The organism is Mycobacterium sp. 141, assembly GCF_000382405.1.
Taxonomy (GTDB): domain Bacteria; phylum Actinomycetota; class Actinomycetes; order Mycobacteriales; family Mycobacteriaceae; genus Mycobacterium.
In genome coordinates, this window is sequence record NZ_KB908257.1 from 57,672 (window position 1) to 115,342 (window position 57,671).

Consider the following 57,671-nt stretch of genomic DNA (forward strand, 5'->3'; position numbering starts at 1 on the left):
CCAGGATGACCACGTCCACGGACTCGGTGAAGGACTCGAGCTCCGACGGGTCGACGTAGTGGTTGCGCTTGAGTTCGACGCCGAGCCGCTTGCACTCGTCGTACCGCCAATCGACGATGCCGATCAGATCGCGCCGGCGCTCGGAGACCGCGGCCAGCGCCACCTGCCCGCCGAAGCGGTCGCCCGCCTCGTACACGGTCACGGAATGGCCGCGCTCGGCGAGCACGCGCGCCGCCTCCAGCCCGGCGGGACCGCCGCCGATCACCACGCACCGCTTGTGCTGGCTGGCCGGGGCCGGGGTGACACGCTGCGGCAGTTGGGTCTCCCGTCCGGTGGCCGGGTTGTGAATGCACATCGCGGAGCCGTGGGTGTAGATGCCGTCGATGCACACGCTCGCCCCGACGCAGGGCCGGATCCGATCGGCGTGGCCCGCCTGTGTCTTGTTGGGCAGGTCCGGGTCGGCTATCAGCGCGCGGACCATGCCGACCATGTCGAGCAGTCCCTCGCTGATCGCGTAGCGAGCCGTGGCGACGTCCGCGATCCGGGCGGAGTGCATGACCGGGACCGCCAGCTGCTTCTTGACCCAGCCGACGAATTCCAGGTGCGGGTTGGCCGGGGTGAACATCGGTGGAATCACCTTGGCCAGTTCCCAGTCAGTGTCGGCGTTGCCGCGGTTGACGCTGAAGAAGTCGACTCCGGCGTCCTGCATCGCGATCGCGATCCGCACGGCGTCCTCTGGGACCATGCCGGAGTTGTCGGGGAGCAATTCGTCGAATGACATGCGCACGCCGACGATGTAGTCGTCGCCGACCGCTTCGCGCACCGCGTTGATGACCTGCAGCGGGAACCGCATCCGGTTTTCCAGTGAGCCGCCGTACTCGTCGGTGCGGTGGTTGTGTCGGGGCGAGAGGAAGCTGTCGAGCAGGTGACCTGAGTATGCGGAAATCTCCACGCCATCCATGCCACCCGCCTTGCACCGGGCCGCGGTGTCGGCGAAATCACGGGCGATGCGCTCCAGGTCGCGGATGTCGGCGATGCGGGAGAACGCCCGGTGTGCCGGCTCCCGGGTGCCTGACGCCGACAGCGCCGGAATCCAGTCGTGCGTGTAGTTGTCGGTGCGGTGGCCCATGTGGGTGAGCTGGGTCATCACCGCGGCGCCCTGCTCGTGCACGTCGTCGGCGAGCGCCCGCAGCAGGGGTACGGCCTCGTCGCGCCACAGCTGCAGGTTGCCGAACGGCGGCATCGAGTCGGGACTGACCAGTGCGCTGCCGCCGATCATGGTCAGCGCCACGCCGCCGCGGGCCTTCTCCCGGTGGTAGACCCGGTAGCGGTCTTTCGGAAGGCCGTCCTCGCTGTAGGCCGGTTCGTGCGACGTGCTCACGATCCGGTTGCGGAGCACCAGATTCTTCAGCGTGAACGGAGTGAACAGCGGGTCACTCATATATTTCGGACTCCCTTCGCCGCGGTACTCGCGGAACCACTTGGAAGTACGATGCGTGATACAAATCACCTCGGACTAGTCTGTGTGAGGGATCCAATCCAGATTGATTCACCGGAAAGTTGCGGTTCCAACATGGCGGACGACGCGAATCGCCTTCCCGTAGAAGACCGGGCGGAATTGCTGCGAATCACCCGATCACGCCAGGTTTCCCATGGTCAGGGGGTGCGGGCCAGGGTGGTGCTCGACTGCGCTGAGATGGGCGTCGCCGAGGCCGCGCGGCGCGCATCGGTCAGCACCACTTCGGTGAGTCGGTGGTGGCGCACCTACCGGCACGGCGGGGTGGAGGCGCTGCTGGCCGTAACCTCGCCGCAGGGTCGTCCGACGGTGACCGAGGAGATGGTGCGCGCGGTGCTCGGTTGTTCGCTCACCGCGCCGCCGGACGGTCGTGACCGGTGGACCACCCGCTCCGTGGCCGAGGCGACCGGGGTCAGTCAGGCGACGGTGAGCCGGATCCGCCGCCAGCACTTCCCTCCCGCAACTGACCTCGATGTGGGCGAGAAGACGCTGATCCTGAGCTATGTCGACGTCGGCGCCGCAGGTTGCGCACTCGGCTTCGAACGCGAGGCGGGCGAGTCGACGGGCGCGGCACCGCTGGCGACCCTGACCGAGGCCGTCGAGACAGTGCTGTGCGCCGCGTTGCTGCGTCGTCCGCCTACCGCGAGTTCACCCGACGGCGACACACTGGCCCTGCTCCGGCGCGCCGAACGCGAATGGCTCCCCGAGGCGCCGGTGACGCTCGTGGTGGATGTGCCATTGGATTCACCTGCCCGGCGCTGGCTCACCCGGCATCCGACGGTGACGGCGCTCGCCCGCCCCGGGCCCGAATGGCCGGCACAGCTGCACCGGCTCGCCGCGCGCATCGCACCCACCCAGCTGCGGGAGCTACGGGCGCTGCAGGACCGGATCCGCGACGCGGCCGCCATGACGGGCGCCGACCGCCCATGGACGTTCACCTGGAGCCGGAGCCTGCCCCGCACCGCACCGCCGCCCGAGCCGGTGCCGGCCGCACAGGCCTCGGTCCAGGACATCTCGGATACCGTGGCCGCGCTGTGCTCGGCGATCGCCGACTGCGGGCTGAGCACCGGCGAGGCGATCTCGGTGCGTCTGATCTCTGGACTCTCGGGACTGTCCCGCCCGCGCACCACCGAGGTGCTGAACTACCTGGCCGAACAGGCGATCCTCGACCGCCGGGCGGGTCACCTGCGGCTACCCACCCCCACTCCGCGCGACGTGATCGAGACGTACACGGCGCGCGGAGTGCTGGGCACGGTGCTGGTGCGGACCATGGCCGCGCAGCGGATCTCGCCGCCGGCCTATGTGGACACCACGCTGGCCCGGATCTCGGTATGCGCCAAGCACCATCTCGACGCCGAGACATACGCCCTGGACATGGATCTGCAGGACCAGCTGGCACTGGCCGCCGGAATGCCGCGGATCAGCTGGATGTTCGTGCAGCTCACCGCGCAGGTCCGGCTGTTCATCGCGATCCTGGGGCTGGACTACCGGTATCCGACCGCGGAGATCATCGCCGACGATCAGCGGATCATCGACGAGATCCGGAGCCAGGACCCGGCGCGGGCCGTGGAGGCCTGGCGGACCAAGGTGGACAACTGCGTGCGGTACATGCTCGGCCAGCTCAACGTCGAGCACCCGCAGATGTAAGCGGCTCCCGTCGTGCTCATGGCCGAATGCTGCCACAGCGCGGCAGCCAGGCACGGCGACAGTGAAGTAGCGGGTTCCTCTCCACGCAATTCTGACTCAAGAAACCAGCCTCGAAGAACAAAACCGAAAACTCTTGTGACAGTGCAATGGCACTGATACCGTCCTCTGTGTTGATCGATAAAAGCCAGTTCAAGTCATGTGAAATGTCACATAGTGATCAACGCAGAGCCGCTAGATACCCGAGGAGACCAGCTCGATGACCGACAAGCCCTGGCGCGGAATTCACGTCGCAACCGCCCTTCCCCTCAACGACGACCTCTCCATCGACTGGGACGCCTGGGCCGATGAGGTGACCTGGCTCGCCGCGAACGGCATGGACGGCGTCACCCCGAACGGCTCGCTGGGCGAGTACCAGACGCTGACCCCGGAGGAGCGCTACAAGGTCGTCTCCGTCGCCACCGAGGTCGCCCCCGCGGGCTTCCGCGTGATGGCCGGCTGCGGCGCCTACGGCGCGCTCGAGTCCGTCCGCGCTGCCGAGCAGGCCGCCGAGGCGGGCGCGCAGTCCATCATGCTGCTGCCGCCGAACACCTACCGCGCTGAGCGCGAGGCCGTCATCGACCACTACCGCCGCGTCGCCGCCGTCGGGCTGCCGATCGTCGCCTACAACAACCCGCTGGACACCAAGATCGACATGAAGCCCGATCTGCTCGCCGAACTGCACGGCCTGGGCTACATCAAGGGCGTCAAGGAGTTCACCGGTGACGTCCGCCGAATCTACGAGATCAAGGAGCTCGCGCCCGACCTCGACGTGCTGGTCGGCACCGACGATGTCTTGCTCGAGGTCGGCCTGGCCGGTGCGGTCGGTTGGGTCTCCGGCTACACCAACGCCTTCCCGAACGCCTGCAGGAAGCTCTACGACCTCGCCACCTCCGGCAATGTCGCCGACCTGGCAGAGGGCCTGAAGCTCTACCGCGATCTGCACCCGCTGCTGCGCTGGGACTCCAAGACCGAGTTCGTCCAGGCCATCAAGCTGTCGATGGACATGGTCGGACGCAAGGGTGGAATCTGCCGTCCGCCGCGCACCCCGCTCTCGCCCGAGATGGCAGCGCGGGTGACCAAGGCGACCGAGTACGCAGTCTCCTGCGGCTACAACTGAGTCATGGCCACGCCGGACTTTCTCCCTGCGGACGAGTTGAAAGCTCTCGCAAGCGAGGCGGAAGCGGTCGATTTTCTTTACGACGCTTTGAAGTCCGGCGTCGTCGACCCTGAATCCGACGCCCCACGACTGTTTTCTCCCGCGCCCGGCGGTGAGTTCCTACTCATGCCGGGCTGCGGGACCGAATACTGCGGCGTCAAAGTGATCACCGTGGCGCCGGAGAACCCGCGCCGCGGCAAGCCCAAGATCCAGGGTGTGTACGTCTTGGTGGGGAGCGACGACCTCACTCCCCGCGTACTGATGGACGGTCCGGAGCTCACCCTGCTCCGGACCCCCGCGGTGAGCATTCTCGCGATCCGTGAGTTGCTCCGGCTGGGGTCACGACGCCCGGAAGGACCACTGAAAGTCGTCGTCTACGGCACCGGCCCGCAGGCCTTGCGGCACATGGAAGTGCTCGACAACGTCGTCGGTCCGATCGACGCCGCCGTGATCGGACGGCGGCAGGAAGCGGTGGCACGCCTGGTCGAGCAAGGCAGCGCGGCCGGGCTGCGGGTGCGGTCGGGTACCGCCGACGACGTGCCCTCCGCGGCGGTGGTGCTGACCGCCACCAGCTCCTCGACCCCGGTGTTGGACGACGCTCTCATCGCGCCCGACACGGTGGTCGCCGCGATGGGCGCACACGGTCCGCAGAACGCCGAGCTTCCCCCCGAACTCATCCGTCGCGCCGATGTCGTGGTGGAGGGCCGGGCTTCGGCAATGCGCGAAGCCGGAAACCTGCTTGCAGCCCGCACCGCGGCGGAGTGGGCCGACCATCCGATTGCCAACCTGGCCGACCTCGTGACCGGACGGCTGCGCCGCCGCGCCGGCGTTCCTGCCGTCTTTTCCGGGGTGGGGATGGCATGGGAAGACCTCGTGGTCGCCGCCGCCATCTACGAGAAGTACCGCAAGTCGCACACCCGAACCTGATAGACCAACGCCAAGCCCACGCCAAGGAGCCGGACATGACTGAAACTTCCCCACACGTCGACGAACTGGTGGCCGCGGCCGTCGCGGCCGGTGACACCTGGGCCGCGACGGATGCGGCGGAGCGCGCCAAGATCTTGTACGCCGTGGCCGATGCGCTGGACGCCGACGCCGACCACCTGGTCCCGATCGCGCAGGCCGAGACCAACCTGGCCGAGGCGCGGCTGCGCGGCGAGCTCAAGCGCACCACCTTTCAGCTGCGCATCCTGGCCGACGTCGCCGCCGCGGGAGAGCACCTCGATGTCCGCGTCGACCACGCCGATGCCGACTGGCCGATGGGCGCTGCCCGCCCGGATCTTCGTCGTACCTCGGTGCCGCTCGGCCCGGTCGTCGTGTGGGGCGCCTCGAACTTCCCGTTCGCGTTCAGCGTCGCGGGCGGCGACACCGCCGCAGCTCTGGCGGCCGGTTGCCCGGTGATCTACAAGGCGCACCGCGGCCACCCGAGACTTTCCGACGCGACCGCCGCAATCGTCATCAGCGCGCTCAGGGAAGCGGGTGCACCGGATGGCCTGTTCAGCGTCATCCACACCCAGGACGAGGGCCGCGCCGCGCTGAGCCACCCGGACGTCAAGGCGGGCGCCTTCACCGGTGGCATCCCCGGCGGTCGTGCCCTGTTCGACCTGGCCCAGTCGCGCCCCGAGCCGATCCCGTTCTACGGCGAACTCGGCAGCGTCAACCCGGTCTTCGTCACCGCGGCCGCTGCCGCCAAGCGCGGCCAGCAGATCGTCGACGGCTTCGTCGGCTCGTTCACGATGGGCCAGGGCCAGTTCTGCACCAAGCCTGGCCTGCTGATGGTCCCGGCCGACTCGGGGCTGACCGAACTGCTCGGCGCGGCCCCGCTGCCCGACGGCCACAAGCTGCTCAACACCGGCATCGCGGCCGGGCACCACGAAACCCGCGAGGGTCTGCAAGCCCGCGACGACGTGGAGTTGCTCGCCGGCGGCGGGGGAGAGGTCGACCCGCCCGCGGCCACCCTGCTGGCCACTGACGCGGCCACCCTGCTGGAGAAGTTCGACGAGATCTTCGTCGAGTGCTTCGGACCTACTGCCATGGTGGTGACCTACACCAGCGACGACGACCTGCTCAACGTTGCGCGGGCGCTGGACGGTCAACTGACCGCCACGCTGGCCGCCGAGGAGGACGACGCGATCGTCGGCCCGCTCGCGAACATCCTGACCCGTAAGGCCGGACGCATCCTGTGGAACCAGTGGCCGACCGGCGTCTCGGTGACCTACGCGCAGCAGCACGGCGGCCCCTACCCGGCGAGCACCGCCTCCGGCACCACCTCGGTGGGCACCGCGGCGCTGAACCGTTTCGTCCGGCCGGTCGCGTGGCAGGGTTTCCCGCAGGGGTTGCTGCCCGGTGAACTCCGCGACGACCAAACCGTGCCCGCGCCCCGCCGCGTCGACGGCGTTCTGGAGATCGGAGACAACCGGTGAGGACCACCCACGTCTATCACGCGGTCGACTCACACACCGAAGGCATGCCCACCCGCGTGATCGTCGGCGGAGTGCCCGTCTTCCCGGGCGACACCATGGCGGAGCGGCGTCGATGGTTCATGGAGAACAACGACGATCTGCGCAAGCTGCTCATGCGTGAGCCGCGCGGGCACGCGTCGATGAGCGGCTCGATTCTGCAGCCGCCGACGCGCCCGGACGCCGACTTCGGCGTCCTCTTCATCGAGGTCTCGGGGCTGCTACCGATGTGCGGTCACGGCACCATCGGCACCGCCACGGTGCTGGTGGAAACCGGCATGGTCGCGGTCACCGAGCCGATCACCACCCTGCGGCTGGACACCCCGGCGGGCTTGGTCATCGCCGAGGTCGCCGTCTCCGGCGGGCAGGCCAAGTCCGTCACCATTCGTAATGTGCCGTCGTTCAGCTTTCGCCTGGATCAAACCGTGCAGGTGCCCGGATTCGGCCAGGTGCGCTACGACATCGCCTTCGGCGGCAATTTCTACGCCATAGTCGAACTCGAGGACCTGGGGTTGCCCTTTGACCGCAAGGCCAAGCAGCAGCTGCTGGACGCCGGCCTGGCGATCATGGACGCCATCAATGAGCAGAACCGCCCGGTGCACCCGGAGCGCCCGGACATCACCGGCTGCCACCACGTGTACCTCAAGGCGCCCGGCTCGACCGCGCAGCATTCGCGGCACGCGATGGCGATCCACCCGGGCTGGTTCGACCGTTCGCCGTGCGGCACCGGGACCAGTGCGCGGATGGCGCAACTGCACGCCCGCGGTGAGTTGCCGCTGCACACCGACTTCCTCAACGAATCGTTCATCGGCAGCCAGTTCACCGGGCGCCTGGTGGACACCACCACCGTCGGCGGCATCGAGGCGGTGATTCCCACCATCACCGGACGCGCCTGGATCACCGGCACAGCGCAGTACATGATCGACCCCGACGATCCGTTCCCCATCGGATTCGAACTGTGATCTCCTCCTGTGACGTCGTCGTCATCGGCGCCGGGGCTGTCGGCTCGGCGACGGCCTGGTATGCCACGCGTGCCGGCCTGACGGTCGCCGTGGTCGAGCGGGGGAGCATCGTCTCCGGCAGCAGCAGCGCGTGTGAAGGCAACCTGCTGGTCTCGGACAAGGAAGCCGGGCCCGAACTCGACCTCGCGCTCTACTCGCACGATGTGTGGGCAGGAGAACTCGCCGAATACGCCGACCTCTGGGAGTTCGACTTCAAGGGCGGGTTGGTGGTGGCCTCCACCGCCGCCGGATACGACGGCCTGGTGGAACTGATGGAACGCCAGCGTGCGGCCGGAGTTCACGTCGATGACGTGCCACCCGACGAGGTGCCCGCGCTGGAACCGCACCTCACGCGAGACATCGCCGGGGCCGCGTACTACCCGCAGGACTGCCAAGTGCAGCCGGTGCTGCTCGCGGCGCATCTGCTGCGGATGGCGCGTGCGGGCGGCGCGGTGGTGTACACCGACACCACCGTCACCGGATTTGTCACCGACGCGGGACGGGTCACCGGAGTGCGCACCAGCGCCGGGAACATTTCCGCTGGGATGGTTGTCAATGCCGCGGGTGCCTGGTCGGGTGACGTGGCGGCGCTGCTGGGCATCTCCATGCCGGTGCTTCCGCGCCGCGGTTTCGTGCTGGTCACCGAGCCGCTACCGCCGACGGTCTTCCACAAGGTGTACGCCGGGGAATACGTTGCGAGCACGCAGAGCTCGGACAGCGGCCTGCAGACCTCGACGGTGATCGAGGGAACGCGCGGCGGCACCGTGCTGATCGGCTCCTCGCGTGAGCGGGTCGGCTTTGACTCGGCGCCCTCGCTTGCTGCCATCCGCGAGATCGCGGCCAAGGCGCTGCGGCTCTATCCCAGTTTGCGCGACGTTTCGGTCATGCGCTCCTACCTCGGCTTCCGCCCGTACTGCCTGGATCACCTGCCGGTGATCGGTGCCGATCCGCGCGCGCCCGGCTTGTGGCATGCGGCCGGGCATGAGGGCGCCGGCATCGGCCTGTCGGTGGGAACCGCAAAACTTCTGGTGCAGGCAATGACCGGGCAGGTGACGGATATGGCCCTGACGCCGTTCGCGGTAGATCGACCCAGCTTGCAGGAGGTGTCGGTTGCCTGAGAACCAGCCCGAGAGCACCGAGGTGCTTTTCACCTTCGACGGCGAGGCGATTCCCGCGCGCGCCGGACAAACGGTCGGCGGGGCGCTCACCGATGCCGGTATCAAGAGCTGGCGCGCCACACGTTTCGACCATCGCCCCCGCGGGCTGTTCTGCGGGATCGGGGTGTGCTTCGACTGCCTGTTGACCATTGACGGACGCCCGAATCAACGCGCCTGCCTGGTCACGGTGCGTGACGGACTGGCGTGCGGGAGCGGCGGAGTCACGGGGGTGGACGCACGTGGCTGATTCAGCGGGCCAGGGGCGGCCGGCACCGTACGACGTCGCAATTGTCGGAGCCGGGCCGGCGGGGCTGGCGGCCGCGGTGGCCGCGGCCGAGTCGGGCTTGTCGGTGGCGCTGGTGGATGCGGCTGCGCAACCCGGTGGGCAGTTCTGGCGCCACCCCGACGAACGATTCGACGCTCCGGACGAAAGCCGCGGGCAGCACCTGTGGCGGCGTTTCACCGATCTGCGCGCGCGGCTGCACGAGCACACCTCGGTGGCCGCAGCGCCCGGCCGGATCGTGCTCCACTTCTCGCGTCAGGTGTGGTTCCTCGAACCCATCGAGGACGCCGGAGGCGAACCGCGCTACACGCTGCACCTCACCGCGCCCACCGGCCCGCCGCCGGAAACCAAACGGATCGACGCACGCACACTCATCCTGTGCCCCGGCGGCTACGACCGTCAGCTACCGGTGCCCGGCTGGGAACTCCCCGGAGTCATGGCGGCCGGTGGTGTGCAGGCGCTTCTGAAGGCCAACCGCAGCGTGGCCGGGAAGAAGGCGGTGGTTGCGGGCACCGGCCCGTTCCTGCTTCCGGTCGCCACCGGTCTCGCGGAGGCGGGGGCACAGGTGGTGGCGGTGTGCGAGGCAAGCCGACTCGTCCGCGGCTGGGGGCGACAGCCGATCGCCGCCGCATCGGTCCCGAGCAAGGCGATCGAGGGCGTCGAATACGCGTATGCGATGGCGCGACACCGGATTCGCTACCGCACCGGCACCGTCGTCACCGCGATCGAGGGCACCGATTGCGTCACCGGCGTCACCACCGCGCGCCTCGATCGTGACGGACGCATTCGACCCGAGACCCAGCAGCACCACGAGGCGGATCTGGTCGCCTTCGGCTGGGGTTTCACCCCGTCGCTCGAGCTGGTCACCGCGACCGGCGCACAGACCCGGATCGACGTCGACGGCTCCTTGGTTGCCGTGGTCGACGACGCGCAGCGCTCCACCACGCCCGGCATCTACATCGCGGGCGAAGCGACCGGCGTCGGTGGTGCGGTTCTCGCGCTGGCCGAAGGTGAACTGGCCGGGTTGACGGCAGCCCAGGACCTGGGAGCGATGGCGTCACCGACGCGGCGGCGCACCAAGCTCGCGGGAGTGATCAGCCGGGGGCGTCGTTTTGCGAGCGCGATGCATCAGGCGCATCCGGTGCCGGCGCGCTGGGCGGACTGGCTGCAGCCCGACACCACCGTTTGCCGCTGCGAAGAAGTCAGCTATCAAGAGCTGTCCCGCGCGCGCGACGAACTGGGTGCCGACGACGCGCGCACCGCAAAGCTGGTCGCCCGACCGGGAATGGGCTGGTGCCAGGGCAGGGTGTGCGGTTTCGCCACCGCCTGCCTGACCGCCCCCTCCGGGGTGCCCGACGTCGCCGACCTTGCCCCGACCGCCAAGCGCACCATCGCCGCGCCGATCACGCTGGGCGAGCTGGCCGACGAATACGATCGGGCACAGTCGTGAATCGGGCACAGTCGTGACGAGCATGCGGGAGGAGGTCCGGGTGAACATCACCAACCTGCGGCAGTTCGACAAGATGAGCTTGCGCGAGCAGGTGACCCGGGCGCTGCGCGCAGCGATCATCTCCGGCGAACTCGTGGCGGACGAGGTGTATTCGGCCCCCGCGCTCGGCGAGCGCTTCGGCGTCTCGGCCACCCCGGTCCGGGAGGCCATGCTCGACTTGGTTCGGGAGAACCTGGTCGAGACGGTGCCGAACAAGGGCTACCGCGTCACCGTGCTCGACGACGCCGACCTTGATGACATCACCGAGCTGCGCATGCTGATCGAGCCGGCGCTCACCGCCCAGGCCGCCGAGCTGATCCCGACGGAGGACTTCGCCGAACTGCGGGCACTGGCCGATGACATCGTGTCCTGCGCCGCCGCGGGCGATCTGGTCTCGTACACCGAGGCCGACCGCGCCTTCCATCTGAAGATTCTCAGCTACAGCGGCAACAGCCGCGCGACGACGATCATCTCCGACCTGCGCGCAAATACTCGCCTCTACGGCCTGGCCACCCTCGTGGAACTCGGTTTGCTGGCCGACTCGGCGCGCGAACACCACGCGATCGTCGACGCTCTGGAAGCCCGCGACCCCGCTCTCGTCGACCGTTTGATGCGGGAGCACATCAGCCAGACGCGCGGCCGCTGGGCGACCCGCTGACCCGAAAGCGAGGTGCCATGCAGGACCTCAGCCTGCTGAACTCCGTGATCGGTCCCGTCATGCGCGGGCCGTCCAGTTCGCACTCGGCCGCGCCCTACTTCATTGCCACGACGATCCGGCAGTTGGCGGCCGGGCCGGGCGAGCGACTCGAACGCGCCCGCGTCGTCTTCGATCCGTCGGGATCGTTCGCCGCGGTCTACGCGCAGCAAGGCAGTGATGAGGGCTTTGCGGCGGGGTTCCTCGGAGTGGGACTCCACGATCCGGATTATCGTGCGGCACTGGGCAATTGCGGACCAGGTTCGACGATCGAGGTTGTCTTCGACATCGAACCGCTGGAGGACAACGATCACCCGAACCGGACGGTGATCGAAACGCGGGTGCGTCAGACGGACGGTGCGGTACGTACCGATCGCTTCCGGGCGGTGTCTACCGGTGGTGGCATGTTCGTCGTCGACTGCGTGAACAGAGCCCCGATCAACATCACCGGCGCCGACCGCGTCGTGATCGACGACGGGGGCCGAGTCCGCATCGCCGAGCCCGTCCAGTTGCCGGTGGTGTCGACGGAAACGCTGATCACCTCGGCTGCAACGCTGATCTCACCGGGCACCGATCTCGCCGAACTGGCCCTGGAACTGGAGGGCCGGCGCCTCGGACTGCCTGCTGCACAGGTGCGGCAGTACTTTGCTGACCGGCTCGCGGTGATGCTGGCCAGCGTTCACGCGGGGCTGCTGGCCGACCCGGACGACGACGGCATGGCATTCCTCGGTCCCTCCGCGGGCCGGGTCAGCGGTGCCTCGTTGCCCGCGAATCTGAGCCCGTCGTTCCTGCACAACGCCATGTCCGCGGCGCTGGCGGTCATGGAGCAGAACTCGAACCGCGGGATCGTCGTCGCCGCGCCCACGGCCGGCAGCGCCGGCGTGGTGCCGGGCACGCTGTACGCCCTGGCCCGGGCCGGCGTCGGCCGCTCGGTTCTCGTCGACAGCCTGCAGGTGATGGCTCTGGTCGGCGGGGTGTTCGCGGCCCAGGGGACGTTCGCGGCGGAGATGGGCGGCTGCTCGGTCGAGACGGGTGCGTCGGCGGCGATGGCCGCGGGCGGGATTTGCCGGGCAATGGGCGGCGACGCCGATCAGAGCTTCCAAGCCGCCGCGATGTGTCTCATGAACACCCTCGGCCTGGTCTGCGATCCAGTGGGCGGGGCGGTGGAGATTCCGTGTCATGCCCGCAACATTGCCGGTGTCTCGCATGCGTATTCGGCAGCGATGGCGATCCTGGCCGGGTTCGACGCCGTCCTCCCTTTCGATGGTCTCGTGCAGGCGACGGTCGATGTCGGGAGGCGAATGCACCCCGACCTCCGATGCACCGGGCGAGCGGGCTGCGCGACGGCGTACCCCGTGGGGGCGTCCAAGTCCGTGCCGCTCCCATCGCCGTCCGTGCGGGCACTGCTCGGCTGAAACTGATCGCGGATTCGCCTCAGCTCGACTTCTGCCAGCCGAATCGCCAGGAGATCTCGGCGGCCGTCTTCGCAACCTCGCGACTTATCGCCGGCAACCGATCGGTGACGCGGAACGCCGGTCCGGCGAGGGTCACCGAAGCAAAGGCCTGACCGTCGAAGTCTCGGATCGGCGCGCCGACTGCGACTTCGCCGATCTCGTTCTCTTCGTAGGTGTATGCGACGCCGGTGGCTGTGGCCTCATCGAGTTCGTGGTCGAGGCGAGCGCGTTCGGTGATGGTGTGCTCAGTGAAGCGAGGCAGGGGATCTGGCACCAAGTTGGCGCGTTGCTCTGCAGGCAGGCAGGCGAGGAGGATCTTGCCCGCGGCGGTGGCGTGGATCGGCGTGCGGCGGCCGACCCAGTCGATGCTGCCGATGGCCGAGTCGCCGGCGATCTGGTCGACGGTCATCACCTCGCCGTTGTCCAGCACGGCGATATTGACGGTCTCGCCGATTCGGCGAGCGAGGTCGACAGCGAACGGGCGGCACGTCGCGACGAGGTCAGGCCTGCGTTTGGGGCTGCTCGAGAGCATCCAGGCGGTGTAGCCGAGCGTGTACTCGCCGCGTGTTTCGTTCTGTTCGACAAGGCCGCGGCCTTCGAGAGTCGCGAGGAGTCGGGACACGGTGGTCTTGCTCAGTCCGAGTTCGGTCGCGATTGCCGTCACGCCGATCGATCGCGTGCGGGCAATGACCTCGAGGATCGAGATTGCGCGATCAACCGACTGCACGACGCCGCTGCGGCCGCCATCGGGGCTAGTCATGGATCGCATCCTACGAAGTGGGGAGGGGCGGTCGATCGTTGTGTGGCGTGACGCGCCATCACAAATTTCCGAAATGTGCTTGACGCCACACCTTTGACGGGACCATGATTATGGTCCGCATTGCGGTTATGTACCACGATGCGGAACTCTTGGGCAAGGTTCAGCCAGCCTCGCCCGAGACAACTCAGCCACTTGCGGACGACCGCTCGGGCAGATCCATGCACCCCATCACCGGGACCTAGGAGACGACAATGAGTGCTCCCGCGCAGACCCCCCCGTTCAATCCTGACGCCGCTCGCGCCTCAGCCTCGGTAGACCCGCGAGTCCTTGCTGCCCGACGCGAGCCGGGGATGAGCTTGGAGGCGCCGTTCTATATCTCGCAGGAATGGTTCGACCTTGACATCGATGCGATTTTCGCGAAGTCCTGGATATTCGTGGCGAACGAAGCCGAGATTCCAGAGGCGGGCGATTACGTGGTCATCGACATGGGTCGATACTCCATCATCGTTGCGCGCGATGACGATGAGAACGTGGTGGCCTACCACAATGTCTGTCGCCACCGAGGCGCCCCGCATCCTCAACGACGCGTGCGGCTCGGTCGGCCGGATCGTTTGCGGCTACCACCAATGGACGTACGGCATGGACGGCTCGCTCGTGTTCGCGGACTCCCAGGCAGAGGCCTTCGATCCGAGTTGCTTCGGGCTGCGGGCGGTCAACGTTCGCTCTGTCGCCGGGTTGATCTTCATCTGTGTCAGCGACGAGACGCCCGCTGATTTCGACGAGGTCGTCGGGATCGTCGAGCCGTATCTCGCGCCTCATCGGCTCGGTGAGGCCAAGGTCGCCAAGCAGATGGACCTGATCGAGCACGGCAACTGGAAGCTCACCATGGAGAACAACCGGGAGTGCTACCACTGCGCCGGCGGCCACCCGGAACTGTTGGAGTCGTACTTCCCCGTCTACGGATTCGACCTCGATGACATTCCCGCTCGCCTCATCCCGGCGCGCGACCGGTATCTCGCCGCGATCAAGGATCTGGAGGACACCTGTAACGAGTTGGCGCTGCCCTATGCGGAGATCGAGGAACTCGACACCCGGCCCACCGGATTCCGCATCATGCGTGAGCCGCTGGAGAAGGCCGGCGAGTCCTTCACCCCGGACGGTACTGCGGCAGTCAGGAAGCTGATGGCAGATTTCCCGGTCGCGCGGCTGGGGCGGAATTCGATGCACGTGCAGCCGAATTTTTGGTGCCACTTCATGGCCGACCATGCGATCACCTTCTCGGTGGTCCCGATAGCGCCGGACCAGACCCTCCTGCGCACCACCTGGCTTGTCCATCCGGATGCCGTCGAGGGTGTCGATTACCACCTCGATGAACTGACCTGGGCGTGGAGCGCCACCAACCAGCAGGACGGCACCTTCGTCGCGCGCGCACACCAGGGAATCCTGAGCCCCGCCTACGTGCCCGGGCCTTACGCGCCGTCTGAGTATCAGGTCGACGCGTTCGTCAACTGGTACATCCAGCGCATCCGGGAGCACCTCGGAGAATGACAGCGCTGAGCACGCCGGGCGTAGCCGAAGCGATCACCGGCTGGGACATGCGGCCGGTCTGGGACGACGAGGTCGACGCCGCGCTCGTCTGCCGGCGGCGAAGCGCGATCACGCACGATGTGACGAGCTTCGTGTTCGAGGCGGTCGAGCCGCGCAGATTCGAGTACCTGCCGGGGCAGTTCATGACGATCGGTTTGGAGATCGACGGCCAGGAGATCGACCGCTGCTACACCATCTCGTCGTCACCCACCCGGCCGTACACGATCTCGATCACCGTCAAGCGGGTGCCGGGTGGTCCCGTCTCGAACTGGCTGCACGACAACCTGCAGCCTGGCGATATCGTCAAGGCGCGGGGGCCGCTCGGGCAGTTCACCTACGCCTATCACCCGGCCAAGAAGTTCCTTTTTCTGTCCGGTGGCAGTGGAATCACCCCGGTGATGTCCATGCTGCGGACGCTGCACGACCTCTCGGCCGACGTCGACGCAGTGTTCGTACACAGCGCACGCACCCCGGCTGACATCGTCTTTCGGCGCGAGCTCGACGATATCGCCGCCCAATCGGAAAACGTTCGCGTTGCGCATATCTGCGAGGCGGACTCCCCGACCGAAAGTTGGCATGGGCTGCGGGGGCGAATCACTGCCGAGGCACTGTCCCAGATCTGCCGGGACTTCCGCGAGCGGGAGATTTTCGTGTGCGGACCGGGCCCGTACATGGCGGCCGTCGCGCAGATCCTCGACGACGCTGGTTTCGACATGGGGCGGCACCACCAGGAGAGCTTTGTCATCGAAGAGCTGGTCGCCGCCACTGCGGAACCGGCCGTCGGAGATCCGGGCGCGGCGGCGACCGGATTCTCGGTGGAGTTCGCCAAGAGCGGCCGGCGAATCGAGGTTCCCTCCGGTGGATTCGTTCTCGAGGCGGCCACCGCGGCGGGAATGAACCTCGCCTCCTCGTGCGGGCAGGGCCTGTGCGGCACCTGCAAGGTCCAGCTCGTATCCGGTGACGTCGATATGCAGCACAACGGTGGTGTCCGGCCCAAGGAGATCGCGCAGGGAAAAATCCTGCTCTGCTGCTCCGTCCCCAAGACAGATCTGATCGTCGACGCCTGAGTCGTCGATTATCCCCAACCATCACGAAAAAAAGAGGAACCAATGACTGCAAATCGTGCAGTAACCTACGTCGGACCTGGCGAAGTCCGCGTCTCGGAGATCCCGTTCCCGAAGCTGGAACTGGCGGACGGACCGGGTGTTCACCCGGCGAACGTCGGTCGCAAGTGTGAGCACGGCGTCATCTTGAAGGTGGTCACCACCAACATCTGCGGTAGCGACCAGCACATGGTTCGCGGCCGTACGACTGCTCCCGAAGGCCTGGTCCTCGGGCACGAGATCACCGGTGAGATCGTCGAGGTCGGTCGTGACGTCGAGTTCCTCAAGGTCGGCGACCTCTGCTCGGTCCCCTTCAACATCGCCTGCGGGCGCTGCCAGAACTGCAAGATCGGGCAGACCGGAATCTGTCTCAATGTGAACCCCGACCGCCCCGGCTCCGCCTACGGCTACGTCGACATGGGTGGCTGGGTCGGCGGGCAGGCCGAATACGTCATGGCTCCGTACGCGGATTTCAACCTGCTCAGATTCCCCGATCGCGACCGGGCGATGGAGAAAATTCTCGATCTGACGATGCTCTCGGACATCTTCCCGACCGGCTTCCACGGAGCGGTCACCGCCGGGGTGGGACCAGGCTCCGCGGCGTACATCGCGGGTGCCGGTCCGGTTGGGTTGGCCGCCGCAGTCAGTGCTCAACTGCTGGGGGCATCTGCCGTGATCGTCGCGGACATGAACGAGGATCGTCTCGCGCAGGCGCGCTCGTTCGGCTGCGAGACCGTCGACGTCTCAAAGGGCGACCCCGCCGACCAGATCGAGGAGATCCTCGGTGTGCCCGAGGTGGACTGCGGCGTGGACGCGGTCGGATTCGAAGCCCGCGGTCACGGGCACGACGCCGGTCACGAGGCGCCGGCGACAGTGCTCAATTCGCTGATGGACATCACCACGGCCGGCGGCGGCATCGGCATCCCTGGGCTGTACGTGACGGCAGACCCCGGTGGCGTCGACGCGGCGGCACAGCAGGGCGCGCTCTCGCTGAGCCTGGGAACGGGCTGGGCGAAGTCGCTGTCCTTCGCCACTGGCCAGTGCCCCGTCATGCGGTACCACCGGAAGTTGATGAATGCCGTTCTGCGCGAAAAGGTTTCGATCGCCAAGGCGGTCAACGCGACGGTGATCTCGCTGGATGACGCGCCTGCCGGATACGCCGAGTTCGACAGTGGTGTCGCCAAGAAGTTCGTCATCGACCCGCACGGCGCCGTCGCCTGACCGCTCCGATTCGAAAAGGAATAGGAATACCGCCCATGGCACAGAATTACGACGCCCTCGTTATCGGCGCCGGCGTGATCGGCAGCTCAATCGCCCTGGAATTGGCCCGCTCCGGCCGTTCCGTCCGGGTCCTGGACAAGGGGCCCGGCGCGGGTCACGGGTCGACCAGCGCGTCCAGTGCCATCGTCCGCTTCAACTACTCGACGATGGACGGCGTCGCCACCGCATGGGAGGCCGCGCACTGCTGGCGCGAATGGTCCGAACACCTTGGCGGAAAGGTGGCGGAGCCCCTTGCGCGCTTCTACCAGTGCGGGTGGACCTTCCTGGACACCGAGCTCGCCCCGGCAGAGCGGGCGATGAAACTCTTCGACCTGTGTGGGGTGCCCTACGAGCATCTCGACGCGGAAGCTCTGGCCGCCCGAATCCCCACGATGGACGTCGGCCAGTACTTTCCGCCGAAGGCAATCGAAGACGAACACTTCTTCGATGACGCCCAGGGCTCGATCGGCGCGCTGTTCACCCCGGATGGCGGCTTCGTGGACGACCCGCGTCTCGCCGCGGCGAACATGGCGGATGCCGCCGTCGCCTTCGGAGCGCAGTTCTCGTACCGGACCAAGGTCGTCGCGGCCACCCGAGACGATGACCTCTGGAAGATCGAGACCGATCGTGGCGAGACCATCGAGGCGCCGGTTGTGGTGAACGCCGCCGGGCCATGGTCCGGCGCGCTGAATGAGCTCGCGGGTGTCGGCGGCGACTTCACCGTTACGGTGCGAGCGCTGCGCCAGGAGGTCGCGCACGTCAGCGCACCTCCCGGATACAACCCCGAAGGCGGACTCGGATCGGCGATCGGCGACCTCGATCTCGGGATATACATGCGACCCGAGCCGGGAGGAGGCTTCCTGGTGGGCGGAACCGAACCGGAGTGCGACCCCCTCGAGTGGATCGGAGATCCTGATTCGGCCAACCTCAACCGGACGGCGGCGCAGTTCGAACGCCAGGTCATGCGTGCCGCCCGTCGCCTGCCCGAAATCACCGTTCCGAGCCAGGCCCGCGGGATCGCCGGTGTCTACGACGTCTCGTCTGACTGGGCGCCGATCTACGACAAGACCGATCAGCCCGGTTTCTATGTCGCGATAGGCACCAGCGGCAACCAGTTCAAAACCGCTCCGCTGGTCGGACGATTGATGAACACGCTCATCACAGCGGTCGAGAACGGCGCCGACCACGACAACGATCCAGTGCATCACATCGGCGAGCACACCGGTCTGGATATGAATATCGGCGCGTTTTCCAGGAAGCGGCCGTTCAACCCGGATTCGACCGGCACGGTGATGGGCTAGCCCGCTGGTCTGGCGATCCAGGAGGGATCCTCGCGTGGCAATCTCCGTATTCGACCTCTTCAAGGTCGGCATCGGGCCGTCGAGTTCGCACACGGTCGGTCCGATGCGGGCGGCGCATCTCTTCGTGGCGCTGCTTGCCGACACGGGCCTGCTGGCTCGCGTCGCACGAGTGCGGTGCGAGCTCTTCGGGTCTCTCGGCGCCACCGGTCACGGACACGGCAGCGTCAAAGCGGTGATTCTCGGGCTGATGGGCGAAGAGCCACACCTGGTCGACCCGGTCGACGCTGGACCGAAGGCCGAGGCGGTGCGCGCAGAGCACGCAATCCATCTGGGAGGCACACACCGGGTCACATTTTCTCCTGATGACGATGTCGTCCTCTACCGGAATCGAAACCTCGACTTCCACAGCAACGGGATGGTGTTCACCGCCTACGGCGCCGACGGTGCGGAGCTGCTCCAGCGGGATTACTACTCCGTTGGTGGAGGTTTCGTCGTAGACCGCGATGAGACCGGTGAGGCAGTCCTGGTTCCCGATTCGACTCCGGTGAAGTATCCATTCCGCACGGGTGACGAACTTGTGCGCATCGCGCGTGACGAGCGCCTCTCAATCAGCGGCATCGTCCTAGCTAATGAGCTGGCCTGGCGGTCGGAGGCCGAGGTCCGCGCGGGACTGCTGGAAATCTGGGCGGTGATGCGCGAATGCGTCGAACGGGGGTCCAGGACTGCCGGTGTGCTCCCGGGTGGTCTGAAAGTGCGACGCCGGGCGGCTGAGCTGCGGGCTAGGCTCGAACACGCGTCGTCGGACAGTGATCCATTGCACGCAATGGAATGGGTCACCCTGTACGCGCTGGCGGTCAATGAGGAGAACGCCGCTGGGGGCCGTGTCGTCACGGCCCCCACCAACGGTGCGGCCGGCATCGTTCCCGCGGTCCTGCACTTCTGCGAACGGTTCGTCGTCCCATTCGGTGACGACGAAGTGGTGAGGTTTCTCCTTGCCGCCGGGGCGGTCGGATGGCTGTTCAAGGCGAACGCGTCGATATCAGGCGCTGAGGTCGGGTGCCAGGGCGAGGTCGGCGCGGCGTGCTCGATGGCCGCCGCCGGCCTCGCGGAGGTCCTCGGCGGCACGCCTGAGCAGGTGGAAAATGCCGCAGAGATAGGCATTGAGCACAACCTCGGGCTTACCTGCGATCCGGTAGGCGGGTTAGTTCAGATTCCGTGCATCGAGCGTAACGCGATTGCGTCGGTGAAGGCGATTGCGGCTGCGCAACTTGCGGTGCGCGGCGACGGAATGCACCACGTCTCGCTCGACAAGGCGATCAAGACGATGCGTGAGACAGGCGCTGACATGCAAGACAAGTACAAGGAGACCGCCCGCGGCGGACTGGCTCTGAACATCGTGGAGTGCTGATGGAGCAAAAGGCGGCGTGCGCAATCGATTCGGTGATGCTGGGGGAGAAGCTCCGCCCTCTAACCCCCTACGAACAGAAGACGCTGGCCCGGACAGCGCGGTCGCGGACCGAACCGCATGGGGTAGCGATCCGGGCGCAGATTGTATTGGACTGTGCCGCAGAAGGATTCGCAGCGGCCGCCCGGCGATCTGGCGTTAGCGCACAGACCGCTGCGAAGTGGTGGCGGCGTTTCAGTGAGGGTGGTGTCGACGGGCTCCGGGACAGTGCGAGAAACGGGCGTCCACCGGCCGCAGAGGACGACGTCGCGGCGGTGCTCGACTGCGCGCTTCGGGAGCCGCCTAGCCCAGCGCAAAGGTGGTCGACGCGAATGGTTGCCACCGAAGTGGGTATGAGCCAGGCCACCGTCAGTCGTATCCGGCGTCGATTCTTTCCTCGGCCGAATCGCCGCCTCATCCCGGATGCATCGACCGCGGTCCTTGTCTATGTTGATGTGCATTCGTACGGATGTGCTCTCGGCTTCGCACGCGTTCCCGGCACTCTCGATAGCACGAGCCATCCGGAAGTCCTGGCAGAAGTGATAGAGACCATCTCGTGTGCTGCACTGCTTCAGCGGCCGCACACCGGATATGTTGCGGGAGAAGGGGCGTGGCGGGCGAATGGTCTTCTGCGTCGCGCCGCCGACAAGATCCGGCCCGGGACGAGCGTCACGCTCATCATCGATCAGCCTCTTGATGAGAGCAGCCGTGCGTGGTTGACACAGCACCCAGATTTCACGGTCCAGTCCGTGAGTCCGGCACTGTGGCATGAGGCGGTGTGCGGAACTGCTGACACTCTGGACCCCCGTCAGGTGTCCGAACTGCAGATGGTGCAGCGGAATGTGTGGGCGGCTCGGCGGGATGGTCGACGTGAGTTCACCTGGATCCGATCGGAGCCCGGAACAGCCGACGCACGCTCAGTGACGGGACGGATGGGAGGTGGCCAAGTCAGCGGAGCGCGCTATCGGCCACGTAACGATCGAGTCGTCGTCGTCGAAGGCATCTGTTCCCTGCTGAGAACTGGAGAACTGCGTCCGAACGATCTGATTTCTGATCGGATGCTTGCCCGTCGGACCGGTATGAACCGAAGCCGGGTGATCGAGGCCCTTACGCAGCTTGCGGAAGACCTCGTAATCGATCGCCGTGAGTGGCAGTACGTGATTCCTTCACCGAGCGTCGAGGACATCACCGAGACGTACACGGCGCGCGTGCTGCTCGGGACCGGAATGGTGCGGCGAATAGCATTGGGCCGTCTGCCGCTGCCGCAATCGACCCGCAGTCTTCTGACGAGGTTGACGCGGTGTTGCGAAGCTGGGCTTGCGCATGAGGCATACGTCATCGACCTGGCATTTCAAGACAGCCTGGCCGGCGCGTCCAACTTGTCGCGGATGGTGGGGATATTCGAACGGCTGTCCCTGCAGATACATATGTTCATCCACACGATTGGGCTTGATTACAGCTATCCAATCGATGAGATCGTCAAAGACGCAGAGGCGCTGGTCGTCGCGCTCGAGGCCGGGGACGTCGACGCAGCGTTAATAGCGTGGCGGCGGAAGTTTGACTCTGCCGTCCGCCACATGACGGCGTGCTTGAACGTAGGGCATGGCCGGAGACCGGTTGGTCCCGAGCCGGTCTTCGCAGGAGTCGTTCTCAATGCCGCGCGATAATCAGCCCTGAGCCTCGGTGCGCGGCGGCTTCCGCCTGGTCATAGTCCAGACGATCGGCCGCGCCTATCCCGAACGGGCCGCCTACTTGGTCCGGCTGGCCATCGCGTCGAGGAAGCGGAGCATGTGGCGCGCGCAGTTGTCGGTCTTCTGCCGCCACGCGGCGACCGCCGCCTCGGCATCGTTTTCCTGGCATGCGAGTACCAAGCGGCGACCGTCGGTGACGATCTCGTCGGTGGGGTACTGGTAGTCCAAACCGATGACGGTGACAAACAGTCGCAGCTGAAGTGAGAGCTGGACAAACATCGAACCGATCCGGGGCATATTCGCGCAGCGTGCCAGTTCGTTCTGGAAATCCAAGTCGATCATGTAGGCGTCGTGCGTCAGGTGCATTTCGTGGCAGACCCGCAGACGATCCAGGTAAGCGTCGAGCGCTGGGGGCAAGACGGTCGCGGGATCGGCGAGACGCCGTGCGATTGCGGTGCCGAGAAGGCCGCGCGCGGTATAGGTCTCGATGATGTCGCGCGCACTCGGCATGGGAATCCAGTACCGGCCATTGCGGCGGTCGAGCAGCGCCTCGGAAGCGAACCAGCTGAGCGTCTCGCTGACCCGGGTGGGCGTAAGCCCGGTGCGACGCGAGATGGTGCGCGGAGGAATCTCGTCCCCGGGACGCAACTCGCCACCGCTGATCGCAGTGCACAGTGCGACCATGGCGAGTCCGAGGTCGCCGGATACCGGGTCCGCGGGCGCAGTCGGGATTGGTACCGCACTCGTGCTGGGTCCGTGGTCTGCGGACCGGACCCAGCTGAATCTGTCGGCGTCCTGTGCGCGTGCCGCGCGTATTCGCTCCTGGACGGTCTGCAGTTCGGCGGTTTGCCGGGGATCGAGTTCATCGGCAATCCGATGAACCGCGGCGAACCATGCCTCCCGGGTCAGGACGCGCACGGTGAACTCAGGATGGCGGCGCAGCCAGCGCCCAGCGCCCGAATCCAACTCGGTGTCAACCAACAATGTTGGCGACACCCCGGTGGACAGTGCGCCCGCGGCCCTTTCCAGCAAGGCCGAGAGGCTCATCGAAACTCCTTGCCGCGCTGGAGCTTGTGCCGCGGACGGCCGTGGCGGATGGCCGACAAACGGGTGCGTCAGTAGCGCGGCGCAGAAAATGGTCTCGACGGCATCTAACAAGGCCGCACCGGGGGCGGAGGTGGGCCGAGTTCCGGTTCCATGAGAGAAGCCGAGAACACATCCACTTGGGCCTACCTCGACATAGCTCAGGATTCCCGCCGCGTTGCTGACCACCAGCTGATGGCCGGCGTCTGGATGTTCGAATACGCGGCGCCGGATGCGGCTGACCGTCGCCTGGCTCAATCCGGCGTCCTGGGCGATGGCACGCGTGGACCACCGTTTGTTGCCTTCCGGTGGCGAAAAGAGTGCATATTCCAGCACCGTGTCGATTTCGTCGCTCGATGGGCGGCCGGTGCGCGGGGCGTCGTGCAACCCCGCGAGCCCGTGCTCGGTGAAGCGGCGCCACCATTTCGTGGCGGTCGTCGGACTGACCGAACTCCGACGAGCGGCTTCGGCGACGCCGCCCGATGCGCAGTCGAGAACGATCTGGGCGCGCGTAACCAGACCGTGCGCCTCGCTCCGCGAGGTTGCGGTGCGGGTTAGGGCGTCGCGCTCAGCGGGGGTGAGTGTTCGAAGCCCCTCAACCATTTACTTCCCGTCTGTCACTCCACACCTTCTTTTGACTCAGTGTAAGCGGCGTCCGAGAAAAGGGTGATGTGTGTCACGTAACGCGTCACCCTATCTACACCACTTCGAGGAGGAGTTAGGAGGACAGGATGGGCGACCCGCTGTTTTCGCCGTTCACGCTGAAGAATCTCACCCTGAGAAATCGAATTGTGAGCACCTCGCATGAACCGGCATATAGCGATGACGGGCTCCCCAAGGATCGCTACCGCGCGTACCACCGGGAGAAGGCCCGCGGCGGGGTCGCGCTGACCATGATCGGCGGGAGTGCGCTGGTCAGCCCGGACTGTGCGCCCCCCTTCGGGAACCTCGAGCTGTACCGCGACGAGGCGGTCCCGCTCCTGCAAGCACTTGCCGACGACGTCCACGAGCAAGGCGCCGCGGTGATGACCCAGTTGACTCACATGGGGCACCGAATTCTGGACTACACCGGGGAGTGGGTCCCGGCGGTGTCCTCCTCCGGTACCCGCGAACCCGCACACCGGGCGTTCTCCCGAGTTGCCGAGGAAGGCGACCTACGCCGAATCGCGCGCGAGTTCGCCGAGACGGCGCAGCGCTGCAAAGCGGGCGGGCTCGACGGGATCGAAATCGCCGCGTACAGCAGCCACCTGCTGGACGAGTTTCTTTCGCCATTTCACAACCACCGCACCGACCAGTACGGCGGAAGCTTGGAGAATCGCCTCCGCTTCCCGCTCGAGGTGCTCGCCGCGATTCGTGCGGCGGTGGGGGATGACTTCATCGTCGGCATCCGCATGTCGCTGGACGAACTGCGCAAGGGAGGCCAGGGCATCCTTCCCGACGAAGGTATCGCGATGTGCCGGGCCTTCGAGGCCGCCGGCATCGACTTCTTCTCGGTCTCTCGCGGCAATGTCGACACCGATGCCGCGCTGACCAAGATGATCCCCCCGATGTACACGCCGTCGGCGCCCCATCTGGAGTTCGCCGGCTGGGTGAAAAAGCAGCTGACCAAACCGGTGATGCACGCCGGCCGGATCACCGACGTGGCGACCGCACGCTTCGCCATCGCCGAGGGGCTGCTCGACATGGTCGGCATGGTTCGTCCCCTGATGGCAGACCCGGACCTTCCGATCAAGGCGCAGACCGGCCGGGTGGACGAGATCCGCCCGTGCGTCGGGGCGAGCCTGTGCATCGACTCGATCTACACCTCCGGACAGGCGAACTGCGTCCACAACCCGGCCACCGGGCGGGAAGAGCAACTGCCGCAGCGGATTTCATCGGTGCCCGAGGCGGACCGCAAGAAGTGCATCGTCGTCGGCGGTGGGCCGGCGGGGTTGGAAGCCGCTCGCGTGCTCGGCGAACGCGGGCACGACGTCACCCTCTACGAGGCGAGCGACCGGTTTGGTGGGCAGGTAGCGCTCGCCGCGATCAGCGAACGCCGCCGCGACTTGATCGGGATCATCGATTGGCGAGTAGCCGAGTGCAAACGACTCGGCGTGAAACTGGTGCGCAACCATTACATCGACGTCGACGATCTCGGTTCCACCTTTGACGGCGCCCAGGTGGTGATCCTCGCCAACGGTGGAACTCCGTCCGGACGCGTCGGGGTGCCGGGCGACGAATACGCCATCGACAGCTGGGATGTGATCGCCGGCGGCCGCAAGGTAGGCGGCGATGTGCTGGTGTACGACGACCACGGTGGGCACCAAGCGCTGGATGCCATCGACGCGCTCACCCGCACCGCGGGATCGGTGCAGTACGTGACACCGGAACGCAGCGCCTCGTCGGACGTGGGCGCGTCACCGGCGGTCGGCTACTTCGCCATGATGGCCGACCACGATGTGTCGACCACGGTGCTGCAGCGATTGGTCGAGATCGAGCGTCGGGACGGCCGCCTGGTGGTTCGGCTCGAAACCGACGAGGCCAAGACGCTGCACGAACGCATGGTGGACACGGTGATCATCGAGCACGGAACCGAGCCCGACCCCGAGTTGTACGCAGCGCTGCGAGACAACTCCGTGAATCTCGGGCTGATCTCCATCCCGGAGTTGCTCGCGCGCGGCCCGCAGCCTGCGGACGCCAATCCCAACGGCAAGTACGCGCTGTACCGGGTGGGCGACGCCGTCGCCAGCCGCAACATTCCCGCCGCGATTTTCGACTCACTGAGGCTGTGCAGCGCGATCTAGCCCAACGACTTCCCGAAGAAGAACCCTTCACCAGGCAAAAGGAGTAACGATGTCCTACACACAGATTCCCGAGGAGCACATCCCATGTCCGTGAAAGACGGCGCCCTTACCGAGTTCTCCGACAACCCGGCGATTCTGGCGCGCAAGCGACGGTTCATGCAGCGGATGGTCATCGTGCTGGTGGGCGGTATGTTCATCGACGGCTACATCCTCGGCATCATCGGCCCGGTCGCTCACACCATCGAGCAAGACGCCCGTTTCACCACCGCCTGGATTGGCCTCGAGGCGGCCTCGGCGATGATCGGCATCCTCGTCGGCTCCCCGATCGGCGGCTGGCTGGCCGACAAGGTGGGTCGCAAGCCGATTCTGTTCTGGGACCTCGCGATGTTCACCGTCTTCTCGGCACTGCAGTTCTTCGTCGACGGACCGGCGCAACTGTTTATCGTCCGTCTGTTGATGGGTCTGGCCGTCGGTATCGAATACGCGGTCGGCTGGCCAATGCTCGCGGAGTTCGTGCCGAACCGGCTGCGCGGCAAGCTGATGAGCCTGACGCTGGTCGCCTGGTACGGCGGCTTCATGATCGCGTTCATCATCGGCTACTTCATGGACCAGGCCGGCGTCGACTGGCGGATCACGCTGGGCACCAGCACGTTCATCGCCGGCGGGCTGCTCCTCGGCCGGATCGGATTGCCCGAGTCGCCCCGATGGTTGTGGTCTCAGGGCAGAACCGAGGAGGCACACGGGCTTGTTTTCGAGTACCTCGACACCGAATACCAGACGGACATGATGAAGGCCGCCAGCGGCGGTCCGAAGGGCAGCTTCAAGATGCTGTTCTCGCCGGCCGTGTGGCGGGCGACGGTCTTCATGTCGATCTTCTGGGCCTGTGCGGTCACCCCGTACTTCGCGATCGCGACCTTTGCCGACGGCCTGCTGGGCGATATCGGCATGGAGGGCTTGATGCGCGGTGTGATCCTGGCGGTCTTCGCCTGGTTGGGCGTCATCTTCACGATGTTGATGATCGACCGGTGGAAGCGTCGCACCATGACTGTTCCGACGCAATGGATTGCTGGTGCGCTGCTGGTCCTCATCGCGATCATGGGTAGTTTCGTGCTTCCCGTGGACCAGGTCGGCGTCTTGTCGATGATCATGCTGGTCCTCTTCCTGGCGTACTCGTTCGTCAACGCGATGTACAACGTGATGACGACGATCTACCCGGCGGAGATCTTCCCGACCGAGGTCCGGGCGATAGGCACCGGGTTCGCGGCGGCGGTCAGCCGCCTCGGCGCGGCTGCGGGTCTGTTCCTGATCCCGCTCTCGATGGAGCACTTTGGTTTCACGTGGACGATGGTCTTCGCGGGCGTTGTCGCCTTCGTCGGCGCGATCGTGTCGCAGATCCTGGCCCCGGAGACCAGCGGTAAGTCGCTGAGTGAATTGGCCGGTGATATCAGCCACTGAGCGCTCGTCCTAACAGCCCGGTCCGGGTCGATCCTGATCCGGATCTGGCCGGTACGACACAACGAGTGAAGCGAACGCCGTCTTCGGTTTGGGTTGGAAGACGGCAAAGGAGACACTGAAATTCATGACCATCCGGGTGGCCGTGATCGGTGACGTCGGTGGGCACGTTGAGGAGTTGCGTCGGGAGCTGCGTTCTCTGGGCACGTCGGCTACCGGCGTGCTACCCGACGACCTCGTCGTGATTCAGGTGGGCGACCTCGTCCACCGCGGTCCCGACTCCGACGGCGTCGTCCGCCTCGTCGACTATTACCTGAACACCTACCCGGACCAGTGGATCCAGCTCCTCGGTAACCACGAGGTCCACTACCTGCGGCCGAATACCTTTCTGTGGTGGGATCGGATCGGCTACCTGGAACAGCGCATCCTGAAGAAGTGGTGGCGTGAGGAGAAGCTTCATGCAGCGGTTGCCGTCGAGACCGACGACGAGGAGTTCTTGGTGACGCACGCCGGTGTCACCGAGAAGTTTTGGCGCGAGCACCTCGATGCTCCCCGTACCGCGGTGGAGGCCGCACGCCGAATCAACAGCCTTGCCCGCACCGGATGCGAGACACTCTACGGCGGCGGTGCAATGCTCGGCGTGCTGAATCCGATGGTGGGCCCGATCTGGGCCAGCCGCAATGACGAGCTGGTTCCCGGGTGGGAAGGCACGACGCTCCCGTTCAGCCAGGTGCACGGGCACAGTGGCTCGCACGGCGAGTGCGACCATCCGACGACAACCTACGATCCGGAGCTTCATCACGAGGAGACCCGCTTGGCCGGCGGTCGTCTGATCGGCATCGACCCCGGCCACCTCGCCGAAGCGACCCCGACGTGGGGCGCCTTCGTCGTCACGACCGACTCCCGACCCACGCTCGCATGAGCGACCCCCTGAGAGGACCGCGCATGCCCACTGAGAGTGCGGCCGAACTGGCCGAACTGCTGGCGCAGTGCCGGCCGTTCGATTCGCTGAGCCCAGCCGATCTCGCCGGTGTGGTGGCCGCGGCCAAGATCGAGGAGTACGAGCCGGGCGACCTGATTCTGGACGCCTTCGCGACGACGCCGACCGAAATCTGTGTGGTGATGTCGGGGGAGGTCAACCTCTGGTTCGATCCGGAACGGATCGATGAGGGTCCGGCCGACAAGTTCACCCGAGGAGCGTCGCTCGGGTTCACGGCGGTGCTGTCTGGGCGACCGGCGGGTCCGCGGATCGTTGCGAAGACGAAGGCGACCATCGCTCGCTTGCCGGCCGAGAGCGTCGTCCCGGCGTTCGCGTCACGCAGTGGTGCGCGTTTTCTGGCCGACCATATCTCGCACGTGCGCGGACTCACCGCGTCGGCGCCCCGGTACACGCTGTTGTCCGACTTGGTCTACCGAGAGCCGCTCGTCGTGCGTTCCGACGAATCGGTGACCGCGCTGGCGCAGCGCATGACCGAGCTGGGCCTCCCGTACGCCGCCGTCCACACCGGCGACGGCCAGTTCGGCCTGGTGACCGATGAAGCCTTGCGCCGGAAGGTAATCGGGGAAGGCCTGCCACGGGAATCCCCCGCGAGTGCGGTGATGGACTACCCCGCGATCACCGCTTCGGCGAGCATGTCATCGGCTGACGCCCTGATCATGCTGCTCGACTACGGCGTCTCTTTCCTACTCGTGACCGGCGATGACGGGCGTCTCAAGGGTGCGGTGGGTGAGCGTGACTTCATGCTCGCGCCAACCACTGCCGGTGTCAGCCTGAACGTACGGGTCCGGCAGGCGCGCAGTGTCGATGATCTGGCCACCTACGCGGGTCGGGTTCCGGCGATGCTGGCCGACATCCTGGCGCGCGGCCTGACGGCGGATCGGGTGATTGCGGTCTATTCGGCGCTGATCGCCTCGATCACCCGGCGTGCGATCTTCTTGGTCTTCGATCACGAGGAGTTCGACGATCTCTCGATCGATGCCTTCACCTGGCTCTCGCTCGGCAGTACCGGCCGTCGGGAAGCGGTTCCCTCGTCCGACGTCGATGCCGCGGTGACCTTCGCGGACTCGTACGAGGACCAGATCCCGCGCTACCGCGAAGCATTCAGCGTCGTGGGGGACGTGCTCCAGCTCTGCGGCATCGGGGTGGACACTCACCACGCATTCCCGTCGCACCCGGGGTTCTCTCGAACCGATTCGCAGTGGCGGGAGGCGGCACACGGCTGGCTCACCAAGCCCCAGCAGAACCAGGGCACCATCATGGCCTCGCTCCTGGTGGACGCTCGGCCGATCTTCGGCGACCCGGCGCTGCCGGAGCCCGCGCGCGTATTTCGCGACTTCAATCGGCACCCGGCGACCGTTGAACTGCTCCTGCAGGATTCGCTCTCGCGCCGCGCTCGCCTGCTCTCGGTGCGCGACCGGATCATCGGGCGCGACGAGAGATTCGACATCAAAGGCCGCGGATTACTGCCGATCGTCAATATCGCCCGGTGGGCCTCGCTCAGCGTCGGCTCGCCGGAGTTGCACACCGCTGACCGGCTTCGCGTCGCGGCGGGGTCGGACGTGCTCACCGACCGCTCCGCCAGCCGATTGATCGAAGCGTTCGACGCGCTCCAACTCCTCCGGCTGGAACACCAGTTGCGCCAGATCGAGGCGGGCCAGCACCCCGACGACATCATCAACCTCGACGAACTCTCGGGGATAGACCGCAGCACGATCGAGCAGACGATCAAAGAGGTCGCCGACGTGCAGCGTCGTATGGGACGCGTCGCGCACATGAACTCCGGTGCCGAACTGGTCAAACGCGGCCAACCGGGGTTGACGGCGAGGAAGACCAGATTGCCCGCAACCAGGCCCACAAAACAGAACCGGCAAGAGCGAGACAGGTAAATAGGCCAGGTGGTCAAGGGTTGGCCATCTGAGTCTTCCGGGTATGGGAAGTCGCGGAGGTGATCCGGCCTCGGGCTAACCTCGCTTGGTGAGCACCAACGGGGATTCGGGCGTCCGGTCGGTCCATCGGGCGTTCTCGATTCTCCAGGTGCTCGCGCGCACCGGTCCGACCGGCGTGAGCCGTATCGCCGAGGAACTGGGCATTTCCAAATCCACGGTCTTTCGGCTGCTCGCCACCCTGGAGGCGCGCGGGATGGTGGAGCAGAACGCCAGCCGCGGTGAGTATCAGCTCGGCGACGGAGTGGTGCAACTCGCCGCCGGCGTCACCCAGCGGCATGACATTTCGATCCTCAGTCGAACCGTGTGTCAACAGCTGGCAGCCGATGCCGGCGAGACCGTCAACATTTCGATTCTCGAAGGCGACGAACTGCTCACCCTCGACCAGGTGGTCGGCGCGTCGGCGATCACCACGGTCAACTGGACCGGGCAGCGTCAGCCGTTGCACGTGACCGCGGGTGGGAAGGTTTTCCTCGCCGCGATGAGCGAAGCCGAACTGGACGACTACCTCAGCCGCAAGCTGCCCGCCTTCACCGAGCACACGATCGTCGACCCGGCGCTGCTGCGCGCAGAGGTGGAGCGGGTGCGCGAGACCGGCTGGGCGTATACCGGCGACGAACTCGAGATCGGCCTCGCCGCGTTGGGTGCGCCGATCCGGTCGCTGCGCGGCGACGTCGAAGCCGTGGTGTCCATCTCCGGGCCGTCGTTCCGGGTCAATCGGAACACGGCGCCGGAACTGGCCGATCGCGTCCTCGCGGCGGCGGCAGCGATCTCTGCGCGCAACGGTTATCCGCTTCCTGGCTGATCCGCTACAAGCTACCCGTCGGTAACGATTGACACGGCCTGATCGTCGGCGGAGACTGTTTCGTACAACGGTTTAGTTCCGTAGTACGAAACAGTCTAAGAAGCGGAGCCGACGCCCATGACCGATATTCTTGATGCCCCCGTCGCACCTCGGAGTGCCCGTGAGCGCGCAGCCGAACTCGTCGCCAGGCGAGTACCGGGATACACCCTGGAAACGCCCTTCTATGCCAGCCACGAGATCTTCGATCTGGACATCGAGCTGATCTTCGGTCGGCACTGGATTTTCGTCGCCGCCGAGGCCGAGATCCCGGAGGAAGGCGACTACGTGACCGTCGAGATCGGTGACGAGTCGGTCATCATCGTGCGCGACGACGACATGAATGTGAACGCCTTCCGCAACGTCTGCCGGCACCGCGGCGCGCGTCTGCTCGACGGCCGCTGCGGCGCGGTGGGGAACATCGTCTGCCCGTACCACCAGTGGACTTACGGTACGAACGGTGCGCTGCGGTTCGCCGAGAACCAGGGCGAGTGCTTCGACAAGGTGAAGTTCGGTTTGCGCCCCGTACACGTGCGCGCGATCGCCGGCCTGGTCTTCATCTGCCTGGCTGAGGAGGCTCCCGGTGACATCGAAGACTTTGCCGCCGCGGTAGAGCCGTACCTGACGCCGTTCGACCTGCGCGGCGCGAAGGTCGCCCATCAGACCTCGATCATCGAGGACGGCAACTGGAAGCTCACGATGGAGAACAATCGCGAGTGCCACCACTGCGAAGCCAACCACCCGGAGTTGCTCGGCGCCTACTTCCCGTTCCATCGCTTCGACGAGTCGAGGATCCCCGCGCGGCAGAAGCCGGTTTTCGAGCGCTACCAGGCGGCCAACGCGGCGCTCGCCGCCGCTCGTGATGCCATCGGCTTCCCGTCCAAGCACATCCGTGAACTGGACGCCCGGGTGACCGCGTTCATGGTCGACCACATGCCGCTGCAGGGTAATGGCGCGTCGTACGGCGACGATGGTGCACCGCTCTCCACCAAGCTGATGGGCGCCATCGTCGACCCAATCTTCGGCGACTTCCACATCCACACGCAGCCCAACGGCTGGTTCCACATGCTCGGCGACTGCGCAGTCGTGTTCTCGGCGCTGCCGGTCGCCCCGGACAAGACCCTGGTGCGCACCACCTGGCTGGTTCACCCGGATGCCGTCGAGGGCACCGACTACGACGTCGACAAGCTGACCTTCGTCTGGGAACGGACCAACGCCGAGGACTGCAGCCTGGTCGAGCGCACCCAGCGCGGCGTCACCGATCCCGGCTACCTGCCCGGCCCCTACGGCGTGGTCGAGGACGATGTCGACGCGTTCGTCACCTGGTACATCAAGCGTCTCGGCGCCGAGCTGGCGAAGTGACCGCGGTGCTGGAACCCACGGTCGTCGACGAGGGCGCCGTCCTGCACGCCGGGCCGGGAGCGCCGGAGGTCTGGGAGACCACCGACCGCGCGACGCTGCGGTGCGTCGCGGCGCTCCAGGTGACGCATGACATCAGGTCGTTCGTTTTCGAGCCGGTCGTCGCCCCGGGGCAGCGGGCTGGGATCTTCCACTTCGAGCCGGGCCAGTTCATCACCCTGTTGCTCGAGATCGACGGCATGCCGATCAGTCGTTGCTACACCATTTCGTCGCCGCCCACCCGGCCGCATCGGATGTCCATCACGGTCAAGCGGGTGCCGGGGGGACCGGTGTCCAACTGGCTCCACGACAACGTGGCTCCCGGTACCGAACTGACCGTCGCCGCGCCGGGCGGGGCATTCACCCTCGCGCCCCCCGCGAAAGGGAAATACCTCTTCCTTTCCGCGGGCAGCGGGATCACACCGCTCATGTCGATGACGCGTACGCTCGCCGACCTCGCGGCCGACGCCGACGTGGCGTTCGTGCACAGTGCGCGCACTCCGGCTGACATCGTCTTCCGGCATGAGCTGGCCGCGCACGCCGCCCTGCTTCCCGGACTGACGGTCAGCCACGTCTGCGAGGACGACCACGTGTCCGAAGTGTGGACGGGCCCGCGCGGCCGCCTCACTCCGGAACTGCTCGCGGCGCTGGTTCCGGACTTCCGCGAGCGCACCGTCTTCACCTGCGGCCCGGGCCCGTACATGGCGGCGGTCCGCGAGATCTTGACTGGCCTCGGCTACGACATGGCCAACTACCACGAGGAGAGCTTCGTCTTCCCGGCCGCGCCGACCGCTTCCGAACCGGCCGACGACGGTGCTGCCGGCGGCGTGAACGGTGAGCCGGCTGTCGGGTTCACGATCGAATTCACCAAGTCCGGTCAGAGCGTGGTGTGCGCGCCGGACCAGACCATCCTGGACGCCGCGCTCAAGGCTGGTGTTCGGGTGGCCTCGGCATGCGGCGAAGGCATGTGCGGCACCTGCAAGTCGTCGCTGCTGTGTGGCGACGTGGATATGCACCACAACGGCGGAATCCGCCCGCGCGAGATCCGTGAGGGCAAGATCCTGATCTGCTGCTCGACGCCGAAGTCGGACTTGCAGATTGAGCAGTGAGCGACAATCTTCCGCAGTCGGACTTGCGCCCTAGGCCCTTGTGTTGGCCGGCGGCGCCGGGATCGCGTTGCGGTCCTTGTAGTCCGCGGCGTCGAAGGCCGGTGGACATCCGCCGCGTGATCCTTTGCATCCACGGTGGGCGACTTGAGCGGAGGACTGCGGGACCGCCAGGCAATTCCGCACCGGCCTAGCTAGTCCTCCCACGGGAACGTGTCCAGGCGCTCGGGGCCGTTCGCGGTGACCAGTACCTGGGTTTCGAGCTTGATCGACTCGCTGCCTTTCTCCGCGATCAGGCTTTCCACGTTGATCACCATGTTCTCTTCGAAGCCGCCGTGGCTGTAGTCCGGATCGAAGTCCAGGTGGAGCGGGAGAAACGGCCACTCGTCGGCCATGCCGCTGCCGTGCACGGCGCAGGTATAGCGGTAGGGCTGGTATTTCTCCGGAATCCGCCATGACTTCGCATTGAACTCTGCGAAGGACATCCCGGGCTGCAGCAGCGCCATGTTGTGGTCGATCTGCTCGCGCGCGGCGGCGTAGAGCTCGCGTTGCTTTGGCGTCATGGGCACATGCCCGCAGGTCCAGGAGCGGGAGAGGTCCGCGAGATAGCTGTACGGGCCGACCATGTCGGTGTCGAACGCGACGATCTCACCCAGCTGCACCCGCCGGTCCGAGCACTCGGAATACCAAGGGTTGGTACGCGGGCCGGACAGCAGGAGCTTGGTCTCGAGATACTGGCCGCCCGAGCGGGCGTTCTCATGGTGCAGTTCGGCCCAGATCTCGTTCTCGGTGCGGCCGGGCTCGGAGGCCTCGTAGACACGAGCCATCCCGGCCTCGCAAACCCGAATGGTCCAGCGCATCAGCTCCAGTTCGTCGGGGCTCTTGATGGCGCGGGCCTGCTCGGTGAGCCGGCCGCCGTCGATCACGTCCACCCCGAGTTTGGCCAGCGCGTCGACACCGAGCGGATCAATCCGGTCGACGGCGATTCGGCAGTGCCCGCCGCCGAGCGCCCCCCGGATCTCCGCGGCCCACGATGCCACGTTGCGGTCCGTGGCGTCGCCTTTGGTGAGGTACATCCACGACGTCGCCAACCGCACCTCGTCGATTCCGGGGAGCCCGTCGTTGACGTGCAGCGCACCCTCGAACTCGAACATGATCGCCGGTCCGTCGGCGACGATCAGCGCGTAACGGCACGGGTCGTGCATGGTCCAGATCATCATGTTCGACGAGTCGAGCGCGTACCGGATATTGACCGGGTCGTAGAGCAGGATGGCCGCGCAGTCGTGCAGGGCCAGCTGTTCGCGGAGCCGGCTCAGTCGGTACCTGCGGGCGCGGTTCAGGACATCGGCGCCGATCGTGCTGATCAGCGGCTTGTCGGCGCCGTCGGGGTTCAAGTACGCACGCTTGCGCGGATCGTGAAAAACCTGGCTGGCATCGGATGCGGCTTTGTGCGCGGCGGGACTCTTGGACACAGCGGTCATGTGGTCTCTTTTCGGTCGCGGTCGAACCGGTGCGACACAGTGTGGGCCCGCACACAGCCGGGGAATGGGCTTACCGGCCGGTAGCAAATTGCTGAGTCAGAAGTCCGCGGTAGAGCCATTCGGAGGTAGCGACACCGCGGCGAGCAGCGGTGCAATGGCACTGGAGGCCATCTGGCTAACGCAGGACGAATCCCGGGATGAGGGTGTCGTCGGGGTCGACGCTGAAGAGGTGCTCGCCGGTGCGGAACGCCGTCCCGGTGACCACGGGAACGACGCTCGGGTACCCGAGGGTGATTGCGGTGTCGCGGATGCGTGCGCGGAACTCGGACCCGACGATGGAACCGTGGATCAGTTCGTGCTCGGCGTCGAGAACCCCGCGCGCGGCCAGCGTCGCAACGCGAGCGCCGGTGCCCGAACCGCAGGGTGAGCGATCCACTTGACCGTCGGCGAAGATGGTGACGTTGCGCTGGTGCGGGTTGCCTTGCTCGTCGGTTCCGTCGTCGGCGAAGAAGATGGTGCCGTAGATCCCGCTGAGGCGATCATCTTGCGGATGCCGTGCGTACTCGGTGCCCGACAATGCGGCCTTCACCTCGCGGCCGAGGGCGATCAGTTCGGTGAGGTCCGCGGGAGCGACGTCCAGTCCGACGTCAGCGACGTCGACCTGCGCGTAGATCGCGCCGCCGAACGTCACGTCGGCCTTGATCGTGCCGCGTGAGGTTTCCACCGAGACGTCGCGATGGAGCACGTAGCTCGGCACGTTCACGAACTCGACGCCGGTCACTCGGCCGCCTTTCGAGTGCACCCGCGCGGTGACTCGGCCGGAGGGAACGTCGATCACGACGTCGGTGACACCGGACGGGTCCTCGGCCACTTTCCCGGCGTGCAGCGCCCATGCGCCCAGTGCGATGGTGCCGTGTCCGCACGCCGTGGAGAAGCCGTCCTTGTGCCAGAAGAGCACGCCGAGGTCGGCGCCGTCGTCGTCCGGCGGGACCAGGAACCCGCCGTACATGTCGGCGTGACCCCGCGGCTCAAAGCACAGCAGCTGCCGTAGGCCGTCCACCGCCGGGTCGGTGATGGCGGTGACGCGCTTGGCCGCGACCGTACCGCCGGCCAGCTCCGGGACGTCCGCCACGATGCGGAAAGGCTCACCACCGGTGTGATAGTCGACAGCGGAGATCGGCGCAGCGGACATGGGAGGAGAAGCTATCACCACCAGGACAATCGAAACCCTGTATTACCTGTGCCGGATCGGCAGCACTGAAATCCGCCGTTACAGGCTCATTGTCGGCCGAGAGATAGCTCATTGTTGTAGGAAGTCGCTGAACATGTCCGATCTGATGGATGGCGGCCTGGGGTTTGTCAGCTCTGTGTCGGACGACGGCTCTCGCTAACGTGTCGGAATCCTCACGTGGTCGCCGCAGGCAAACGCGCTTGTACCGAGTAGTCGCCAACTTCTCAATCACTTGACTGCTGCGATCGGCATTCCTTGCCTGCGACTCAGCCCAGTTTCCGAGCCTTCGAGTCCACCTTGACCAGCAAGCAGGGAACGCTGGCCGATCCGAGGCGTACACGACCACCAGTCGGCTCATCGCCGAAAAGGATTGTCATTGAACCAACTGCAGCCGTGGCTGGCCCATCGTTGAGGTGACGCTGATAGCCGGTACGTCCACTCCGGCGGCAGCGGGGCCCAGCTCGACGCTGAAGGTCAGCGCTCGCACTTCCGGGACAGGTACGTGCAGGTCGGCGGCGATCTCTCCGGTGGTGACGGTTCCCTGCGGTCCGAGGATCTGGGAGAACACTCGTGATCTCTCGTGGGTCGGCATTCCGCCGGGCTCACCCTTGCGAAACCCACGGCCGGACAGCTCGATGCAGGTGTTCCGGTAGGCCCAGTCGGTCATGCGCCCCGCACTGTGTGTCGCGTGTGCCAGCGCCATCGCCGAGACCTTGAACTGGTCGCGCACGTCAAGTACCTCGGCGAGGGAGGGATTGGTCCGCAGGTATTCCGGAATGGCCTCGCGAGGGATCAGGAACTCGGACGCAAACTCGTTGGCCTCGCGTTCCTGCGCGGCGTCGTCACACGTGGCGGCCGGATGCAGCACCAGGTGCCCGAGTTCGTGGGCCACATCGAACCGCATCCCTTCCGGGGACCGTCGGCGCGCCAGAAACACGAACGGCTTGTCATCGTGCCACGCGGAGTAGGCATCAACTTCCTCGGCGATCGGCGGCAGCGTGTACACCCGCACTCCGCGGGATTCGGCCAGCTGTACCGCGTTTGGCAGCGGCCGTGTGCCCAGCCCCCACTCGGCCCGCACAAGCCGCGCTGCGAGCCGCGGGTTTTCTCCCGGGTGTATCGGTACGTCTACAGGCGGGAGGACGAATCGCTGGGAGATCCACCGGTCGATCTCTATCCCGATCGACCCGGCGGCCACTGCGGCGCCGCGGTGTCGTGCGGTCGCTTTCCGGGCTGCGCGGAAGCTGACTGTCCGCACCTCGATCTCGGGTACATCAGGGGTCGTGAAGAACTCTGCTGGAAACTCCAAGGCATGCGACAAGGTTTCCGCGAAATCGCTTGGTGCTTCACCGGATTCGTACCGGGACACGGACCGTGGCGTCACCCCAAGTGCTCGTGCCAGCTCGATTTTGGTCAGCCCCCGGCGGGCGCGAGCGATGCGGATGCGGTCGGGATCGAGGAATCGGTCAGGACGCCGGGACGATGGTGAAGTCGACATCGTCGCCTCCCACATCCAAGGGCTTCCTGCCCGTCGCAGGGGTTTCGGGCTCGTACGGGGTAAGCATGACACGGACCAGCCAACCGGTGAACTGGCCGGTCTTTCGTTCGGTGCCCTGCTCGTCGATTCCGGCGGCTTTAGACACTTCCAGCTGCACCCCGAACTCGCCGCGGTGGTACAGCACGAACCACTGCCCGAGCGGCACGTCGTCGTCGATCGAGACAGGAGTTGCTCCGCCGCCCAACAACGCGGCGACGGTGATCAACTCGTATTGGTTGCGGAGCGCTGCGATCGTGGCGGGCCCGCGGCGGTGAGCTGCGCGTGGGCCGTCGACTGATTCCGGATCGCCGGTCGCGGCGTCGCAGCCCACTACCGACAGGCTGACTTTGCCGTCGCCGCGTTCAACGGTGGGCCGGTTGAGTTCGTCGAGCTGTTTCCACTCCCGGCTGTCCACCATGTTGCGGCGCAGCCCGCCTACGGTCCCGATCCACCGAGTTGCACCGGCAGACCCGCGAGGGTGGAACTTATCGATGTCGGCAGCCCGGAGGTCGCCGAGCTCCACGCCCTGGTAGACCGCCTGGACCGGGATGCCGAGGCGACTCAGGTACGACTCGGCTCCATCGGCTGAGACGATCAGGGGTGATGATGCGGGTACAGAGAGTGTCATGGGGAAGTCCTCACTGAGCAGGATGACAGCCCCTCAGATTTTTGCATAGAACCGGACAATCCAGAGGTCACTGGCGTCGCTTCTGCGTGTCGCAACCCCGGCGCGTGATGGCTGGCGTGAATCCACGAGGCCTAATCCCGTCGCCGCAGAACCCGCAATCCGGATCGCGACGCGGTGTGTGTGGTTGTCGGTCACCCTCGCGTGGGAACAGCACCGTATAGGCGGGGTCGTCCTTGTCGTCGAACAGCCCGGTCATTCCCATAATGAATCCATTGACGGCTTCTGCCACAGGAGTGCGTTCAACGCGATGACGCTTGGTGCAGGTACCTCATCGACGTACCGCGTGGCGGGGTGGTCCATCTCCGGCGCGAGGTCGGTCGGATTGATCAGCTGGTTGCGCGGGCGATGCGAATTGGGGCGCTGGCCAAACGGTTGGACAGCGGCCCTGAGGTACGGCAGGCGACGATCCCACAGGCCGTCCGTCGGGATGGTTGAGGGCGTGCGTTCCCTCCCCACGCTGGCGGCTTCCAGCTCGACGCCGAACGTCAGCGCTCGTGCCGGGCGACGAGATGCGGGGAACGAGGGTACTCAGTCGACGCGGTCCAGAATTGCCCGGTCATCTCCAGGGGGGCGGAAATGGGTTGGAGCTGACCTACGTCTTCCTGCCGGCATGTGTTGGGGGCTCGCACGCTCATTGCTCCCACGGCCGACTCGCGTTGGATCGGCAACTCTGAGCTCCGTTCGCAACAGGTTCGTTGCGTCGGCGGAGATGTAACTTCACCTGCGTGGGTCCCCTCGTCGTGCGGTGTGGACCTTCCGCCAACACCCACCTCTGTTGGTCGTCGACGACGGTGCCGACGTCCCTGAGATCACCATCGCAGTGGCCCCTGCGTTTCGTGGACGGGGAGTTGGTGCCGCTCTACTCGATGAGTTGTTCGTGCGAGCCGGCGGGCGGTACGAGGCGCTTGGGCTCAATGTTCACCAACGCAATCCGGCGCGTCGTCTGTATCAACGCAAAGGTTTTCAGCCGGTGGGTCGAGGCCGGGGAGCTCTTGGCATTGCAATGCTTAAGTTTACGAGGTCGGGAACAAATCCAGGGAAACCCATGTTGACCGGTTCGACAACAAGTTGAGTGAAACAGACTCAAGTCTGGGTTGACAAGCGATAGCCGGTCGGAGCAGACTTGAGCGCAGTCCGCTCAGACCCCTATATGTCTAACAGGAGGCAACACTATGGCTCGTGCGGTCGGTATCGACCTCGGGACCACCAACTCCGTCGTCGCGGTTCTGGAAGGTGGCGACCCCGTCGTCGTCGCCAACTCCGAGGGCTCCCGCACCACCCCGTCGGTCGTCGCGTTCGCGCGCAACGGCGAGGTGCTGGTTGGTCAGCCCGCCAAGAACCAGGCGGTGACCAACGTCGACCGGACCATTCGTTCGGTCAAGCGCCACATGGGCACCGATTGGTCCGTGGAGATCGACGGCAAGCACTACACGGCGCAGGAGATCAGCGCGCGTGTGCTCATGAAACTCAAGCGGGACGCCGAGGCCTACCTCGGTGAGGACATCGCTGACGCCGTCATCACCGTGCCCGCGTACTTCAACGACGCCCAGCGTCAGGCCACCAAGGAAGCCGGCCAGATCGCCGGCCTCAACGTGCTGCGCATCGTCAACGAGCCGACCGCGGCCGCCTTGGCCTACGGCCTGGACAAGGGCGAGAAGGAACAGACCATCCTGGTCTTCGACCTCGGTGGCGGCACCTTCGACGTCTCGCTGCTGGAAATCGGCGACGGCGTCGTCGAGGTCCGCGCCACCTCCGGTGACAACCACCTCGGTGGCGACGACTGGGACGACCGCATCGTGGAATGGCTGGTCGACAAGTTCAAAGGCACTTCGGGCATCGACCTGACCAAGGACAAGATGGCCATGCAACGGCTGCGTGAAGCCGCCGAGAAGGCCAAGATCGAACTCTCGAGCTCGCAGAGCACCTCGATCAACCTGCCCTACATCACCGTCGACGCCGACAAGAACCCGCTGTTCCTCGACGAGCAGCTGACCCGTGCCGAGTTCCAGCGCATCACCCAAGATCTGCTGGACCGCACCCGCAAGCCGTTCCAGCAGGTGATCAAGGATGCCGGCATCGCCGTGGGCGACATCGACCACGTGGTGCTGGTGGGTGGTTCCACCCGGATGCCCGCGGTCACCGACCTGGTCAAGGAGATGACCGGCGGCAAGGAGCCCAACAAGGGCGTGAACCCCGACGAGGTTGTCGCCGTGGGTGCCGCGCTGCAGGCCGGTGTGCTCAAGGGTGAGGTGAAAGACGTTCTGCTGCTTGACGTCACCCCGCTATCCCTCGGTATCGAGACCAAGGGTGGCGTGATGACCAAGCTCATCGAGCGCAACACCACCATTCCCACCAAGCGGTCGGAGACCTTCACCACCGCCGACGACAACCAGCCGTCGGTGCAGATCCAGGTCTTCCAGGGCGAGCGCGAAATCGCTTCGCACAACAAGCTGCTCGGTTCCTTCGAGCTGACCGGCATCCCGCCGGCCCCGCGCGGTGTGCCGCAGATCGAGGTCACCTTCGACATCGACGCCAACGGCATCGTGCACGTCACCGCCAAGGACAAGGGCACCGGCAAGGAAAACACGATCAAGATCCAGGAAGGCTCGGGCCTGTCCAAGGAAGAGATCGACCGGATGATCAAGGACGCCGAGGCGCACGCCGACGAGGACCGCAAGCGTCGCGAAGAGGCCGACGTCCGCAACCAGGCCGAGTCGCTGGTCTACCAGACGGAGAAGTTCGTCAAGGAGCAGCGTGAGGCCGAGGGTGGCTCGAAGGTGCCCGAGGAGACGCTGAGCAAGGTCGACGCGGCGATCTCCGACGCCAAGAAGGCGCTGGAAGGCACCGACATCGCTGCGATCAAGTCCGCGATGGAGAAGCTGGGTGAGGAGAGCCAGGGGCTGGGGCAGGCCATCTACGAGGCCACTCAGGCCGAGCAGGCCGCCGGCGGCGCTTCCGGCTCCACCAGTTCCGATGACGACGTGGTTGACGCCGAGGTCGTCGAGGATGACAGGGAGACCAAGTGAGTGAGAACGATTCGCACGAGCCGGTGACGATCACCGACAAACGGCGCGTCGATCCCAGCACCGGCGAGGTACGCCCGCGCACGCGAGGAGTAGAACAGCCAGAGCAGGCGTCGGCCCCCAGCGGGCCGGCGTCCGCCGCGCCCGGCGCCTCGGGTCCGGCCGCCGACACCGGCGCATCCAACGATGAGATCGCCGAATTGAAGGCCACCCTGCAGCGGGTCAAGGCGGAGTACGACAACTACCGCAAGCGCGCCCTGCGGGATCAGCAGCTCGTCGCCGAGCGGAGCAAGGGCGCCGTCGTCACCCAGTTGCTGGGCGTGCTCGATGACCTCGAGCGGGCCCGCAGCCACGGTGACCTGGAATCCGGACCGCTCAAGGCCGTTGCCGACAAGCTGATCGGCGCGCTTGAGGGGCTTGGCCTTTCCGCATTCGGTCAAGAGGGCGACGAATTCGACCCGTCGCTGCACGAGGCCGTGCAGCACGAGGGCGACGGAACCCATCCGGTGATCGGAACGGTGATGCGCCGCGGCTACAAGGTCGGTGATCAGGTGGTGCGGCACGCCATGGTCGGTGTCGTCGACACCGTGCCCGGCGCCGGCGGTGCCGATAATCCGGACGCCGCAGCCGCCCAGGCCCCAAAATCAAACAACTAGACGAACCAACTAAAGAGACGAGGTAAGGAGGTGGCGCAGTATGGCCCAGCGTGAATGGGTCGAAAAGGACTTCTACAAGGAGCTTGGCGTCTCCTCTGACGCCAGCGCCGACCAGATCAAGAAGGCCTACCGGAAACTGGCCTCCGAGCTGCATCCCGACCGGAACCCCGATGCGGGAGCCGCGGAGCGGTTCAAGGCGGTATCCGAAGCCAACAGCGTTCTGTCGGACCCCGCGAAGCGCAAGGAGTATGACGAAACCCGGCGGCTGTTCGCCGACGGCGGCTTCGGCCGCCGGTTCAACACCGGCGGCAGCGGTGGCGGTGGCGGCTTCAGTGGCGGATACGGTGCCGACGGAGCTGAATTCAACCTCGGTGACCTATTCGATGCGGCCGGACAGAGCGGCGGCGCGAACATCGGTGATCTCTTCGGCGGATTGTTCGGGCGCGGTGCGCAACCGCGCCCGAGCCGGCCGCGGCGGGGCAATGACCTGGAAACCGAGACCGAACTGTCGTTCCTGGAAGCCACCAAAGGCGTGGCCATGCCGCTGCGGCTGACCAGCCCGGCGCCGTGCACCAACTGCCACGGCAGCGGTGCGCGTCCGGGCACCAGCCCGAAGGTGTGCCCGAACTGCAACGGTTCTGGTGTGGTCAACCGCAACCAGGGCGCGTTCGGGTTCTCCGAGCCGTGCACCGAATGCCGGGGCAGCGGCTCGATCATCGAGCACCCGTGTGACGAGTGCAAAGGTACCGGTGTCACCACCCGCACCCGCACCATCAACGTCCGCATCCCACCGGGCGTCGAGGACGGGCAGCGGATCCGGTTGGCCGGACAGGGTGAAGCCGGGTTGCGCGGCGCACCATCTGGAGACCTCTATGTCACCGTGCATGTGCGCCCGGACAAGGTGTTCGGCCGTGACGGCGACGACCTGACCGTCGCAGTCCCGGTGAGCTTCCACGAACTGGCGCTTGGCACAACGCTTTCCGTGCCCACGCTGGACGGCAAGGTCGGCGTCCGGGTGCCCAAGGGCACGTCCGACGGCCGGATCCTGCGGGTTCGTGGACGCGGAGTGCCCAAGCGGTCCGGTGGTCACGGCGACCTGCTGGTCACCGTGAAGGTGGCGGTACCGCCGAAGCTCGAAGGCGAAGCGGCCGAGGCGCTGGAGGCATACGCGAAAGCCGAGCGGGCCAGCGGTTTTGACCCGCGGGCCGGATGGGCGGGCAACGTATGAGTAAGCGTAAAGAGGAAGCCCGCACGTTTCTGATCTCGGTGGCAGCCGAGCTGGCCGGTATGCACGCGCAGACCCTGCGCACATACGACCGGCTCGGCCTGGTCACCCCGCAACGCAGTTCCGGTGGGGGACGGCGGTATTCGGAGCGTGACGTCGATCTGCTGCGCGAGGTGCAGCGCCTGTCCCAGGACGAAGGCGTCAACCTCGCCGGCATCAAGCGCATCATCGAACTCACCAATCAGGTCGATGCCCTGCGTGCCAGGGTTTCGGAGCTGACCCAGCAGGTGGAGCAGCTCAGCGGAGGCTCCCGCCACGATGTCGGGATGACCTCCAAGGCCGTGGTCGTCTGGCAGCCCCGGCGGGGCGTCCGCTAGTTGCCGAGCGGCCAGTTATTGCACGCGAATTTCGAAAAACCGTGTCATAACCGGCCATTCGACATTTAGCTGACCTTGATCGAAAACGTACTGGTTTCCGGCTGTCCCGGAACGGCCATCGCGTAGTCGCCGCGGCATAGTGCGTCGGTGGGCGCGGCCATCGGCTCGATCCCGATGACTTCGTCGTTGTTTGGTGCGAAGAGCTGCGCGGCCGGATAGCCGCGCACGAACGTCACCTCGACACGCCGTCCGCCCCCCGAGATCGCGAATACCGAACCATCGCCAACCTGGTCGAACCCATGGTCGAGTTCGGTGGCCTTGAGCGGCTCGGTGCCGCCAACCCATTCCTCGGTGTCGCCGGTTGGGATGCCCCAGTTGTCCACCGGCAGATGCCGCATGGTCGGCGTCTGCAGTTGCCACTCCGCACGGGGCACGTCGGGGAGCTTGAGATACGGGTGATAGCCGTAACACAGCGGCACCGACGCGGCCGTCGACGGCATCACCGTGGTGGCCACGGTGAGCGTGCGGTCGGCCAGCGTCACCGTCATCGTCAGGATGTGCGGGAACGGGAAGGTCGTCAGCAGCCGCGGCTTACCACCCCAGTCGAGGATCGCGACCAGCTTGTTGTCGGTCTGTTCGATCACCAACCAACCGGGGTTGGCGGCCAGTACACCATGGATGGGCACACCATGTTGGTCGCTGCGGACCCCGGCCACGCCGGGTGTGAGCGTCACGACCGCGCCGTTGATGGCATATTTGCTGGCGCTCAACCGGTTTGCCCACGGGTAGAGGATCGGGATGCCCATTGTCTTGCCGCTGGTGATGTAGGCCTCCAAGCCGCGTCGCTGCCCGAGAAACTCGACGCCGTCATCGGCCAGCGATGTGCACACCATGCCGGCGACCGGTACGTACGTGGCGGTCAGAGCTGACGACGGGTCGCGCAGGATGACGGGCTGGAAGTCGGCCATGGCGCCAGTCTGTCATGCGCCGGTTGCGGTCACATGAATACGGTCAGTCTGTCAGCGGGTCATGCTGGATGCGTTCCGGTGGCGCGCCGCGGGCGATCAACGCGGCTTTCGTCGCCTCCACCATGTCGGGACCGCCGCAGATCAGGATCTGCCGGTCACTCCAGCTGCCGTAGCGGGTCACCACGTCGGGAAGCCGTCCGGTCTGGCGGACATGCAGGCCGCGAGGCGGCTGAACATCGGGATAGTCTGTGGCCCAAGGCGGGTCGGTGCTGTACTCGGAGACCGGTGTCACCGACAACCACGGGTTCATCGATGCGATCTGCCAGAGCGTCTTCAGGTCATAGAGGTCGCACGGGTAGCGCCCGCCGAAGAACAGGTGCACGCGAGGGTTCACCCCGTGCTGGGTCATGTCCATGAGGAGGGTCCGCAGCGGTGCCAGTCCGGTGCTGCCGGCGACCATGAGCACATCCTCGCCGGCCCGGTCGATGTGCATGGCGCCGTGTGGGCTGGATATCCGCCACCGGTCCCCGGGGTGGGTTTCGGCGACGATCGCGGTGCTCACCATGCCACCGGTCACCGAGCGGACGTGGAACTCGATGGCGCCGGACCGGTCTGCGGGAATGGCGGGACTGAGATAACGCCACCGCCGCGGCCACTGCGGTACCCGGACTGTCACGTACTGGCCGGGGTGGTAGAACAGTGGCTGGTCGAGGTGCAGGCGGATCACCGAGACGTCGCGCGTGACGCGAAGGTGCTCGATGACGGTGCCGTCGCAGTAGGCCGGGGACTGCTCGGCATCGGCCGCCGCGCGCATCACCCCGATGAACAGCCCGACCGCGTCGTGTGCAGCCTCGGCGATCCGATCGGTGAAGCCGGCACCCAGATGCGTGCGCATCGTGGTGAGCAGGGCGTCCCGCATTGAATCGTAATGCTGTTGCGTCACACCGTATTTACGGTGATCGCGGCCCAACTGGGCGAGGAACGCCACCGGCTCTTCGGCGCGTTGGGCGATGAGTTCGGAGAACAGCCAGGTCACGGCCTGGGCGAAGACCCTGCGTTGCCGCGCCATGTCCGGCGGGAAAAGGTCCCGTGCGGTCAGGTCGGTGGCGAACCAATGGGTGTAGAAATCACGGATCAGGGTGTCGGAACCGTGTTCGGGGTCGACGGCATCGCGGAGTACCTGCAACGCATCACGGTCATCGAGGCCCACGCGGTCGCATTCTAAACGTGCCGATGTGCGGGCTGAACTCACTGCCGCCGATATTGGGCGACGAAATCGGCCTCGGCCTCTTTGGCCTGTTGGATGCTCGGCAGGGACATGCCGAATTCCACGAAATTGCGGGCGGATGAGTGGTCCATGCCCTGTTTGACCAGCATGCTGTACACGAAGTAGTTCAGGCCCGCCTGCGACTTCTTGAGGGCGATCGCCGCGGTCCGCAGGATCTCGTGACCGAGCTCGGACTCGGTCATCCGGCTGGCCCGGGACGAAAGCTGAATCTGTTGCAGCTGACCGCTGATCGCCGCGGTGACACTGACCGTACCTGGCGGATTGGTGACGACGAACAGCGAGAACATGGTTTCTTGTTCCTCGTCGCCTGCCGCCTGAGCGGGTTCGTGGAAGGCGGCAAGGTCGCTTTCCGTGTCGTATTCGGCGTGGGATGTGGCGGCCGGTGTGTCCGTGTAGAGGACGTCGATGTCGACGTCGTCGGCCAGTGGTTGGGGGTCGGAGAAGTCGAACGCGCTCAGCCCGTCGTCGAACCGGTCGTGGTCAGCCATTGCTCAACCCCCTGGATGCGCCGGAAGGGACGGTGTCGCAGCGTGAGTGCTGTCGCACCATCAGGTGTATATCGTGGTGCCGAGCACGGAGGCCTGTGTGGAGTCGGTCTGATCGTATTGGGCGGCGGCCGTATCGAGCATCTCCGACAGTGTCGACGAGACCTTCGCAGCTGCGGCGCACGCGGAGCGGCGGGCGCCGTCGGCAGCCATCACCGCCATGTTCGTGGCAGAGCAGACCGTGCCGTGCGAGCTCCACATGTTCATTGTGGTGCCCTGTGTTGCGGCGGCAGCTTCGGCGATGGCGCCGGCTGCTTCTGTCTGCCGACTCGCCAACTCGCGTAGGTGTGCGGTGGTGACGTTCAAATTTCCCATGGGTATCCCTTCTGGTCAGACCTGGTGGGTGGGTGGATGGGAGACGGTGGGTGCGGCAGTCGGGTGATCCGGATCCAACGTCACGGTGACCGGCCCGGGTACTTGCTCGCGGTCCATGTCGAACTCGAAGTGAATCGGCGCTTGTTCGCCCGCAGTGCCCGGCCCCGTCGGTGCACCTGCAAGTTCAGCGTCCTCAGGCTTGGACTCCGGCTGACGGTCCTTGTTGGCGTCGTCTTCTTTTGCGTCGTCTTCTTTTTCTGGGTCCCCACCGTGTTTTTCGTTGGATTCGGCCTCGCCGGTGGCATCGGGATCCTGGGCCTTCTGGTTCTGCGCGTTCTGCGCGGCTTGCGCACCCTGCTGGGCAGCCTGGCTGATCAACGAACCCAGCGCGCCGCCCAGGCCGCTGAGCAGTCCGCTGGCCTGCCCGACGCCGGACGCGCCGCCAGGCAGTCCACTCGGCAGTCCGCCGGCTGAACCCGTCGACATGCCGGTCGGGGTCACGGTGCCGTATTCGGAGTGGACCGGGGTGCCACCGGATCGGGAACTGCCTGCGCCTGCGCCGGGGTTGCCCCCGCCGCCACCCGAGGTTGTGCTGGCACCGGTGCTTGGAGTCGCGTTGGTATCCGACGGAGTGTGGTTGGTCGTCAAGAGTGGCGAATCGGGCTCGGGCTTGCCGTCAGCCGGCGGATCCTGCTCCGGTGGTCGGGGTTGACTACCACCCGCGGAAGGCGAGAAGAACTGTGCGCCATCGAGTCTCGCGTTCGACGCGACGTCGCGGTAGGAATTGGCGGCCTGTTGGATCGCCCGGGCGTTCTGCATGGAGTTGCTGACCATGTTGGCCATCGCCGGCGTGGCGATCGCCATGCCGCCGGCCACCGCGGCGATCTGAATGGCGACCGAGACCGCTTCGCCGCCGAGCGGGTCGGCCATCGCGATCGAGGCGGGCAGGATGGCGAGTTGGAGAGTCGTTGCGGCACTGTTGAGTTGCTGCACCGTCACACCGAGCTGTTCGGCTTCCTGCGCCAGGACCTGCGCAATGCTGCTGTCGGTCTCGGCGAGGCTTTGCATCCGATTCTGCTGCTTGACGTTCTGCTCGGCGTAGGCGCTCGCGCCGCCGCCCGCCCAGCTGTCGTCCGGAGCTGCCGAGCTGAGCGACTCGCCGACATCGGAGAACTCGCCGGCGCCGTTCGCGAAGCCCGCACCCGTGTCGGGGCTGCCGTCGCCGCACATCTCGGTCATGCCGTTGATGACCTTGAGGCCCGCGTCGATGATCGGGGTTTCCGGCGCGTTGGCGAAGAACTGTCGGCCGATGTCGATCAGGGTGCCCAAGCCGTCGGCCAGTCCGCCGAATGTTCCGCTGAAGATGTCCTTTACGTCGCTGACGATGTCGGAGACGGTGTCGGTGATGTCTTTGACATCCGAGATCTTGCTGACGATGTCGCCGCCGTGGTGACCGCCGGCGGCACCGGATTCCGGGTGGTGCCGACGGGGGTGGCCCGGGTGATGCCCGCCCGGATTGTGTGGAAACCTCGGCGCCATATGGCAACGTCCCCTCTCGTCGCAAATGAGGCTAACAGCGCGTCGGTAGGCCTCGACGCACCAAATTCACGACGGCTTGAGGGGCTAACCGGAAACGAACCCAGTCGGGTCGGCTTGTCGCTAGAGCGCGTGAATACCCTTGTACAGCACCAGAAGTCCGATCACGATGAGGATCCCCGCCATGAGCACCGCATGCTGGCGCTCCATCCAGTCCTTGACGCGGGCCAGCAGTGGATCCAGGCGATCGCCCGATATCGCGTACGCCAGGATGGGCAGTGCCACTGTCGAGCCGGCGATCGCCGCATAGTAGATGACTGCGGGCCATGCCCGGTGTTGGCCGAGTCCGGCGCTGCCGATCGTCAAACCCGCTGCGGCACAGATGAACAGCACCTTGGGGTTGATCGCCGTCAGTGCCGCACCCGTGGCGGCCGCGCGCGCTGGGCTCAGCTTGCTCATGCTGTTCAGCCAGGCCGGGCTGTGTTCGGATTTGGCCCGCGTGAGCCAGCGATAGACGCCGAACACGATGAGGGCGACGCCGAGCACGATGCGCAGCCACGACGCCCATCTCGGTGCCTGGTCGAGTCCGCCGAGCAGGCTCGACACTTCGACGAACACTGCTGTCAGCACGAAGAGCCCGACGAGCCAGCCACCCAGGAACGCCAGTCCGGTGGGCCGTGGGCGGGGTGTGTGCAGTACCAACACGGCCGGGATGATCGACAGTGGCGACAGCGCCACCACGAGTGCCAGCGGGATGAGTTCGGTGAGCACCGATCCCCAGCTTTCGGACATGGTGTGCTCTCCCGTTCGCAGGATTTGTCGGAGACGCTGGCAACGATATGGCCTGAGTGACCCTTAGGCGCCTTCGAACTGGTTGCGGCCCAGGGTGTCGACGAATGTCGGGCCCGAGACGCCGAGTTCGCGTCGGTATGTGTCGGCCCAGCCGCCGAACGGTTGGTGCGCCAGGTATTCGTTGCGGAACCGGTCGTCCTCGGACACTTCGGTCACGCAGAACGCGGGTATCGCGAGGTCCACCACCGGTCCGCCCCGTTCCACCTCGGAGAGCACCAAAGGGGCGTTCGCGCCGAGGAATCGGTCGATGATCCAGCCGTCTTCACCCAGCCAGGCCGAATACCGCACCTTCGCGACCACATGCTCGGCCCGCCGCACGATCTGCCCTGCGACCAGCGGATCGAGATCGCGCTCGGCCTCGTAGCGGGTGCCCCCTACGGCGGGGCCTTTGGCTGTCATGGTTCCGATCGCCTCGTCGCCCAAAGCCTGCACGAGCTCGCCGGGCGTGGTGTCCAGTTCGGTGGGGGCGGGGCCCTGCACCCGGATCCGGACCGCGTAGCCGTCGGCGGCGAACACGTATGCCTGCACGATGAGGGCGGGTGTGGGGTCCGAAGCGGCTACTGCAGGCAATTCGCGGACGAAGAACTTTCGCTCATATTCGAAGTCGCCGAAGCCGTATTCGGACATGGGTAGACGTTAGCCTGGCATTGCCGAAACGACGTGGATCCTCGCCGTGTACCAGCGGCTGTTCCAGGTCTGGGCGCCCGCCGGCCGCGCCGGCCCGGCAAGATGGGAGTCGCCGGTCACCTCGCGGATCGTGCCCGCTGCGAGATGACCGGAAAATTTTCAGACTTGAGCGGAACAGACTCAACCTTGACTGCGTTGGACAAGACGACAAGCATTTTCTCTAACCGAAAAGGGAGGTGTCGTGGACTCGTTCAATCCGACGACCAAGACTCAGGCGGCGCTGACCTCAGCGTTGCAGGCGGCCAGCTCCGCAGGCAACCCGGAGATCCGGCCCGCCCACTTATTGATGGCACTGCTCACCCAGAACGATGGCATTGCCGCGCCCCTGCTGGAGGCCGTCGGTGTCGATCCCGCGACGATCCGCGCCGGAGCGCAACGGCTGCTCGATCAGCTGCCCAGCGCCAGTGGCGCGAGCTCGCAACCGCAGCTGAGCCGCGAATCGCTCGCTGCGATCACCACGGCCCAGCAGCTCGCGACCGAGATGGACGACGAATACGTCTCCACCGAACATCTGATGGTCGGTCTGGCCACGGGTGATTCCGAGGTTGCCAAGCTGCTCACCAACAACGGCGCGTCGCCGCAAGCCCTGCGGGAGGCGTTCACCAAGGTCCGCGGCAGCGCCCGGGTCACCAGCGCCGACCCCGAGGGCAGCTACCAGGCGCTGGAGAAGTACTCCACCGACCTGACCGCGCGGGCCCGCGAAGGCAAGCTCGACCCGGTCATCGGTCGCGACAACGAGATTCGCCGCGTCGTGCAGGTACTGAGCCGCCGCACCAAGAACAACCCGGTGCTCATCGGCGAGCCCGGCGTCGGCAAGACTGCGATCGTTGAGGGCCTGGCCCAGCGCATCGTCGAAGGCGACGTCCCGGAAAGCCTGAGGGACAAGACCGTCATCAGCCTGGACCTCGGATCCATGGTGGCCGGTGCCAAGTACCGCGGTGAATTCGAGGAGCGGCTCAAGGCCGTCCTCGACGACATCAAGAACTCGGCCGGCCAGGTCATCACGTTCATCGACGAGCTGCACACCATCGTCGGCGCCGGTGCCACCGGCGAATCCGCGATGGACGCGGGCAACATGATCAAGCCCATGCTGGCCCGCGGCGAGCTGCGGCTGGTCGGCGCCACCACGCTCGACGAGTACCGCAAGTACATCGAGAAGGACGCGGCCCTGGAGCGCCGGTTCCAGCAGGTGCTGGTCGGTGAACCGTCGGTGGAGGACACCGTCGGCATCCTGCGTGGTCTCAAGGACCGTTACGAGGTGCACCACGGTGTGCGCATCACCGACTCCGCTTTGGTTGCCGCGGCAACCCTTTCGGATCGCTACATCACCAGCCGGTTCCTGCCGGACAAGGCCATCGACCTGGTCGACGAGGCCGCGTCGCGGTTGCGCATGGAGATCGACTCCCGTCCCGTCGAGATCGACGAGGTCGAGCGGCTGGTCCGTCGTCTCGAGATCGAGGAGATGGCGCTGTCCAAGGAGGAGGACGACGCCTCCAAGGACCGCCTGGAAAAGCTGCGCTCTGAGCTGGCGGACTACAAGGAGAAGTTGTCCGAGCTGACCACCCGCTGGCAGAACGAGAAGGGCGCCATCGACGTCGTCCGCGAACTCAAGGAACAGCTGGACACGCTGCGCGGCGCGGCTGACCGGGCCGAGCGTGACGGCGATCTGGCCAAGGCCGCCGAGCTGCGCTACGGCCGCATCCCCGAGGTCGAGAAGAAGCTCGACGCCGCGTTGCCCGTCGCGGAAGCCCGCGAGAACGTCATGCTCAAGGAAGAGGTCGGCCCCGACGACATCGCCGAGGTGGTCGAGGCGTGGACCGGCATTCCGGCCGGCCGGATGCTCGAAGGCGAGACCGCCAAGCTACTGCGCATGGAGCAGGAGCTGGGCAAACGCGTCATCGGACAGGCCGAGGCGGTGGTCGCGGTGTCGGATGCGGTGCGGCGCAGCCGCGCCGGAGTGGCCGATCCCAACCGGCCGACGGGCTCGTTCATGTTCCTGGGCCCGACCGGTGTGGGTAAGACCGAGCTGGCCAAGGCGCTGGCCGAATTCCTGTTCGATGACGAGCGGGCCATGGTCCGCATCGACATGAGCGAGTACGGCGAGAAGCACTCGGTGGCCCGGCTGGTCGGTGCGCCTCCCGGCTACGTCGGTTACGACCAGGGCGGCCAGCTGACCGAGGCGGTGCGTCGGCGTCCGTACACGGTGGTGCTGTTCGACGAGATCGAGAAGGCCCACCCGGATGTGTTCGACGTGCTGTTGCAGGTGCTCGACGAGGGCCGGTTGACCGACGGTCAGGGCCGCACCGTCGACTTCCGCAACACGATCCTGATTCTGACGTCCAACCTGGGTTCCGGCGGTACTCCGGAGCAGGTGATGGCGGCGGTGCGTGCGGCGTTCAAACCGGAGTTCATCAACCGGCTCGATGACGTGGTGATCTTCGACCCGCTCAAGCCCGAAGAATTGGTCTCGATCGTCGATATCCAGCTGCAGCAGCTCGACAAGCGGCTGGCGCAGCGCCGGCTGTCTCTCGACGTGTCGTTGGCTGCCAAGAAGTGGCTGGGTGACCGTGGTTTCGACCCGCTCTACGGTGCGCGGCCGCTGCGCCGGCTGGTGCAGCAGGCCATCGGCGATCAGCTCGCCAAGAAGCTGCTGGCCGGCGAGGTGCACGACGGCGACGTGGTGCCGGTGAACGTCAGCGAGGACGGCGAGGGTCTCGTTCTGGGCTGAGTTCTCCGCCGAGCAGTCGCAGACTCGCACTTTCAGCTGTGAAAGGGTGCGAGTCTGCGTCTGCTCGCGGAAAGAAACCGCACGTAATCGGGTTGTGACCTCACAGAGTTCGAGCAACCGGCCGACCAACAAGTAGGCTATGTCCGATGGTCCCGCTCTGGTTCACGCTGTCCGCACTTTGTTTGGTGGGTGCGGCGGTGCTGCTGTACGTCGACATCGACCGTCGACGTGGGTTGGGACGACGCCGCAAGTCGTGGGCGAAGTCGCATGGCTTCGACTACGAGCACGAGTCCGACGAGATCCTCAAGCGCTGGAAGCGCGGGGTGATGTCGACCATCGGCGACGTCACGGCCAAGAATGTCGTGCTCGGCCAGATTCGTGGCGAGGCGGTATTCATCTTCGACATCGACGAAGTCGCCACGGTGATCGCGCTGCACCGCAAGGTCGGCACCAACGTCGTCGTCGACCTGCGACTCAAAGGCATCAAGGAGCCCCGGGAGAGCGATATCTGGCTGCTCGGCGCGATCGGCCCGCGGATGGTGTATTCCACCAACCTCGATGCCGCCCGTCGTGCCTGTGACCGTCGGATGGTGACGTTCGCCCACACCGCTCCGGACTGTGCCGAGATCATGTGGAACGAGCAGCACTGGACGTTGGTGAGCATGCCGGTCACGAGCACCCGTGCCCAGTGGGACGAAGGGCTGCGCACCGTTCGGCAGTTCAATGACCTGCTGCGGGTGCTTCCGCCCGTTCCGCAGAATGGCTCCGCCGCCCCGGCCAGCCAGGCCGCACTGGTGCACCGGGCCGGGGCGCCGAGTCGCCCGTTGCAGCCCACCGCCGCCGGCCGGCGTGAGCTGCCGCCGGGCCGGGCCGACGCACCGCCCGGACACGGCGACGTGAGCCAGTACACGCAGCAGCGTTCGGAACCGAGCCGTTCGGATGCGATTCGCAGGACGCCGCCTCCCGCGCGCAGCGGGCGGTACGCACCGCACTACCAGCGCTGAGAAACTGACCTCGGGTGGTTGGCTAGTCTCTAGAACATGCCCCGCCCCGTTGCATTGATCACCGGACCTACCTCGGGGCTCGGATCGGGATTCGCCCGCAGGTATGCGCGTGACGGCTATGACCTGGTGCTCGTTGCGCGCGACACCGCACGCCTCGAACAGCTGGCCGCCGAACTCCACGACGACGTGGGTGCCGAAGTCGAGGTGCTGCCCGCCGACCTGGCAGTGGCGGCCGACCGCGCCAAGGTCGCCGACAGGCTCCGGGCCGGCGTACAGGTATTGGTCAACAACGCCGGATTCGCCACCTCCGGTGAGTTCTGGACCAGCGAATTCGCCCGGCTGCAGGCCCAATTGGACGTCAATGTCACCGCGGTGATGCAGCTGACGCATGCGGCCCTGCCGGCGATGGTGAAGGCGGGCAGCGGGACCGTGATCAACGTGGCCAGTGTGGCCGGCCTGGTCTCGGGCCGCGGGTCGACGTATTCGGCGTCCAAGGCGTGGGTGGTCTCCTTCAGCGAAGGGCTGGCCAACGGACTTTCCGGAACCGGGGTGGGCGTGCACGCGCTGTGCCCGGGTTTCATCCGTACCGAGTTCCATGCCAGGGCGGGTATCGACATGGCCAATACGCCGTCGTTCATGTGGCTGGAGGTCGAGGACGTGGTGCGCGAATGCCTGGCCGACGTGGCCAAGGGCAAGGTCGTCATCGTGCCCGGTCTGCTGTACAAGGCGCTCACCGCGGGCAGTCGAATGGTTCCGCGAAACTTGGTGCGCGTCATCACAAAGGCGGTAGGCAACGGCCGTGGCAGAACCTGAAGCACACCTCGGGACACGGTGCAGGCATTGATCGCGGCGGTGCCGGCGGTCGGTCCCATCGGTGCGCACGCCGCGCTGCGGACGAAACATGACTGAACCACTGGGCCCCACCGAATGGGGGCAGACACCCGGGGTTGGACCCTGGTCCGGCCCGGCGCCTTCCGGAGAGGACGCCGCGCGCTACGACCCGGAACTGCTGCGCGACGGCGATACCCGCAATGTCGTTGACGCCTACCGATATTGGACTCGTGACGCCATCATCGCCGACATCGACAACCGTAGGCACGCGCTGCACATCGCGATCGAGAACTTCGGCAACGACGCGAACATCGGCGCGGTGGTGCGCACGGCCAATGCGTTCGCCGTGGATACCGTCCACATCGTCGGCCGGCGGCGGTGGAACCGGCGCGGCGCCATGGTCACCGACCGTTATCAGCGGTTACATCACCACGACACCACCGCGGAGTTGCTGGCCTATGCCGCCGGGGCGGGGCTGACCGTCGTCGCCGTGGACAACGTGCCCGGCGCCACCCGGCTCGAACAGACTGAGCTGCCGCTCAATTGCTTGCTCGTCTTCGGCCAGGAGGGGCCCGGTATCACGCCGGAGGCACAGGCCGGCGCGGCGCTGACGGTGTCGATCGCGCAATTCGGTTCGACCCGCAGCATCAATGCTGGGGTAGCCGCCGGAATTGCGATGCACGCGTGGATCACCCGCCACGCCGACATGTCGAGGGCCTGGTAGGGCAGGATCAGGACCATGGATCAGCTATGGGCAAACCGTGCAGGCAGCGCCGAAGCTGCGATCATCCAACGGCATCTCTCGAAACTCTGGTACCTGCCGGGTACTCAACTCGGCGTGGTGGCCTGGCCGTCGACGCCGAAGTACCGGCATTTCGGTACCTGGCATTACTGGTGGCAGGCCCATCTGCTGGACTGCCTGGTCGATGCGCAGGTGCGCGATCCGCAGCCGGATCGCAAGCTGCGGATCGAGCGGCAGATCCGGTCCCACCATTTGCGCAACACCGGGTGGACCAACGACTACTACGACGACATGGCTTGGCTGGCACTGGCTTTAGAACGCGCAGCGCGGCTGGCCGGGGTCGAGACGCCGGGTGCACTGAAGAAGCTGTGTGCGCAGTTCGTCAATGCGTGGGTGCCCGAGGACGGCGGCGGGATCCCGTGGCGCAAGCAGGACCAGTTCTTCAATGCCCCGGCCAACGGCCCGGCCGGCATCTTCCTGGCCCGCTACGACGATCGGTTGCGTCGAGCCCAACAGATGGCGGACTGGATCGACGACACCCTGATCGACCCGGAAACCCATCTGGTGTTCGACGGGATCAAGGCCGGTTCGCTGGTGCGGGCTCAGTACACCTATTGCCAGGGCGTCGTACTCGGACTTGAAGTCGAGCTCGCGGCGCGCACCCAAGACACCCGGCACGCCGAGCGCGTGCGCCGGCTGGTCGCGGCGGTCGCCAAAGAGATGACCGAGGACGGTGTCATCAAAGGTGCCGGTGGCGGGGATGGTGGGTTGTTCAACGGCATCCTGGCGCGCTACCTCGCGCTCGTGGCGACGACGTTGCCGGGGGAGACCGCCGAGGATGCAGCTGCGCGCGACACCGCTCGGTCAGTGGTGCTGAAATCCGCCGAATCGGCGTGGGATTACCGCCAGACGGTCGACGGTCTGCCGTTGTTCGGACCGTTTTGGGACCGCAATGCCGAAGTCCCGACGGCTGCGGGTCAGGAAGCCGAGTTGGTCGAAGGTGCGGTCAACGCCTCCGCGATTCCCGAGCGGGACATGTCGGTGCAGGTGTCGGGCTGGATGCTGATGGAGGCCGCGTACACCTTGGCGGACGACGCGGACGCGGCGGACGACGCGGACGAGTAGGGACTCACTGTCCGCGTACGTGTCGGGCTACGGGGTCTCGGTGGCGTTCTGCGCCGCCCGCCGGCGCTTGAGCCACTCGAAGAACATCGGCGCGACCGAGGCCAGCACGATGACGATGAAGATCGGTTCCAGCAGCTTCTGGATGATCTGGAACTGGCCCAACCAGTAGCCCAGCAGGACGAGGCCGATGCCCCACACCACCGCACCCAGAACGTTGAACGTCGTGAACACCGAATAGCGCATCTTGGCTGCGCCCGCGGTGATCGGGGCCAGAGTCCGCACGATCGGCACAAAGCGCGCGATCACGATGGCAAACGGCCCACGCTGCTCGAAGAAGGCGTGTGCCTCGTCCAGATACTTCTGCTTGAGTACCCGGGCGTTGGGCTTGAACATCGACGTTCCGATGGTGCGCCCGATGAAGTACCCGACTTGGCCGCCGAGGATCGCTGCCAGTGGGATGAACACCAGCAGCTGCCACAGCTGGAAGTTGGCGTCGACGTCGGTTCCGCGGGCCGCCGTACCCGCCGCGAGCATGCCGGCGACGAACAACAGTGAGTCGCCGGGCAGGACCGGGAACAGCACGCCCGACTCGATGAACACCACGACCAGGATGCCCACCAGCGCCCACGTGCCGAAGAATCCGATGAGGTTGACCGGATCCATAAAACTCGGCATCAGCGCCAGATTGGTCGTAACCTCTGGGATGGCGGTGTCGATCACGAGTCCCAAGGGTACCTGTGCCCTGCCACCGGCCCGCACCTGCGAGAACCCGCGCCGTAAACAACAGCATGGGACCGGAAAGGACGTGCCATGCCCATCGCCACTCCCGAGGTCTACGTCGAGATGCTGAGCCGGGCCAAGGAGCACTCGTTCGCGTTCCCGGCGATCAACTGTGTCGGGTCGGAGAGCATCAACGCGGCCATGAAGGGTTTCGCGGACGCGGGCAGCGACGGCATCATCCAGTTCTCCACCGGTGGCGCGGAGTTCGCCTCGGGCCTCGGCATCAAGGACATGGTCACCGGCGCGGTTGCGCTGGCCGAATTCGCCCACGTGATCGCCGACAAGTATCCGATCACCGTCGCGTTGCACACCGATCACTGTCCGAAGGACAAACTGGACACCTATGTCCGGCCGCTGCTGGCGATCTCGACCGAGCGGGTGGGCGCCGGGCGCAACCCGCTGTTC

Annotated in this window: 48 protein-coding genes and 1 pseudogene (2 of these 49 cut by a window edge); 34 read left to right on the plus strand and 15 right to left on the minus strand. The window is 66.2% G+C overall.

Annotated features, from left to right (window positions below; genetic code table 11):
- Positions 1–1,441 carry the 5' portion of an NADH:flavin oxidoreductase gene (locus H276_RS0105415; protein WP_019970288.1) on the minus strand. 611 nt of this gene lie to the left of the window's left edge, so the window shows 1,441 of its 2,052 coding nt (coding positions 1–1,441); the start codon lies at positions 1,439–1,441; the stop codon falls past the left edge of the window.
- A gap of 132 nt (positions 1,442–1,573) precedes the next feature.
- Here H276_RS0105415 and H276_RS0105420 point away from each other — a divergent pair, with 132 nt between their 5' ends.
- The 10 genes from H276_RS0105420 to H276_RS0105470 all read left to right on the plus strand — a co-directional run bounded on the left by H276_RS0105420 (position 1,574) and on the right by H276_RS0105470 (position 12,856).
- A complete protein-coding gene (locus H276_RS0105420; protein WP_019970289.1) occupies positions 1,574–3,163 on the plus strand; it encodes an FCD domain-containing protein in 1,590 nt (529 codons plus the stop codon).
- Positions 3,164–3,419: 256 nt separating this feature from the next.
- Positions 3,420–4,319, plus strand: a complete 900-nt coding sequence (locus H276_RS0105425; protein WP_019970290.1) for a dihydrodipicolinate synthase family protein — start codon at positions 3,420–3,422, stop codon at positions 4,317–4,319.
- Between the two features lie 3 nt (positions 4,320–4,322).
- Positions 4,323–5,285 (plus strand): ornithine cyclodeaminase family protein, encoded by a 963-nt coding sequence (locus tag H276_RS22625; protein WP_019970291.1) that lies wholly within the window; start codon positions 4,323–4,325, stop codon positions 5,283–5,285.
- A gap of 35 nt (positions 5,286–5,320) precedes the next feature.
- On the plus strand, positions 5,321–6,781 hold the full coding sequence (locus H276_RS0105440; protein ID WP_019970292.1) for an aldehyde dehydrogenase (NADP(+)): 1,461 nt from the start codon (positions 5,321–5,323) through the stop codon (positions 6,779–6,781).
- Entirely contained in the window at positions 6,778–7,779 is a 1,002-nt protein-coding gene (locus H276_RS0105445; protein WP_019970293.1) for a proline racemase family protein, read from the plus strand. The genes H276_RS0105440 and H276_RS0105445 overlap by 4 nt, the downstream gene beginning before the upstream one ends.
- On the plus strand, positions 7,776–8,936 hold the full coding sequence (locus H276_RS0105450; protein ID WP_019970294.1) for an FAD-binding oxidoreductase: 1,161 nt from the start codon (positions 7,776–7,778) through the stop codon (positions 8,934–8,936). The genes H276_RS0105445 and H276_RS0105450 overlap by 4 nt, the downstream gene beginning before the upstream one ends.
- The gene (locus H276_RS0105455) at positions 8,929–9,222 is read left to right on the plus strand and encodes a (2Fe-2S)-binding protein (RefSeq protein ID WP_019970295.1); all 294 of its coding nucleotides are present in this window, start codon (positions 8,929–8,931) and stop codon (positions 9,220–9,222) included. The genes H276_RS0105450 and H276_RS0105455 overlap by 8 nt, the downstream gene beginning before the upstream one ends.
- A complete protein-coding gene (locus tag H276_RS0105460; protein ID WP_019970296.1) occupies positions 9,215–10,708 on the plus strand; it encodes an FAD-dependent oxidoreductase in 1,494 nt (497 codons plus the stop codon). The genes H276_RS0105455 and H276_RS0105460 overlap by 8 nt, the downstream gene beginning before the upstream one ends.
- Before the next feature lie 40 nt (positions 10,709–10,748).
- Complete coding sequence (locus tag H276_RS0105465) at positions 10,749–11,405, plus strand: GntR family transcriptional regulator (protein WP_231376610.1); 657 nt, start codon at positions 10,749–10,751, stop codon at positions 11,403–11,405.
- 17 nt (positions 11,406–11,422) lie between these two features.
- A complete protein-coding gene (locus tag H276_RS0105470) occupies positions 11,423–12,856 on the plus strand; it encodes an L-serine ammonia-lyase, iron-sulfur-dependent, subunit alpha (protein ID WP_019970298.1) in 1,434 nt (477 codons plus the stop codon).
- A 19-nt stretch (positions 12,857–12,875) separates the two neighbouring features.
- Here the strand turns inward: H276_RS0105470 and H276_RS0105475 are convergent, their stop codons facing one another.
- Entirely contained in the window at positions 12,876–13,655 is a 780-nt protein-coding gene (locus H276_RS0105475) for an IclR family transcriptional regulator (RefSeq protein ID WP_019970299.1), read from the minus strand.
- A gap of 251 nt (positions 13,656–13,906) precedes the next feature.
- Here H276_RS0105475 and H276_RS22630 point away from each other — a divergent pair.
- The 6 genes and pseudogenes from H276_RS22630 (at position 13,907) to H276_RS23865 (ending at position 22,017) form a co-directional block, all read left to right on the plus strand.
- Positions 13,907–15,203 (plus strand): annotated as a pseudogene (locus tag H276_RS22630) (SRPBCC family protein).
- Positions 15,200–16,309 (plus strand): hybrid-cluster NAD(P)-dependent oxidoreductase, encoded by a 1,110-nt coding sequence (locus H276_RS0105490; RefSeq protein WP_019970302.1) that lies wholly within the window; start codon positions 15,200–15,202, stop codon positions 16,307–16,309. The pseudogene H276_RS22630 and the gene H276_RS0105490 overlap by 4 nt, the downstream one beginning before the upstream one ends.
- A gap of 42 nt (positions 16,310–16,351) precedes the next feature.
- Positions 16,352–17,566: a formaldehyde dehydrogenase, glutathione-independent gene (gene fdhA / locus H276_RS0105495; RefSeq protein ID WP_019970303.1), complete on the plus strand. Its 1,215-nt coding sequence runs from the start codon at positions 16,352–16,354 to the stop codon at positions 17,564–17,566.
- A 35-nt stretch (positions 17,567–17,601) separates the two neighbouring features.
- A complete protein-coding gene (locus tag H276_RS0105500) occupies positions 17,602–18,906 on the plus strand; it encodes an FAD-binding oxidoreductase (protein ID WP_019970304.1) in 1,305 nt (434 codons plus the stop codon).
- A 34-nt stretch (positions 18,907–18,940) separates the two neighbouring features.
- A complete protein-coding gene (locus H276_RS0105505) occupies positions 18,941–20,314 on the plus strand; it encodes an L-serine ammonia-lyase (protein ID WP_019970305.1) in 1,374 nt (457 codons plus the stop codon).
- A 35-nt stretch (positions 20,315–20,349) separates the two neighbouring features.
- The gene (locus H276_RS23865) at positions 20,350–22,017 is read left to right on the plus strand and encodes a helix-turn-helix domain-containing protein (RefSeq protein ID WP_255327459.1); all 1,668 of its coding nucleotides are present in this window, start codon (positions 20,350–20,352) and stop codon (positions 22,015–22,017) included.
- Positions 22,018–22,098: 81 nt separating this feature from the next.
- Here H276_RS23865 and H276_RS0105515 read toward each other — a convergent pair whose 3' ends face one another.
- Positions 22,099–23,727 carry a helix-turn-helix domain-containing protein gene (locus H276_RS0105515; RefSeq protein WP_019970307.1) on the minus strand — a complete coding sequence of 543 codons (1,629 nt, stop codon included), beginning with the start codon at positions 23,725–23,727 and terminating at the stop codon, positions 22,099–22,101.
- A gap of 128 nt (positions 23,728–23,855) precedes the next feature.
- Between H276_RS0105515 and H276_RS0105520 the strand changes: the two genes are divergently transcribed.
- From H276_RS0105520 to H276_RS0105550, 7 genes are all read left to right on the plus strand, one after another.
- The gene (locus tag H276_RS0105520) at positions 23,856–25,907 is read left to right on the plus strand and encodes an NADH:flavin oxidoreductase (protein WP_019970308.1); all 2,052 of its coding nucleotides are present in this window, start codon (positions 23,856–23,858) and stop codon (positions 25,905–25,907) included.
- A gap of 84 nt (positions 25,908–25,991) precedes the next feature.
- On the plus strand, positions 25,992–27,362 hold the full coding sequence (locus tag H276_RS0105525) for an MFS transporter (protein ID WP_019970309.1): 1,371 nt from the start codon (positions 25,992–25,994) through the stop codon (positions 27,360–27,362).
- A gap of 124 nt (positions 27,363–27,486) precedes the next feature.
- Complete coding sequence (locus H276_RS0105530; protein WP_036460682.1) at positions 27,487–28,281, plus strand: metallophosphoesterase; 795 nt, start codon at positions 27,487–27,489, stop codon at positions 28,279–28,281.
- Between the two features lie 23 nt (positions 28,282–28,304).
- Positions 28,305–30,245, plus strand: a complete 1,941-nt coding sequence (locus tag H276_RS0105535; protein WP_019970311.1) for a putative nucleotidyltransferase substrate binding domain-containing protein — start codon at positions 28,305–28,307, stop codon at positions 30,243–30,245.
- An 88-nt stretch (positions 30,246–30,333) separates the two neighbouring features.
- Positions 30,334–31,107: an IclR family transcriptional regulator gene (locus H276_RS0105540; RefSeq protein ID WP_019970312.1), complete on the plus strand. Its 774-nt coding sequence runs from the start codon at positions 30,334–30,336 to the stop codon at positions 31,105–31,107.
- A gap of 117 nt (positions 31,108–31,224) precedes the next feature.
- Positions 31,225–32,505 (plus strand): aromatic ring-hydroxylating dioxygenase subunit alpha, encoded by a 1,281-nt coding sequence (locus H276_RS0105545; RefSeq protein WP_019970313.1) that lies wholly within the window; start codon positions 31,225–31,227, stop codon positions 32,503–32,505.
- The gene (locus H276_RS0105550; RefSeq protein WP_019970314.1) at positions 32,502–33,650 is read left to right on the plus strand and encodes a hybrid-cluster NAD(P)-dependent oxidoreductase; all 1,149 of its coding nucleotides are present in this window, start codon (positions 32,502–32,504) and stop codon (positions 33,648–33,650) included. Before H276_RS0105545 ends, H276_RS0105550 begins: the two co-directional genes overlap by 4 nt.
- 191 nt (positions 33,651–33,841) lie before the next feature.
- On the opposite strand, the gene H276_RS0105555 is transcribed toward H276_RS0105550, so the two are convergent.
- The 4 genes from H276_RS0105555 to H276_RS0105580 all read right to left on the minus strand — a co-directional run bounded on the left by H276_RS0105555 (position 33,842) and on the right by H276_RS0105580 (position 38,524).
- Entirely contained in the window at positions 33,842–35,128 is a 1,287-nt protein-coding gene (locus H276_RS0105555) for a Xaa-Pro peptidase family protein (RefSeq protein WP_019970315.1), read from the minus strand.
- Between the two features lie 175 nt (positions 35,129–35,303).
- Positions 35,304–36,320 carry a proline racemase family protein gene (locus H276_RS0105560; protein ID WP_019970316.1) on the minus strand — a complete coding sequence of 339 codons (1,017 nt, stop codon included), beginning with the start codon at positions 36,318–36,320 and terminating at the stop codon, positions 35,304–35,306.
- A gap of 412 nt (positions 36,321–36,732) precedes the next feature.
- The gene (locus H276_RS0105570) at positions 36,733–37,857 is read right to left on the minus strand and encodes an XRE family transcriptional regulator (RefSeq protein ID WP_081625419.1); all 1,125 of its coding nucleotides are present in this window, start codon (positions 37,855–37,857) and stop codon (positions 36,733–36,735) included.
- Positions 37,826–38,524, minus strand: coding sequence for a hypothetical protein (locus tag H276_RS0105580; RefSeq protein WP_019970319.1), 699 nt, complete (start codon positions 38,522–38,524; stop codon positions 37,826–37,828). The genes H276_RS0105570 and H276_RS0105580 overlap by 32 nt, the downstream gene beginning before the upstream one ends.
- 805 nt (positions 38,525–39,329) lie before the next feature.
- Between H276_RS0105580 and H276_RS25625 the strand changes: the two genes are divergently transcribed.
- The 5 genes from H276_RS25625 (at position 39,330) to H276_RS0105605 (ending at position 43,865) form a co-directional block, all read left to right on the plus strand.
- Entirely contained in the window at positions 39,330–39,656 is a 327-nt protein-coding gene (locus tag H276_RS25625; protein ID WP_369758410.1) for a GNAT family N-acetyltransferase, read from the plus strand.
- 100 nt (positions 39,657–39,756) lie between these two features.
- The gene (dnaK, locus tag H276_RS0105590; protein WP_019970321.1) at positions 39,757–41,610 is read left to right on the plus strand and encodes a molecular chaperone DnaK; all 1,854 of its coding nucleotides are present in this window, start codon (positions 39,757–39,759) and stop codon (positions 41,608–41,610) included.
- Positions 41,607–42,263 carry a nucleotide exchange factor GrpE gene (gene grpE / locus H276_RS0105595; protein ID WP_019970322.1) on the plus strand — a complete coding sequence of 219 codons (657 nt, stop codon included), beginning with the start codon at positions 41,607–41,609 and terminating at the stop codon, positions 42,261–42,263. Before dnaK ends, grpE begins: the two co-directional genes overlap by 4 nt.
- Positions 42,264–42,303: 40 nt before the next feature.
- Complete coding sequence (dnaJ, locus tag H276_RS0105600; RefSeq protein ID WP_019970323.1) at positions 42,304–43,491, plus strand: molecular chaperone DnaJ; 1,188 nt, start codon at positions 42,304–42,306, stop codon at positions 43,489–43,491.
- Positions 43,488–43,865 carry a heat shock protein transcriptional repressor HspR gene (locus H276_RS0105605; RefSeq protein ID WP_019970324.1) on the plus strand — a complete coding sequence of 126 codons (378 nt, stop codon included), beginning with the start codon at positions 43,488–43,490 and terminating at the stop codon, positions 43,863–43,865. The genes dnaJ and H276_RS0105605 overlap by 4 nt, the downstream gene beginning before the upstream one ends.
- A 65-nt stretch (positions 43,866–43,930) precedes the next feature.
- Here H276_RS0105605 and H276_RS0105610 read toward each other — a convergent pair whose 3' ends face one another.
- From H276_RS0105610 to H276_RS0105640, 7 genes are all read right to left on the minus strand, one after another.
- Complete coding sequence (locus tag H276_RS0105610; protein ID WP_019970325.1) at positions 43,931–44,833, minus strand: aldose 1-epimerase; 903 nt, start codon at positions 44,831–44,833, stop codon at positions 43,931–43,933.
- A 43-nt stretch (positions 44,834–44,876) separates the two neighbouring features.
- Positions 44,877–46,043 carry an FAD-binding oxidoreductase gene (locus tag H276_RS0105615; RefSeq protein WP_019970326.1) on the minus strand — a complete coding sequence of 389 codons (1,167 nt, stop codon included), beginning with the start codon at positions 46,041–46,043 and terminating at the stop codon, positions 44,877–44,879.
- Between the two features lie 38 nt (positions 46,044–46,081).
- On the minus strand, positions 46,082–46,609 hold the full coding sequence (locus H276_RS0105620; protein ID WP_019970327.1) for a hypothetical protein: 528 nt from the start codon (positions 46,607–46,609) through the stop codon (positions 46,082–46,084).
- A 60-nt stretch (positions 46,610–46,669) separates the two neighbouring features.
- The gene (locus H276_RS0105625) at positions 46,670–46,981 is read right to left on the minus strand and encodes an ESX-1 secretion-associated protein (protein WP_019970328.1); all 312 of its coding nucleotides are present in this window, start codon (positions 46,979–46,981) and stop codon (positions 46,670–46,672) included.
- Between the two features lie 15 nt (positions 46,982–46,996).
- Positions 46,997–48,520, minus strand: coding sequence for an EspA/EspE family type VII secretion system effector (locus tag H276_RS23605; RefSeq protein ID WP_019970329.1), 1,524 nt, complete (start codon positions 48,518–48,520; stop codon positions 46,997–46,999).
- 120 nt (positions 48,521–48,640) lie between these two features.
- Positions 48,641–49,309 (minus strand): GAP family protein, encoded by a 669-nt coding sequence (locus tag H276_RS0105635; RefSeq protein ID WP_019970330.1) that lies wholly within the window; start codon positions 49,307–49,309, stop codon positions 48,641–48,643.
- Between the two features lie 63 nt (positions 49,310–49,372).
- Complete coding sequence (locus tag H276_RS0105640) at positions 49,373–49,996, minus strand: adenylate cyclase (RefSeq protein WP_019970331.1); 624 nt, start codon at positions 49,994–49,996, stop codon at positions 49,373–49,375.
- 241 nt (positions 49,997–50,237) lie between these two features.
- Here H276_RS0105640 and clpB point away from each other — a divergent pair, with 241 nt between their 5' ends.
- From clpB to H276_RS0105665, 5 genes are all read left to right on the plus strand, one after another.
- Positions 50,238–52,784 (plus strand): ATP-dependent chaperone ClpB, encoded by a 2,547-nt coding sequence (gene clpB / locus H276_RS0105645; RefSeq protein WP_019970332.1) that lies wholly within the window; start codon positions 50,238–50,240, stop codon positions 52,782–52,784.
- A 146-nt stretch (positions 52,785–52,930) separates the two neighbouring features.
- On the plus strand, positions 52,931–53,788 hold the full coding sequence (ttfA, locus tag H276_RS0105650; protein WP_019970333.1) for a trehalose monomycolate transport factor TtfA: 858 nt from the start codon (positions 52,931–52,933) through the stop codon (positions 53,786–53,788).
- A 36-nt stretch (positions 53,789–53,824) separates the two neighbouring features.
- Positions 53,825–54,601: an SDR family oxidoreductase gene (locus H276_RS0105655; RefSeq protein WP_019970334.1), complete on the plus strand. Its 777-nt coding sequence runs from the start codon at positions 53,825–53,827 to the stop codon at positions 54,599–54,601.
- 88 nt (positions 54,602–54,689) lie between these two features.
- A complete protein-coding gene (locus H276_RS0105660; protein ID WP_019970335.1) occupies positions 54,690–55,343 on the plus strand; it encodes an RNA methyltransferase in 654 nt (217 codons plus the stop codon).
- A gap of 15 nt (positions 55,344–55,358) precedes the next feature.
- A complete protein-coding gene (locus tag H276_RS0105665; RefSeq protein WP_019970336.1) occupies positions 55,359–56,486 on the plus strand; it encodes a glycoside hydrolase family 76 protein in 1,128 nt (375 codons plus the stop codon).
- Positions 56,487–56,513: 27 nt separating this feature from the next.
- Here the strand turns inward: H276_RS0105665 and H276_RS0105670 are convergent, their stop codons facing one another.
- Positions 56,514–57,161 carry a DedA family protein gene (locus tag H276_RS0105670; protein ID WP_196807854.1) on the minus strand — a complete coding sequence of 216 codons (648 nt, stop codon included), beginning with the start codon at positions 57,159–57,161 and terminating at the stop codon, positions 56,514–56,516.
- Positions 57,162–57,296: 135 nt separating this feature from the next.
- On the opposite strand from H276_RS0105670, the gene fbaA reads away from it, so the two are divergent.
- Positions 57,297–57,671 carry the 5' portion of a class II fructose-bisphosphate aldolase gene (gene fbaA, locus H276_RS0105675; protein ID WP_019970338.1) on the plus strand. It continues 663 nt past the right edge of the window, so the window shows 375 of its 1,038 coding nt (coding positions 1–375); it begins with the start codon at positions 57,297–57,299; its stop codon lies beyond the right edge, outside the window.

Excerpts from the sequence above, each read along its gene's own strand:
- H276_RS0105515 (WP_019970307.1), bottom strand. The coding sequence starts at position 23,727 with ATGGTTGAGGGGCTTCGAACACTCACCCCCGCTGAGCGCGACGCCCTA.
- H276_RS0105560 (WP_019970316.1), bottom strand. The coding sequence starts at position 36,320 with ATGTCCGCTGCGCCGATCTCCGCTGTCGACTATCACACCGGTGGTGAG.
- H276_RS0105475 (WP_019970299.1), bottom strand. The coding sequence starts at position 13,655 with ATGACTAGCCCCGATGGCGGCCGCAGCGGCGTCGTGCAGTCGGTTGAT.
- H276_RS0105525 (WP_019970309.1), top strand. The coding sequence starts at position 25,992 with ATGTCCGTGAAAGACGGCGCCCTTACCGAGTTCTCCGACAACCCGGCG.
- H276_RS0105500 (WP_019970304.1), top strand. The coding sequence starts at position 17,602 with ATGGCACAGAATTACGACGCCCTCGTTATCGGCGCCGGCGTGATCGGC.
- H276_RS0105535 (WP_019970311.1), top strand. The coding sequence starts at position 28,305 with ATGCCCACTGAGAGTGCGGCCGAACTGGCCGAACTGCTGGCGCAGTGC.
- dnaJ (WP_019970323.1), top strand. The coding sequence starts at position 42,304 with ATGGCCCAGCGTGAATGGGTCGAAAAGGACTTCTACAAGGAGCTTGGC.
- H276_RS0105440 (WP_019970292.1), top strand. The coding sequence starts at position 5,321 with ATGACTGAAACTTCCCCACACGTCGACGAACTGGTGGCCGCGGCCGTC.
- H276_RS0105570 (WP_081625419.1), bottom strand. The coding sequence starts at position 37,857 with ATGTCGACTTCACCATCGTCCCGGCGTCCTGACCGATTCCTCGATCCC.
- H276_RS0105470 (WP_019970298.1), top strand. The coding sequence starts at position 11,423 with ATGCAGGACCTCAGCCTGCTGAACTCCGTGATCGGTCCCGTCATGCGC.
- H276_RS0105580 (WP_019970319.1), bottom strand. The coding sequence starts at position 38,524 with ATGACACTCTCTGTACCCGCATCATCACCCCTGATCGTCTCAGCCGAT.
- H276_RS0105625 (WP_019970328.1), bottom strand. The coding sequence starts at position 46,981 with ATGGGAAATTTGAACGTCACCACCGCACACCTACGCGAGTTGGCGAGT.
- H276_RS0105555 (WP_019970315.1), bottom strand. The coding sequence starts at position 35,128 with ATGACCGCTGTGTCCAAGAGTCCCGCCGCGCACAAAGCCGCATCCGAT.
- H276_RS0105670 (WP_196807854.1), bottom strand. The coding sequence starts at position 57,161 with ATGCCGAGTTTTATGGATCCGGTCAACCTCATCGGATTCTTCGGCACG.
- H276_RS0105640 (WP_019970331.1), bottom strand. The coding sequence starts at position 49,996 with ATGTCCGAATACGGCTTCGGCGACTTCGAATATGAGCGAAAGTTCTTC.
- H276_RS22625 (WP_019970291.1), top strand. The coding sequence starts at position 4,323 with ATGGCCACGCCGGACTTTCTCCCTGCGGACGAGTTGAAAGCTCTCGCA.
- H276_RS0105660 (WP_019970335.1), top strand. The coding sequence starts at position 54,690 with ATGACTGAACCACTGGGCCCCACCGAATGGGGGCAGACACCCGGGGTT.
- H276_RS0105635 (WP_019970330.1), bottom strand. The coding sequence starts at position 49,309 with ATGTCCGAAAGCTGGGGATCGGTGCTCACCGAACTCATCCCGCTGGCA.
- H276_RS0105665 (WP_019970336.1), top strand. The coding sequence starts at position 55,359 with ATGGATCAGCTATGGGCAAACCGTGCAGGCAGCGCCGAAGCTGCGATC.
- H276_RS0105605 (WP_019970324.1), top strand. The coding sequence starts at position 43,488 with ATGAGTAAGCGTAAAGAGGAAGCCCGCACGTTTCTGATCTCGGTGGCA.
- H276_RS0105610 (WP_019970325.1), bottom strand. The coding sequence starts at position 44,833 with ATGGCCGACTTCCAGCCCGTCATCCTGCGCGACCCGTCGTCAGCTCTG.
- H276_RS0105545 (WP_019970313.1), top strand. The coding sequence starts at position 31,225 with ATGACCGATATTCTTGATGCCCCCGTCGCACCTCGGAGTGCCCGTGAG.
- H276_RS0105420 (WP_019970289.1), top strand. The coding sequence starts at position 1,574 with ATGGCGGACGACGCGAATCGCCTTCCCGTAGAAGACCGGGCGGAATTG.
- H276_RS0105490 (WP_019970302.1), top strand. The coding sequence starts at position 15,200 with ATGACAGCGCTGAGCACGCCGGGCGTAGCCGAAGCGATCACCGGCTGG.
- fdhA (WP_019970303.1), top strand. The coding sequence starts at position 16,352 with ATGACTGCAAATCGTGCAGTAACCTACGTCGGACCTGGCGAAGTCCGC.
- H276_RS0105520 (WP_019970308.1), top strand. The coding sequence starts at position 23,856 with ATGGGCGACCCGCTGTTTTCGCCGTTCACGCTGAAGAATCTCACCCTG.
- H276_RS23865 (WP_255327459.1), top strand. The coding sequence starts at position 20,350 with ATGCTGGGGGAGAAGCTCCGCCCTCTAACCCCCTACGAACAGAAGACG.
- ttfA (WP_019970333.1), top strand. The coding sequence starts at position 52,931 with ATGGTCCCGCTCTGGTTCACGCTGTCCGCACTTTGTTTGGTGGGTGCG.
- H276_RS0105425 (WP_019970290.1), top strand. The coding sequence starts at position 3,420 with ATGACCGACAAGCCCTGGCGCGGAATTCACGTCGCAACCGCCCTTCCC.
- H276_RS0105655 (WP_019970334.1), top strand. The coding sequence starts at position 53,825 with ATGCCCCGCCCCGTTGCATTGATCACCGGACCTACCTCGGGGCTCGGA.
- H276_RS0105530 (WP_036460682.1), top strand. The coding sequence starts at position 27,487 with ATGACCATCCGGGTGGCCGTGATCGGTGACGTCGGTGGGCACGTTGAG.
- dnaK (WP_019970321.1), top strand. The coding sequence starts at position 39,757 with ATGGCTCGTGCGGTCGGTATCGACCTCGGGACCACCAACTCCGTCGTC.
- H276_RS0105620 (WP_019970327.1), bottom strand. The coding sequence starts at position 46,609 with ATGGCTGACCACGACCGGTTCGACGACGGGCTGAGCGCGTTCGACTTC.
- H276_RS23605 (WP_019970329.1), bottom strand. The coding sequence starts at position 48,520 with ATGGCGCCGAGGTTTCCACACAATCCGGGCGGGCATCACCCGGGCCAC.